This window comes from Rhizobium sp. RAF56, from assembly GCF_052113965.1.
GTDB lineage: Bacteria > Pseudomonadota > Alphaproteobacteria > Rhizobiales > Rhizobiaceae > Rhizobium.
This window is the reverse complement of sequence record NZ_JBFRDU010000002.1, coordinates 110733-167003: the sequence shown is the minus strand read 5'-3', so window position 1 is coordinate 167003 and position 56271 is coordinate 110733. Positions and strand designations below refer to the sequence as shown.

Genomic DNA, 56271 nt, shown 5'->3' with positions numbered 1-56271 from the left:
GGCTGACCGTATGGCCGTTCGACGTCAGCGTGCTCGTCTGCAGGAGAAGAAGATAGCTGCCCGTGACAGGCACGGAGAGCCGATTTCCGGCGCTTGCGCTGATCGCGTCGGCAAGCGCGAAGCCGCCCTGGTTGGCTGCGAGCGTCGAAAAGCCGGTCTGGCTGCCGGCAGCGGGTGTGAGTGGACCCGACGTAAGACTGGCGCGTACCAGGGGCCGGTTCGGCATGGAGACGACGCCCTGTGGCGAGATCGCAAGTCCGGTCCGCCAAGCGCTGCCATCCGGACTGATCTTGATCGAGAAGCTGTCGTCACCGGCAGTCCCCATTTCAGCCCGGCCCGACCACCCGGTCTGGAAGAGCAGCGAAGCGGTGTCGGCGGCGGCGGCCTTGTTTACTTTGATCTGGTGGCCGTTGCCGGCATTGCTGAACAAGGTTGCCGCCGCCGCGACGGCCAGGCGATTGCTGGTGTCGGCTGTTGCGTTGATGCCGAGGCTTTGCATGCTGCCGCTTGCGGGAAGGCTTGGCTCCGTCCACGCGGCGCCGGTGAAAACGCGAAGCCGCGAATCGCCGGCAAACCAGGCGCGCCATCCGGCTCGCGGCTGCAGGAATAGCCAGTCGCCATCCTGAAAGAATGCGATGACGCCGCTCTTGCCGAGCCAGGCCCCGCTGGCGCCCGTGCTTACCAGATACGCGGCGCCCTCGGAGGGCGCCAAAGGCGGTGCGGCCAGACTGGCCGCGATCGTGAGCTGGACGGCTGCGTCCAGGCGTTGCAGGGCTTCGTTATGCGTGACGTGCTTTTGTGCCTGCGACGGCAGGATGTAGGGTAGGGCGAGATTCGTGGTTTCGTCGGACAAGGCTGGTCTCCCGCAAGAGGCGTTTCGTTGCGGTCAGCATAATCGACGCCAGGACGAGGGGGATGATTCGCCACTCGGCTCCTTGAATCGTCAGGATATTTTGCGTTTGCTATGCCCGGCTACGGCTCGCCCTGCAGCCCCAGGAGATGAAATCGGGGTTGGCGAAGTCGCTGTCTTCGCTCTGCTCCGTCTTGCCGTAGAGGAGCGGCTGGCCGCTGCCGGTAACGGTCATGCCGCCTGCCGCGCGCAGGATCGCGTCGCCCGCGGCGGTATCCCATTCCATCGTCCGCGAAAAGCGCGGGTAGACGTCGGCCTGACCCTCCGCCAGCAGGCAGAATTTGAGCGAGGAGCCGATCGTCGTGCAGGCGGTCACCGCGTTATCGAGAAGAAACCGGTCGGTTTGGGCGTTGTTGTACCGGCGGCTGGCCAGCGCCAGCAGTTCCTTCGGCTGCCGCCGCACCGAGATGTCGGAACGGTCAAAGACCGAGAATTCGTCGCTGATCGAAAGCCTCTGCGCCTTGCCGTAGGCACCCGTGAAGGCAAGCTTGACGGCCGGCGCGTAGACGATGCCCGCGATCGGCACGCCGTCCTCGATATAGGCGATATTGACGGTGAATTCGTCGCGCTGTTCCACGAACTCGCGCGTGCCGTCAAGCGGATCGACGAGGAAGAATGGACGTCCGCGCACGTCGGGTATCCTGCCCGCGGCGACAGATTCCTCCGCAATGATCGGAATGTCGGGAAATTCACGCGCCAGATGCTCGATAATGATTCGCTCGGCCTGCTCATCTGCGACCGTGACCGGGCTCAGGTCCTGCTTGAGTGTGACAAGACAGCCCGCGCGATAGATGGCGAGGATCGCCTTGCCGGCCTCCAGTGCCGCCTGTTCGAATGTACCGAGCATCGGTATGACGTCTTTCCGCGGTTCCGCAGCTTTTGGCGACTGTGAATGATTAATATTTAAGAAGTCTTGACCGCGAAGTTTAGACCCCCGCCGCATCACGATTTCTGGCCTTAGCGGGGCAATATTGATTTGCCAATCGCCGTTTTGCGGCCTGGGGTTGAACCGCGCCCTTGTTCGCGCGAACGTGCTTTTTCGGACACACTCGGCAAGGAGCTTATCGCCTTCGCCCATTGCGCGCTCTCCATGTCCCGTTTGCGAACTTTTTCGGTCCGTTCCAGGCTTGCCGTTTCAATCGCATATGCGAATGTGCGCGCACAATGTTGCAGCTTTCCCTGCTCGTCCCAGACGACCGCGGTGCTGCAGGGTCGATCATGGGTTACCGCATGCGCTATTCCGCACTTTCGATTTTAAAGCAGGCGTTTACAGGAAATCGCGACTGGCAACCTGTCTGGCGCGCGCCGGAGCCGAAACAGCACTACGACGTGATCATTGTCGGCGGCGGAGGACACGGGCTGTCGACGGCCTACTATCTCGCCAAGGAGTTCGGCATCACCAATGTCGCGGTCATCGAGAAGGGCTATCTCGGTTCGGGCAATGTCGGCCGCAACACCACAATCATCCGCTCCAACTACCTGCTGCCGGGCAACGAGCCGTTCTACGAGTTCTCGATGCAGCTCTGGGAAGGGCTGGAGCAGGATTTCAACTACAATGCGATGGTCTCTCAGCGCGGCATCGTCAATCTCTTCCACACCGACGGGCAGCGCGATGCCGCCGCGCGGCGCGGCAATGCCATGCGCATCCATGGCGTCGACGCTGAACTGCTTGACAGGGAACAGGTGAAGCGGCTGATGCCGTACCTGAATTTCGACCACGCGCGCTTCCCGATCCTCGGCGGCCTCCTGCAGCGGCGCGGCGGCACCGCCCGTCACGATGCGGTTGCCTGGGGTTACGCGCGCGGCGCAGACAGCCGTGGCGTCGATCTTATCCAGCAATGCGAAGTCACGGGCATCCGCCGCGAGGGCGGCCGCGTCGTCGGCGTCGAGACGACGCGCGGCTTCATCGGCTGCAACAAGCTGGCGCTGGCGGCCGCCGGAAATACATCGACGCTCGGCCGCATGGCGGGCCTCGACCTGCCGATCGAGAGCCATGTGCTGCAGGCCTTTGTCACGGAAGGGTTGAAACCGGTGATCGACAACGTCATCACCTATGGCGCCGGGCACTTCTATATCTCGCAGTCGGATAAGGGCGGCCTCGTCTTCGGCGCCGATATCGACTACTACAGCTCCTATGCCCAGCGCGGGAACCTAGCGACCGTCGAGCACACGCTCGAAGATGGCGTATCGCTGATACCGGGCCTGTCGCGGGTGCGCGTGCTGCGCGCCTGGGGCGGCGTCATGGACATGAGCATGGACGGCTCGCCGATCATCGACAAGACGCCGATCGACAACCTCTACCTCAACTGCGGCTGGTGCTACGGCGGCTTCAAGGCGACGCCTGCCTCGGGCTTCTGCTTCGCGCACCTGATCGCACGGAACGAAACCCATCATGTCAGCCGCCTCCTGCGCCTCGATCGCTTCGAGCGCGGCTTCCCGATCGACGAAGGCGGCAAGGGCCCGCAGCCGAACTTGCATTGAGGCACACTCCATGGCCAGCTTGATTTCCTGTCCGCACTGCGGTGTTCGTCCCAAGGAGGAATTCTCCATCCGGGGCGATGCCTCCGTCGTCCGCCCATCGCCATCCGCGTCCGATGAGGCCTGGCACCGCTACGTCCACATCCGCGACAACCCACGCGGCCGTATCCTCGAGCATTGGCATCACGCCGCCGGCTGTCGCCGCTGGCTGGTGGTCGAGCGGGACAACGCCACTCACGAGGTCTACTCCGTCGTCGACGCCACGGAGAAAGCGCGGGAGCGCGCGCAATGACCGCCTATCGTCTTCCCTCGGGCGGCGTGGTCGATCGCGACCAGCCGCTGACGTTCACTTTCGACAACAAGACCATGAAGGGTTTTGCCGGCGATACACTCGCCTCGGCGCTTCTTGCCAACGACCAGATGCTCGTCGGCCGCAGCTTCAAGTACCACCGCCCGCGCGGCATCGTGACGGCAGGCTCCGCCGAGCCAAATGCGCTGGTTGCGATCGGCAAAGGCGGGCGCACGGAGCCAAACACGCGGGCGACGGTCGCTGAGCTCTATCAGGGGCTTTCCGCCGCCAGCCAAAATCGGTGGCCGTCGCTGAAATACGACGTCAGTTCCCTCAACAGCCTGCTGTCGCCGTTTCTGAGCGCCGGCTTCTACTACAAGACCTTCATGTGGCCGGCAGCGTTCTGGGAGAAGGTCTACGAGCCGCTGATCCGCAAAGCCGCCGGTCTCGGCCGGGCGGTGATGCAGGCGGACCCGGACCGCTACGAAAAGGCCTGGGCGCACTGCGACCTCATCGTCGTCGGCGCTGGCCCGACCGGCCTGATGGCGGCGCTGACGGCGGCACGCGCCGGCCTGCGCGTCGTCCTTGCAGACGAAGGCTTCCGCTTCGGCGGCTCGCTGCTTTCGGAAAAGTTGACGCTCGACGGTGTTCCCGGCGCCCGCTTTGCGCAAACGGTTGTCGATGAGTTGTCGAATCTTGAAAATGTCACGCTCATGCCGCGCACGACAGTTTTCGGGTGGTACGACGACAATGTCTTCGGGGCGGTTGAGAAGGTGCAGAAGCACGTCGCCGAACCTTCGCCGGATCTGCCGGTCGAACGGCTGTGGCGCATCGTGGCAAAGCGCGCGATCATCGCTACCGGCGCCGAAGAGCGGCCACTCGTCTTCGGCGGCAACGACCGGCCGGGCGTAATGATGGCCGGCGGCATGCGCACTTACCTCAACCGCTATGCCGTTTCCGCGGGCAAGAAGGTGGCGGTCTTCACCAATGGCGGCTCTGGCTACCGCACCGCAGCCGATCTTGCCGCGCAGGGCATCGAGATCGCAGCGATCGTCGATACGCGCACACATGCGGCCGATGGCGCGCCCGACGGTGTGCGTGTCATTCGCGGCGGCAGCGTCATCGCGACCAAGGGCAGGCATCGCCTGAGCGCGTTGATCGCGGATCGCAGCGGTTTCGAGGAAACCATTGCCTGCGACGCGCTTGCCATGTCGGGCGGTTGGTCGCCCGTCATACACCTTGCCTGCCAGCGCGGCGGCAAACCGGTCTGGTCGGAGGAAAAGCAGGCGTTCCTCGCGCCTGTGGTCGCCGGCCTCGATGTGGCGGGTGCCGCTGCCGGCGAAGCGAGCCTTTCCGGCTGTCTCGCCGATGGCGCCGGCAAGGCCGCAGCGGTCGCAACGGCGCTCGGGCGGACAGTCCGCCAGGCGGACATTCCTTCGGTGGAAGGCGAGTATGATCCGGCGTTTGCTGCTGTCTGGTACGTTCCAGGCGCCAAGGACAAGGCTTTCGTCGATTTCCAGAACGATGTTCATGCCAAGGATCTGGGGCTCGCCTTGCGCGAAGGCTTCGGGCACATCGAACATGCCAAGCGCTATACGACGAGCGGCATGGCGACCGACCAGGGCAAGCTCGGCAACGTCAACGCCACCGGCATCATCGCCGGCATGCAGGGGGTGAGCCCCGCAGCCGTCGGTACCACAACCTTCCGACCGTTCTACACGCCCGTTTCCTTCGGCGCGATGACCGGCACGTCGCGGGGCAAGCACGCCCGGCCGTTCCGCGAATCTCCCCTGCACGGCTGGGCGAAGAAGAACGGTGCCACCTTCGTGGAAGCCGGGCTCTGGTACCGATCGGCATGGTTCCCGCGCCCCGGCGAAAAGACCTGGCGCGAGAGCGTCGACCGCGAAGTTCTGAACGCGCGCGCCAACGTCGGGATTTGCGACGTCTCGACGCTCGGCAAGATCGAGGTCTTCGGTCCTGACTCCGCCGAGTTTCTGAACCGGCTCTATTCCAACGCCTTCCTGAAACTCCCGGTTGGGCGGGCCCGCTATGGGCTGATGCTGCGGGAAGACGGGGTCGTTTACGACGACGGCACCACCAGCCGGCTTTCTGAAAACCACTTCGTGGTGACCACCACCACCGCCTATGCTGCAGAGGTTCTGACGCACATGGAGTTCTGTGCGCAAACCCTTTGGCCCAATCTCGACGTGCGTTTCGTTTCGTCTTCCGATCAATGGGCGCAGATGTCGGTCGTCGGCCCTAAGGCGCGGCAGGTGCTGCAGCAATTGGTCGAAGACGACATTTCAAACGAAGCCTTCCCTTTCCTCGCGGCCAAACCTGTAGCGCTGAAGGGCGGACTGAAGGCCAGGCTCTTCCGCATCTCGTTCTCAGGCGAACTTGCCTACGAGCTGGCGGTTCCGGCAGGCTTCGGCGAGGCGGTGGCCGATCAGGTCATGGAGGCTGGGCAGGCACATGGCATCTCAGCCTACGGCGTCGAGGCGCTGAACGTGATGCGGATCGAGAAGGGTCACGTCACCCACAACGAGTTCGACGGTCGCACGACGCCTGACGATGTCGGGCTCGGACGAATGATGTCGGCGCAGAAAGCCGACTTCATCGGCAAGCGGCTATCCACTCGTTTCGGTCTGACGGCGGCGGACCGCCTCCAGTTGGTCGGCCTCAAGCCGGTCGATTCGGCGCGCGAGATCAGGGCCGGAGCGCATCTGCTCAAGGAGGGGGCGAAGCCTTCGACGGCAAACGACCAGGGCCATGTCTCCTCCGCCTGCTTCTCGCCGGTGCTCGGCCATTCGATCGCGCTCGCTTTCCTGAAATCCGGTCGTGAGAGGATGGGCGAGAGGATCGTCGTCTGGGACGGGCTGCGCGGGGACGAAATATTCGCGGAAGTCTGCAGCCCCGTCTTTGTCGATTCCGACAACAAGAAGCTTCATCAGTGAGAACGGCGCCATGAGCATTGCATATCTCGACAGACATGTGCTCGACGAGCGGCTGGCTTCCACCGCATCTCAGCCGAACGCGAACCATCTGGCAATCGTGCGTCGTTTCGCGGCAGTGTCGGTGTTGGTGAACCCCGGCGACGAGGGCGAGGTGCTTGCGTCGCTGAGCGCGACGCCCGCGATCTCGGTGCGCATGGTCGGTCCCTTCGAGTGGCTTGCGGTTTCCGAAACGCTGGACGGCGAGGGTGTCGTTGCCGACCTTTCGAGGCTTGACGCGGGGCGCGTCTCCCTGGTCGACCAAAGCGACGGTCGCGTGCTTTTTAGAGTATCCGGGCCGAACGTCCGGGCTATCCTTGCCAAATGCGTTGCCGTCGACCTGCATCCTGACGTCTTTCATGAAGGGCGCTCCGCCAATATGCTCTGCTGCCATGTCAGCGCCAATGTCGCGTGCACTGGCGGAGACGTCTTCGAAATCGTCGTGATGCGCTCCTATGCGGGCTTTGTTTTCGACGAACTCATGGAGATGGGACGCGAATTCGCGCTGACGGCAGGCTTTGCCGCGTAGCGATGGCGCGATCCGGACAATCGCGATGGCGCAAATAGAAATGTCGGCTTCGCAGTTCAGGCTATTGGGGCGGTTTGATTGCCACTAGGCTCAGCGCCATCATTCTGCTGAATCTAACGGATTTTTCCTGCGGATTTCAATGGCATGGGTGAGGGGATGCAGCGCGGCCGTCTCGGCAGCACGCTCGAAAACCGGAGAAACTTATGAAAAGCCATGCCAAGGTCGTCGTCGTCGGTGGCGGTGTCGTCGGGTGTTCCGTTCTCTACCATCTGACGAAGTTCGGCTGGACGGATGTCGTCCTGTTGGAGCGCTCCGAGCTGACCTCCGGCTCGACATGGCATGCGGCAGGCGGCATGCACACCATCAACGGCGATCCGAACGTTGCCAAGCTGCAGAAATATACGGTCGAGCTCTACAAGGAGATCCAGGAATATTCGGGCCAGGATGTCGGCCTCCACATGACCTCCGGTCTGATGCTTGCAGCCACTCCACAGCGCTTCGACTGGCTGAAGTCGATCCTTGCCAAGGGCCGCTACAACGGTCTAGAGGCGACGCTGCTGACGCCGAAGGAAGCGCACGAGATGATGCCGCTTCTCGATCCCGATCAGTTCGTCGGTGCGCTCTACGATCCGGTCGAAGGCCATCTCGACCCCTATGGGACGACGCATGCCTATGCTAAATCCGCAAAAAAGAACGGCGCCGAGATCTACCTGCACACCAAGGTCGAGGATCTCGTGCAGCGCGAGGATGGTTCCTGGCGCGTCATCACCAATCAGGGCGACATCATCGCCGAGCACGTCGTAAACTGCGGTGGCCTTTGGGCACGCGAAGTCGGCCGCATGGTCGGTCTCGAATTGCCGGTGCTCGCCATGGAGCACATGTACCTCATCACCGAAGACATGCCGGAAGTGGCCGATTTCAACAAATCAACCGGCAAGGAACTGATGCATTGCGTCGATTTCGACGGCGAGATCTACCTCCGCCAGGAGCGAGGCGGCATGCTCATGGGCACCTATGAAAAGGCCTGCCGCCCCTGGTCGCCGCTGACCACGCCGTGGGACTTCGGCCATGAACTGCTGGCGGAAGACATCGAGCGCATTACGCCCGAGCTGGAAGTCGGTTTCCGCCATTTCCCGGCCTTCAACAAGGCGGGCATCAAGACGATCATCAATGGTCCCTTCACCTTCTCGCCCGACGGCAACCCGCTCGTTGGCCCTGTCCGGGGGCTCAACAACTATTGGTCGGCCTGCGCCGTCATGGCCGGCTTCAGCCAGGGCGGCGGCGTCGGATTGGCGCTCGCGAACTGGATGATCCACGGCGATCCCGGCTTCGACGTCTTCGCCATGGACGTTTCGCGCTACGGCGATTACGCGACGCTTGCCTACACCAACGCCAAGGTGCGCGAAAACTATACGCGACGCTTCTCGATCCGCTACCCCAACGAGGAGCTGCCGGCTGCCCGACCGCTGATGACGACGCCGATCTATGACAAGCTGAAAGCGGCCGGCGCCGTATTCGGCGCGTCATATGGCCTCGAACAGGCTTTGTGGTTTGCCCCTGAGGGTGAGGAAGACAAGTTCTCCTGGCGGCGCTCCAACGATTTCGATGTCGTGGGCGCAGAAGCAGCAGCGGTCCGCGAGAGCGCCGGGCTCATGGAAACCTCGGGCTTCGCCAAGTACTCGGTGAAGGGTGCGGGCGCGCAAGCCTGGCTCGATCGTCTGCTCACCTGCCGTATTCCGGCGATCGGTCGCATGACGCTTGCGCCGATGCTGAAGCACGATGGCAAGCTGATCGGCGACTTCACGCTCGCCAGGCTCGGAGAGGACGACTTCCTCGTCATCGGATCGGGCATTGCCGAGGCGTATCATATGCGCTGGTTCGAGAGCCACTTGCCGAAGGACGGCTCGGTCGAGCTCAAGCCGCTCGGTCTGTCGCTGCTCGGTCTTTCCATCGCCGGCCCGAATGCGCGCAAGGTGATGGAGAAGCTGACCCACCAGGATATCTCCGATGCGGCGTTTCCCTTCATGAGCATCCGGCGCATGGATCTCGGCATGGCGCCGGCGATCGTCGGCCGCGTCACCTATACCGGCGATCTCGGCTACGAAATCTGGATGAAGCCGGAATATCAAAGCTATCTCTTCAACGAGCTGATGGCCGCGGGCGCGGAATTTGGCATCAGGCTCTTCGGTTTGCGGGCGCTCAATGCGCTGAGACTCGATAAGTCCTATGGCAGCTGGTCACGCGAGTACCGGCCGCTATACGGGCCGCTCGAGGCTGGCCTTGGCCGCTTTGTGGCGCTCACCAAGGGTGCGGATTTCATCGGCAAGCAGGCGGCGGCCAAGGAAAAGGCCGATGGCGGCGCGTTGCGCCTGCGCACGTTCATCGTCAATGCAAGGGATGCCGATGTGATCGGCGACGAGCCGATCTACCACGCCGGCGCGGTTTGCGGTTGGGTCACCTCGGGCGGCTACGCGCATGCGTCGGGTGTTTCTGTCGCGGTCGGGTACGTGCCGAAGGAGATTGCAGACGAAGGCGAGGGCTGGTCGATCGAACTCCTCGGCGAAATGCTGCCGGCGCGCCTTCAGCTTCAACCTCTCTTCGATGCGGATGGCGCGCGCATGCGGTCCTGACGAAGCAGGATCAGCGAGGGCGAAGCTCCGACGAGATTCGCCCTCGATTTGCCGGCAGTCCGATCCCTAGCCGACATTCGCCCCCTCAGGCGAGAGACCCATTGCTTTCACCGTGTCGTGGATGGTCGCGTCAAGCCCGAGCAAGACGAGGAGAGAGGTGACACCGCGCGCTAAAAAAATACTCGATCCGCCTCCGGAGAAGCCGGACATGTATTCACTAATCTGGGGCTGAAAAGCGCCGGCTTACGAAGCTTGCCCAAATTTGAGACAAAGAGTGCCGTTTTTATGCCGCATGTGGCCCTTTGGGCGTCATTGCACAGGCTTTTGCAAAGAATTTGTCAATCTTGCGGCTTTTTAACTTCACATTTGCATCGAAAACGTTATGGAATCGAGCCAATGGCCGCTGCTCAGTGGTAGGCCAAACCAAAAAAAGAGATGCGGCTGACCTCATCCGCATCCAGGGGAAATGATATATGGAGTACTTTATCCAGCAGCTCCTCAACGGGCTGACTCTTGGGTCCATCTATGGCCTTGTGGCCATTGGCTATACGATGGTTTACGGCATTATCGGCATGATCAATTTCGCCCACGGCGATATCTTCATGCTGGGTGGTTTCGCCGCTCTCATCGTCTTCCTGGTTCTCACATCGATGTTCGCCGGTCTGCCCGTCGCGGTCCTGCTCATCATCATGCTGGTGGTGGCGATGTTGATGACGAGCCTCTGGAACTGGGCGATCGAGCGCGTCGCCTACCGGCCGCTGCGCGGCTCGTTTCGTCTCGCGCCGCTGATTACGGCGATCGGCATGTCGATCGTGCTTTCCAACTTCATCCAGGTGACGCAGGGCCCGCGCAACAAGCCGATCCGGCCGCTCGTGACCACGGTCTACAATATCAGCGGGGTTTCGATCTCGCTGAAGCAGATCATCATCGTCATCATCACGACGGTGCTCCTGGTCGCTTTCTGGTACATCGTCAATCGCACCGCGCTCGGCCGCGCCCAGCGCGCCACCGAGCAGGATCGCAAGATGGCGGCGCTTCTCGGCATCAATGTCGACCGCACGATCTCGATCACGTTCGTGATGGGCGCGGCACTTGCCGCCGTCGCCGGCACGATGTTCCTCATGTATTATGGCGTTGTGTCGTTCACGGACGGCTTCGCTCCGGGCGTCAAGGCATTCACTGCGGCCGTTCTCGGCGGCATCGGATCGCTTCCCGGCGCAGTCCTCGGCGGCCTCCTGATTGGCGTCATCGAGTCGCTCTGGTCCGCCTATTTCACGATCGCTTACAAGGACGTCGCAACCTTCGCACTCCTGGCTTTCGTGCTGATCTTCAAGCCGACGGGTATCCTCGGGCGGCCGGAAGTCGAGAAGGTATAACGCCATGGAAAAGTCAGTTGCTGTCACAGGCAAGTCCGCTTCCGGTCTTGTCCAGAAGGGTATTACCGAGGCGTTGTTTGCCGCGGTCATCTCCTTCGGCATGTTCGTGCTGTATGTCGGGTTGAAAACCGATCAAAACATCAACAACGAACTCGTCATCGTACCCCGCTGGGGACTATTGGCGATCTTCGTCCTGATTACCGCCGTGGCGCGTTTCGTAGGCGTTGTTTTCATTCGCCCCTATATCGACATTCGCAAGCTGGAGAAGGCGAAGGCCGGCGAGCTCGACATCTCCACGGAGAAGAGCTTCTTCCACAAGCACTTCCTGAAGATCGTGCTCGTGTTCCTGGCCATCTTCCCGATTGCTTCGGTCATGCTGCTCGGGCCGCAAGGCTCGCTGAAGTGGGTCGACAATTTCGGCATCCAGATCCTCATCTACGTGATGCTCGCCTGGGGTCTCAACATCGTCGTCGGTCTGGCCGGTCTGCTCGACCTTGGCTACGTGGCCTTCTACGCGGTCGGCGCCTACTCCTACGCGCTGCTGTCCAGCAATTTCGGCCTGTCCTTCTGGGTTCTCCTGCCGGTCGCCGGATTGCTGGCGGCGCTCTGGGGCGTCATTCTCGGCTTCCCCGTGCTGCGTCTGCGTGGCGACTACCTGGCGATCGTGACGCTTGCCTTCGGTGAGATCATCCGCCTTGTTCTCATCAACTGGACGGATGTGACAAAGGGCACTTTCGGCATTTCGGGGATCGCCAAGGCTTCGATTTTCGGGATCTGGTCTTTCGACGTCGGTGCGGCGAACAATTTCGCCAAGTCTTTCGGCCTGCCGATGGCGTCCGCATGGTACAAGATCTTCCTGTTCTATCTGATCCTGCTGCTCTGCATGTTGACCGCCTACGTGACGATCCGCCTGCGCCGCATGCCGATCGGCCGCGCCTGGGAAGCGCTGCGCGAGGACGAGATTGCATGCCGCTCGCTCGGCATCAACACGGTGACCACCAAGCTGACGGCGTTTGCCACCGGCGCGATGTTCGCAGGCTTTGCCGGCTCCTTCTTCGCCGCGCGTCAGGGCTTCGTCTCGCCGGAATCCTTCGTCTTCATGGAATCGGCCGTCATTCTCGCCATCGTCGTTCTCGGCGGCATGGGCTCGCTGACGGGCATCGCGATTGCCGCCTTGCTGATGGTCGGCGGTACGGAACTGCTGCGTGAGATGGACTTCCTCAAGGCCATCTTCGGCCCGGAATTCACCCCGGAACTCTACCGTATGCTGATCTTCGGCCTCGCGATGGTCGTGGTCATGCTCTTCAAGCCGCGCGGTTTCGTCGGCTCACGCGAGCCGACCGCCTTCCTCAAGGAGCGCAAGGCAGTTTCCGGCAGCTTTACCAAGGAGGGCCACGGCTGATGAGCCCTGTAACCGATATGTCCAGCGATACCCTGCTCAAGGTCGAGCACCTGTCGATGAAGTTCGGCGGCCTGATGGCCATCAACGACTTCTCCTTTGAGGCCAAGCGCGGCGACATCACCGCGCTGATCGGACCGAACGGCGCCGGCAAGACCACCGTGTTCAACTGCATCACCGGCTTCTACAAGCCGACGATGGGTATGATCACGATGATGCAGAAGGACGGCACGCAACATCTCTTGGAGCGGCTGCCCGACTTCCGCATCACCAAGGAAGCGAAGGTCGCCCGTACGTTCCAGAACATTCGACTGTTCTCGGGCTTGACCGTGCTCGAGAACCTGTTGGTCGCGCAGCACAACAAGCTGATGAAGGCATCCGGCTATACCGTGCTCGGGCTTCTCGGCCTCGGCAGCTACCGTTCGGAAGCCAAGAAGTCCATCGAGCTTGCCCAGCACTGGCTGGAAAAGGCCGATCTCATCGATCGCGCCGACGATCCGGCTGGAGATCTTCCCTATGGCGCGCAGCGCCGCCTGGAAATCGCGCGCGCCATGTGCACCGGTCCGGAGCTTCTGTGCCTGGACGAGCCTGCGGCCGGCCTCAATCCGCGCGAATCCGCGGCTTTGAACCAGTTGCTGCAAAACATTCGTATCGATACCGGCGCTTCGATCCTGCTGATCGAACACGACATGTCGGTCGTCATGGAAATTTCCGACCACGTCGTGGTGCTGGAATACGGACAGAAGATCTCGGATGGCACGCCGGATGAGGTCAAGAACGATCCGCGCGTTATCGCGGCCTATCTCGGTGTTGAGGATGATGAAGTGGAGGAAGTGATCGCAACCGTCGAACAGCTCGAAGGGGGCGCACACTGATGGCAACCCAACCACTTCTGAAAGTCCAGGGCGTGGAGACCTACTACGGCAATATCCGCGCGCTCGCGGGTGTCGACGTCGAAGTCAACAGCGGCGAAATCGTCAGCCTGATCGGCGCGAACGGCGCCGGCAAGTCCACGCTGATGATGACGATTTGCGGGAGCCCGCAGGCGAAGGTCGGTTCCGTGATCTTCGAGGGTCGCGACATCACCCGCATGCCGACCCACGAGATTGCCCGCCTGCGCATCGCACAGTCGCCTGAAGGCCGCCGGATCTTCCCGCGCATGACGGTGACGGAAAATCTCCAGATGGGCGCCGGCCTCGACAACCTCAAATATTTCAACGAGGACGTCGAAAAGATGTTCACGCTGTTCCCGCGCCTGAAAGAGCGCCAGAGCCAGCGTGGCGGCACGCTTTCGGGTGGCGAGCAGCAGATGCTCTCCATCGCCCGCGCGCTCATGGCGCGTCCGAAGCTCCTGCTTTTGGACGAGCCGTCGCTCGGCCTGGCACCGTTGATCGTCAAGGGCATATTCGAGGCGATCAGGGTTCTGAACAAGACGCAAGGCCTCACCGTCTTCCTCGTCGAGCAGAACGCTTTTGCGGCCCTCAGACTCTCCGACCGCGCCTACGTCATGGTCAACGGCAAGGTGACCATGAGCGGTTCCGGCAAGGAACTGCTCGCCAATCCTGAAGTCCGCGCCGCCTATCTCGAAGGCGGACGGCATTGATGTCCGCGAAGGGGAGCGTTTGATATGCAGGGACTTTTCTTCGAGAGCGATACGGGCGTGCGCACTGTCATTCGCCTGATCGTCGTCCTCATCGGCTTCTGGACCGCCTGGCGCGCCGGAAAAGCGGTTGCCGAGAGCTGGAACGACTACCCGCTGGTGATCGTCTACACGTTGCTGCTGGCCTTTGCCATGCGGTTCTTGCATCACGCCCTGTTCGACGGGCCGATGCTCAGCGTGTTTTACTATGTCATCGATGTGGTTGTACTTCTGATCTTCTCGACGGCCGGTTATCGCTACCGTCGCACGAAGCAGATGGTCAATAACTACTATTGGCTTTACGACAAGACTTCAGCCTTTTCCTGGCGGAAGAAGAATTGACAGCTTGCGGAAACTAGGCACAGATTGCCTTCCCGCAAGCATAAACGAATTCCTGTGAGAGGGTGGCGGTATCGCGCAGGGCACATGGAACAACCGCTCAAAAAATTGGGAGTAACAAAATGAAGAAGTATCTTCTGTCGGCAGTAGCGCTGACGGCTATGGTAGCGTTCAGCGGCAACGCCTGGGCAGATATCGTAGTCGCCGTCGCTGGCCCGCTGACCGGTCCGAACGCCGCCTTCGGCGCACAGCTCCAGAAGGGTGCCGAGCAGGCTGCTGCAGACATCAATGCTGCCGGCGGCATCAACGGCGAAAAGATCAAGATCGTGCTCGGCGACGACGTCTCCGACCCGAAACAGGGCATCTCGGTCGCCAACAAGTTCGTCGCTGACGGCGTCAAGTACGTCATCGGCCACTTCAACTCGGGCGTATCCATTCCGGCTTCGGAAGTCTACGCCGAGAACGGCATCCTGGAAATCACCCCGGCTGCTACCAACCCGAAGTTCACCGAGCGCGGACTCTGGAACACCTTCCGTACCTGCGGTCGTGACGACCAGCAGGGCGCAATCGCCGGCAAGTACCTTGCCGACAAGTTCAAGGACGCCAAGATCGCCGTCGTTCACGACAAGACCCCCTACGGTCAGGGCCTCGCTGACGAAACCAAGAAGGCCATGAATGCCGCTGGTGTCACCGAAGTCATGTACGAAGGCATCAACGTCGGCGACAAGGACTTCTCGGCCCTCATCGCGAAGATGAAGGAAGCCGGCGTTTCGATCATCTACTGGGGCGGTCTCCACACCGAAGCCGGCCTGATCATCCGCCAGGCTGCCGACCAGGGCCTGAAGGCTACGCTCGTATCCGGTGACGGTATCGTTTCGAACGAACTGGCATCGATTGCTGGCGACGCAGTTGCCGGTACGCTGAACACCTTCGGCCCCGATCCGACACTGAACCCGGCCAACAAGGAACTCGTCGAAAAGTTCAAGGCCGCCGGCTTCAACCCGGAAGCTTACACGCTCTACTCCTACGCTGCGCTGCAGACGATCGTTGCCGCCGCCAAGGCTGCGAATTCCACGGACACGCAGGAAGTTGCCGCCGCCATGAAGGCGAAGGGTCCGTTCTCGACCGTTCTCGGCGATATCTCCTTCGACCAGAAGGGCGACCCCAAGATTCCTGGCTACATCATGTACGAATGGAAGAAGGGCGCTGACGGCAAGTACACCTACGTGCCGCAGGACGCTAAGTAAGCCTAGTATCCGGCTTATCTCTATCGAAGCCCGGTCCTGCGACCGGGCTTCTTTTTTTGAGCATGTTCCAATCGCCGCCGACTTGCTCTACCTCTTCGATATCTCAAGCAGTCAGGGAATTGCCCATGTCGCGACCCCGCGTTCTCGTCACCCGCCGCTGGCCCGCGGCCGTGGAAGCCGCCCTCTGCGATCGCTTCGACACGACGCTGCGCCCGCACAACACGGCAATGACCGTCGACGAGATTGCAGAGGCGCTCCGCAACTATGATGCGCTGCTGCCGACCGTATCGGACAGGCTTCCCGCATCCGTATTCGCCTTGACACCGATCCGCACGAAAATCCTCGGCAATTTCGGCGTCGGCTTCAACCACATCGATGTCGCCGCCGCCATGGACAAGGGCGTCGTCGTCACCAATACGCCGGGCGTACTGACGGATTGCACGGCGGATATTGCCATGCTCTTGTTGCTGACCGTGGCGCGCCGTGGTGGCGAGGGTGAGCGGCAGCTTCGGGCCGGCGAATGGAAAGGCTGGTGCCCGACCCATATGATCGGCACCAAGGTTACCGGCAAGACCGTCGGCATCATCGGCTTCGGCCGCATCGGCAAGGCTTTCGCACAGCGCTGTCATTTCGGTTTCGGCATGAACGTCGTTTTCTACAACCGCTCGCCAGTGGGGTCTGAGGAGGCGGAACGCTACGGCGCGCGCCAGCTGCCGACGGTGGAAGCAGTGCTTGCCGAGGCCGATTTCGTGTCGCTTCATTGCCCCGGCGGCGCGGAAAATCGGCATCTCATCAACGCCCCCCGCCTGGCTGCGATGAAGCCGGGAGCATTCCTTATCAATACGGCGCGCGGAGATGTGGTGGACGAAAGTGCGCTGATTGCGGCGCTCGAAAGCCGCACGATCCGTGGCGCCGGTCTAGACGTTTACGAGGCCGAGCCGCAGGTTCCGGATGCCCTACGCCCCATGGAAAACGTGGTTCTCCTGCCGCATCTCGGCAGCGCCACCGAAGAGACGCGGACCGCCATGGGCATGAAGGTCGTCGACAACATCACCGCCTTCTTCGAAGGGCGCGATCCGCCCGACCGTGTGGCTTAGCGCCTATTATTTCATCGTTTGATGATAAAGCGGGCTGGTCGGAGACCGCCGTTCCTAGGCGGGAGCCGCGACTGCGCGGCTCCTATCAATGGGCACGGAACTTGCTACCTTGTCACGGTTGATAACAGCGAGGAGACGGGTATGTCGGCAGCGGCAAGCATTGCGCCGCAAAGGGCGAAAGGCGAGGGCCGTCTGTCGGTCAAGCCCTTTGCCGGTCGGACGCGTCTTGCAGAACTCTATCAGGACGGCTCCGCGAAGATCCGGTTACCCCATACCTTCAACGACACCATGGAGGCCGTTCTTATCAATACGGCGGGCGGCCTAACGGGTGGCGACCAATTGCGCTGGCGCATCGCCGCCGGCTCCGGCACGCGGCTCGATGTCACGACGCAGGCATCGGAGAAGATCTATAAGGCGGTTTCCGGCAGCATCGCTGAAGTCGTTACCTCCATCGAGGCTGGTGACGGTGCTCGGGTCGATTGGCTGCCGCAGGAAACCATACTCTTCGACCGGGCGGCCCTGTCGCGGACCCTCGATGTCTCGCTGCACGAGACTTCCGAATTTCTGGCCGTCGAAGCGGTCGTCCTCGGCCGCAAGGCGATGGGCGAGACGATGCGGGAAGGCCTGTTTCGCGATCGCTGGCGCATCCGCCGGGCGGGTCGGCTGATCCATGCGGAGGATCTGCGTCTGGACGGCGATATCGCGGCGCTAGCACGTGCGCCGGCCGTGCTGAGCGGCCAGATCGCCTTTGCAACAGTGCTCTATGCGAGCCCGGTCGCGGAAGGTCATCTTGCCGCCCTGCGCGCGCTCGCCTCGCCGCATATGGGTGGCGTGAGCCACTGGCGAGACAAGCTCGTCGTGCGCCTTGCCGCGCCCGATGGCTTCGCGCTCAGAAAAATCCTGATCCCGATCATTTCCATCTTGCGCGGCGGTGCGTCCGTGCCGAAAGTCTGGAGCCTCTAGAGCAATGCCGGTCAAAACAATGGATCCGCGATGAACCTTACTCCCCGAGAAAAAGACAAGCTCCTGATTTCCATGGCGGCGATCGTGGCCCGGCGGCGCCTGGAGCGCGGCGTCAAGCTGAACCATCCGGAAGCGATCGCGCTCATCACCGATTTCGTCGTCGAGGGTGCGCGCGACGGGCGTCCGGTCGCCGAACTGATGGAGGCGGGTGCCCACGTCATCAACCGTTCGCAAGTCATGGAAGGCATCGCCGAAATGATCCATGACGTGCAGGTGGAGGCGACGTTTCCTGATGGCACGAAGCTGGTGACCGTGCACGAGCCGATCCGCTGAGGAGGGACCATGCTGGAACTCAGGCCCAACTGCGAATGCTGCGATCGCGACCTGCCGCCGGATAGTGTGCAGGCGATGATCTGCACCTTCGAATGCACTTTTTGTAGCGACTGCGCCGGCGCAGTGCTGCAAGGCGTTTGTCCGAACTGCGGCGGCGAACTGGTGCGCCGGCCGATCCGTCCCGCATCGAAGCTTGCCGCCTATCCGGCATCGACGAAGCGCATCCTGAAAGCCGAGGGCTGCGCTCCCGGCAAAGCCGCTTGAGAGGAGACGCGAACTTGATCCCAGGTGAAATCATCGCTGCGAGCGGCGACATCGAACTCAATGCCGGCGCGGCAACTTTGACGCTGGAAGTATCCAACACAGGCGACCGCCCGGTGCAGGTCGGCAGCCACTATCACTTCGCCGAAACCAATGCTGGCCTCGTTTTCGATCGGGAGCAGGCGAGGGGCATGCGGCTCGACATCCCCGCCGGCACGGCCGTGCGCTTCGAGCCCGGCCAGACGCGGGCTGTCACGCTCATTCCGCTTTCGGGCCGCCGCGAGGTCTACGGCTTCCGCCAGCAGATCATGGGCAAGCTCTAGAGGTGAGGGGCCAGCGGAAACGAACGATCGTCATCGTCGGCAACGGCGATGTCGCGCAATCGGCGAAGGAGGCGATCGAGGCTGCCGATCTGGTCGTGCGCTTCAACGATTGCCGTTCAACGTCGACGAGCGGCCTCAGGACGCATGTCGTTGCGGTCTGCAACACCGGGCGTCCGGCAAAGGCGATGCTGTCGTCGCCGGAATGGCGCGATCTTGCGGCCGTGCAAGCGGCATCCGAGATCTGGAGCGTTCGCGACCCAAGGTTTTTTGCGGGCCTCAAGGCGTCGCTGGCGCTTTCCCATCCCGAGCTCGACGATTTTTGCGACGACTATACCGATGAGTTCGCAGCCTTTGCCGAGCAGACCGGCAAGCGCCATGTCGTGATCGATCAGTCGATCCATCGCGGCGTCGAGGCAGCGCTTACGCCCTATGCCCCGGAACCCTATGTCGTTCCGAGCAGCGGCATGATCGTCATTGCGCACGCGCTGGCGAAATATGCCGACGCAGCCGTTGCAATTGCCGGTTTCGGGCACGTCGGCTGGCAGTGGCATCCTTTTGCCGCCGAGAAATTGCTGCTGAATTCCTACGCCGCCGCCGGCCGCCTGACGCGCCTTGGCGAACCGGCGCCCGTTTCATCCTCGCAAGGAGCCTGATCGATGCCTTACAAGATCTCCCGCGCTGCCTACGCCAACATGTTCGGCCCGACCGTCGGCGACAAGGTGCGGCTGGCAGACACCGAGCTTTTCATCGAGGTGGAGAAGGATTTCACGACCTATGGCGAGGAGGTGAAGTTCGGCGGCGGCAAGGTGATCCGCGACGGCATGGGCCAGAGCCAGGCGACGCGGGCGCAAGGTGCCGTTGATACCGTCATCACGAATGTGGTCATCCTCGACCATACGGGCATCGTGAAGGCGGATATCGGCCTTAAGAACGGACGCATCGCGGCAATCGGCAAGGCGGGTAATCCAGACACGCAGCCGGGCGTCAATATCATCGTCGGTCCATCGACCGAGGCGATTGCCGGCGAAGGCAAGATCATCACCGCCGGCGGCATGGATGCGCATATCCACTTCATCTGCCCGCAGCAGATCGAGGAAGCGCTGATGTCCGGCGTGACTTGCATGCTCGGCGGCGGCTCAGGCCCCGCGCACGGGACACTCGCCACCACCTGCACCGGCGCCTGGCATATCGAGCGGATGATCGAGAGCTTCGACGGCTTTCCGATGAACCTCGCGCTCGCCGGCAAGGGCAACGCGTCGCTGCCCGCAGCCCTCGAGGAGATGGTGCTGGCCGGCGCGTCGTCGCTGAAGCTGCACGAAGACTGGGGCACCACGCCCGCCGCCATCGACTGCTGCCTTTCGGTCGCCGACGAATACGACATTCAGGTGATGATCCACACGGATACACTGAACGAGAGCGGCTTCGTCGAGGATACGATCGGCGCCATCAAGGGCCGCACCATCCACGCCTTCCATACCGAGGGTGCCGGCGGCGGGCACGCGCCTGATATCATCAAGATCTGCGGTCAACCAAACGTCATCCCGTCGTCCACCAACCCGACCAGGCCCTATACGGTCAATACGGTCGCCGAGCATCTCGACATGCTGATGGTTTGCCATCACCTGTCGCCGTCGATCCCCGAGGACATTGCGTTCGCCGAGAGCCGTATCCGCAAGGAAACGATCGCCGCTGAAGACATCCTGCACGACATCGGCGCTTTCTCGATCATCTCTTCCGACAGCCAGGCCATGGGCCGCGTCGGTGAAGTCGCAATCCGCACCTGGCAGACCGCGGACAAGATGAAGCGGCAGCGCGGGCGGCTCAAGGAAGAGACAGGCGAGAACGACAACTTCCGCGTCCGCCGCTACGTCGCGAAATACACGATCAATCCGGCGATCGCCCAGGGCCTCAGCCATGAGATCGGCTCGATCGAAGTCGGGAAGCGCGCCGATCTGGTGCTCTGGAATCCCGCCTTCTTCGGCGTAAAGCCTGACATGGTGCTGCTAGGCGGCTCGATCGCCGCCGCGCCGATGGGCGATCCGAATGCCTCGATCCCGACGCCGCAGCCGATGCATTACCGGCCGATGTTTGCCGCTTACGGCAAGCTGCGCACCTCGTCGTCCGTCACCTTCGTGTCGCAGGCCTCGCTGGATGCAGGCCTTGCCGGCAGGCTTGGCGTCGCCAAGAACCTCGTTGCTGTCAAGAACACCCGTGGCGGCATTTCCAAGGCGTCGATGGTCCTGAACAGCCTGACCCCCCATATCGAGGTCGATCCCGAGACCTACGAGGTACGTGCCGACGGTGAACTGCTTACCTGCGAGCCGGCGACGGTGCTGCCGATGGCGCAGCGCTACTTCCTGTTCTGAGAGGCAATGCCCCCAACGGCGCAAGCGAGTTCCCGAATGCGGCTTACCCTACCGGTCCTGCTGAGCTTCAACGGCGGCTATGTCGATACCGCCGGCTTCCTCGCGCTGCAAGGACTGTTCACCGCGCATGTCACCGGCAACTTCGTCACCTTCGGCGCGTCGGTGGCGCTTGGGACATCGGGAGCGGCGGCGAAGCTTCTGGCCCTACCGGTCTTTTGCATCGTCGTGATCCTGGTGCGGCTGCTTGCGCATTTACTTGGCGGGCGTAGCCTGCCGGTGCTGCGCACGCTGCTCGTGCTCAAAGTCGGCCTGCTCGCGGCAGCTGCGTTGCTGGCGAGCTGGCTCGGCCCGTTTGCAACTGGCGACAGCTGGCAGGCGATCTTGACGGGCATGGTGCTAGTCTCCGCCATGGCAATCCAGAATGCCGTTCATCGCGTTCATCTTTCGAAGGCACCGCCGACGACGCTGATGACCGGAACGACGACGCAGATCATGATCGACATCGCGGACCTGATGCTCGGCATCACGCCGGAGGCGAAGGCGGCTTGGGCGCAGAGGATCAGCCGCATGAGCGTGGCCGTCTTAAGCTTCGCACTCGGCTGTGCTCTGGCGGCGCTTGCCTTCATCGTGGTGAAGGTTAGTTGCTTCCTGCTGCCGCCTCTGATCGCGATTGCAGGCATTCTGGTCCATGATTTCTCGTCGGAGGAAATGCCCGCCTGAACAGCGGCGCAATCCGGCGCCTTCGCCCTTGTGTCGGACAATGCTATTTTGCATGGTCCGGCAAAATCTTGAACGGAATGAACATGCAGCACATTACCTCCTATCTGCCGGCCGGCACGCCCTCTTCGAACCCGATCGATCGGGTCGTTCTTGCCCACGACCTGCGCCACCTGCGCCGTAAGCTCCTGCACCTCGAAAGCGGCGAGATGATCATGCTCGATCTCAAGGAGGCGGTGCTGTTTGCAAGCGGCGATCTCCTGGTGCGCGAGGATGGCGAGCTGATCGAGATCGTTGCTGCGGACGAGAAGCTTTTTGAAATTCTGCCGCGCGATGCACGTCATCTCGTCGAGCTTGCCTGGCATCTCGGCAACCGGCACCTGTCGGCGGAGATCCGGGAGGATCGCATCCTGATCCTGCGCGACCACGTCATCCGCGCTATGCTGCACGGGCTGGGCGCCACCCTCAACGAAGTGACGGCCCCGTTCCAGCCGACGCGCGGCGCCTATCACGGCGGCCACGCGCACGGCCATCACCACGGGCATGATTGAGACACGGATGGGGGATCGGCAGGACCTGCAAGCGCTGTTGCGGCTGACCGCCTGGCTTTCGCCCGCCTTTCCGGTCGGGTCCTTCGCCTATTCCGGCGGGCTGGAGCAAGCGGTCGGCGATGGGCTTGTCGGGGATGCGGCTGGCCTGCGCGGCTGGCTGGCATTGCTCGTTGAGCGGGGGACGGCGTGGAACGATGCGGTGCTGCTCGCCGAGGCGCATCGTTGCCATCAAGACCCGGTGGCGTTGGCCGGCGCGGCAGAACTTGCCGAGGCGCTTGCCGGGTCACGAGAGCGGCATCAGGAAACGATGTTGCTTGGCGAGGCGTTTCTCGCAGCGGCACGCGCATGGCCGCATCCGGGCGTCGCCACGCTGCCAGCGAAACTTGCCTATCCGGTTGCAGTCGGCGCCATCTCGGGCATGCACGGCATCGAGCTTGAGCGGACGCTCGCCGCCTTTCTGCACGCCTTCATCTCGCAGGCGGTTTCCGCCGGTATCCGGCTCGGCCTCGCTGGTCAGAAGGATGGCCTGAGGATCCTCGCCGCCCTCGAAACCGTCACGGCCGACACCGCGGCGCGCGCGGCGCAATCTAGCCTCGACGATTTAGGCTCGGCGGCCATCCAGGCCGACATTGCAGGCCTCCGCCACGAGAAGCAGGCAACGAGATTGTTTCGCTCATGAGGCCGGAGATTCGGTTACCTCGGGCTGTGTTCTCGGCGTTTGCATCGCGCTATTCTGTTCCGTCCATGGAGATTTCATCATGAACTCGCACAACGGCCCCCTCCGCGTCGGCATCGGCGGCCCTGTCGGCTCCGGCAAGACGGCGCTGACCGAAAAGCTCTGCAAGGCGATGCGCGACGACTATTCCGTCGCCGTCGTGACCAACGATATCTATACCACCGAGGATGCGGAGGCGCTGGTTCGCATGCAAGCGCTGTCGTCCGACCGCATCGTCGGCGTGGAGACCGGCGGCTGCCCGCACACCGCGATCCGCGAGGACGCGACGATCAATCTGCAGGCGATCGCCGGCCTCAGCGAGCGCATCCCCGATCTCGACGTAGTCTTCATCGAATCCGGCGGCGACAATCTGGCCGCGACCTTCTCACCCGATCTTGCCGACATCACCATCTACGTGATCTCCGTCTGCCAGGGCGAGGAAATCCCCCGCAAGGGCGGCCCCGGCATCACGCGCTCCGATCTTCTGGTGATCAACAAGAAGGACCTGGCTCCCCACGTCGGCGCCGATCTCGGCGTCATGGAGCGCGACGCGACCCGTATGCGCGAAACAAGGCCCTTCGTCTTCTCCGACATGAAGCGCGGCGACGGCGTCGGCGCCATCGTTGCGTTTCTGAAGGAGCAGGGCGGGCTCTAGGCGCCGAGGCGCTGGATCAGATGCGGCGCATTGCTGTTTTCTGCCGATCCACATATATATGTGGCCAGTGGAGGTGTGCATGCTGAAGAACACGACAATGAATCTGCCAGAGGACTTGCTGGCCCGTGTCAAGGCCTATGCGGCGGAACATAGAACGACGATGACCGCCATTGTCCGCGAACATTTCGAGGCAATCACCGAGCCGGACAAGGAGCCTGTCGCTGACGATCCGCTCCTTGCCTATTCGAAAGGCTTGCTGTCCCGACAGGAAGCCGTCCGCCGCCTCGGGCTCAGAGACTACGCCGACCTCCTGGTGGCGCTCGGCGATGCCGACCTGCCGATGCCGCTCCCTCCGGCGCATGAAATCGAGAATCAGGCCGCGACTTTCGTCAGGCTCTGGAGAATGGGATGAAGAGATGTACACTGATCTTGCCCGACGCCGGGCCGATCAATAGTCTCTGGGTAGCGGATCGTCTTCAGCTTCTACTCCTGCTCGATATGAAGATCGTCGTGGTCGATGCCGTCTACGATGAGTTGACCAGTGATCCGTCCTACCTGAAAGACCGGGACGTCAAGCAATTCATTGACGATCACAAGCCGTCTTTCGTCATCGCCGAGACCGATATCGGCAACCTCGAAAGAGAGAAAAGGCGTCTCGGACAGAAGCCAAAGAAGAACGCAGGCGAGCTTGCGATGGTTGATTTCATGTCTTCGGAGGATGGGATCGGCCGCTATCTCGACGCTGACGAACCAGTCGCGATCCTTTTCGAGGACGTGGGACTGAGGGTGATCAGCAAGCCACCGAACCTTCACCTGCTGTCGACCGTGGGCTTTCTCAAAGGGCTGGAAGACGTGGGTATTATCGCCTCCGCCGAGGAGGTCATCCATGAGATGCTCCATCCCAGCAAGCCGGGTCGGCGGCCGAACGATGCTCGCAGGCTAACCGACCTGCCCGACGGCACCGATGAACCCGCAGCCATCGGCAGCGCCTGGAAGCCGTTTCTATAAGCCAATCCAATAAAAAAGCCGGGGCGAGCCCGGCTTTTTGTTGGCCTATTCCGCCGCGAGGGGCGGCAGTTTGACCACCGTCATCTTGGCCCCGTGCGGCGCTGTCTGCTTCTCCTCGATGGCATTGACGCGATCTTCGAGGGTTGCGATCGACTGGGCGTTTTCCTCGACGCTTGCCGTCAGCGCCTCCGTCGTCAGGACGTGATCGTTCGGATCCTTCCTGCCGACGAGGCGGCCAAAGATGCGGGCGAGCAGGCGCGACAGGTCGTCCATGATCAGGAAGAAGGACGGCACGACGATGAGGCTGAGCGCCGTCGAGACGATGATGCCGCCGATCACGGCGATCGCCATCGGCGCGCGGAAGGAGCCGCCTTCGCCGACGCCGAGCGCGGAAGGCAGCATGCCGGCCGACATGGCGATCGAGGTCATGATGATCGGTCGGGCGCGTTTGCGGCCGGCCTCGACCATCGCTTCCACACGCGGCTTGCCCTGGTGCATCATTTCGATCGCGAAATCGACGAGCAGGATCGCGTTCTTGGTGACGATGCCCATCAGCATCAGGCAGCCGATCATGACCGGCATGGAGAGGGCATTGTTGGTGATGATCAGGCCCGCCGCCACGCCGCCGATTGCAAGCGGCAGCGAGAACAGGATGGTGAAGGGCTGGATCACGTCCTTGAACAGCAGCACCAGCACGGTGAGCACCAGAAGCAGGCCGAGCAGCATGGCGTTCAGGAAGCTCTGCTGCATTTCGGCCTGCACCTTGGTGTCGCCGCTTTCAGCGAGGTGCACGGTCGCCGGGATCTTGGCCTCGGCGACGATCTGGCGGAAGCGGTCGGATGCCGAATTCAACGCCACGCCCTGCGGAAGATCGGCGCCGATGGCGACGACCCGATAGCGGTTGTTGCGCTTGATCGAGCTCAAGCCTTCCGAATAGTCGATGTCGGCCACGCTTGCGAGTGGAACGGTGCCGCCGCTTGCGGTCTGGATGCGCAGCGCCCGGAGTGCTGCAAGATCGCGGCGCATGCCGGTCGCCGCCTGGACGCGGATCGGGATCTGCCGGTCATCAAGCGAAATCTTGGCAAGCGAGGCGTCGATGTCGCCGATGGTGGCCACGCGCAGCGTGTCCGAGATCTGCTGCGGCGTAATGCCGAGCCGCGCGGCCTCGTCCTTACGCGGATGGACCTGCAACTCCGGCCGCGGCAGCGCGCCGTCGGCGCTGACATTGGCGAGAAGCGGATCGGCGCGCAGCTTGGATTCGAGAATGCCGATCGCCTCGTTCAGATCCTTTTCGCTGCGCGAAAGGAAGTTGAACGAAAGATCGCGCTCGCCACGGTCGTTGAGTTTGGTGATGTGCACGTCGGGAAGCGAACGCAGCCGGGCGAAGACTTCCCTTTCGATATCCCATTGCGGCCGCACGCGTCCTTCGGCTGCCACCTTCGGTAGGTGCGGGCCAATCACCGGAATGCCGCCGAGAACATCGTTGACCAGCTTCTTGACCAGCGATTGATCGAGCTTGTCGAGCGCCAGCGTCACGGTCGCGCGGCGCAGCTCCAGTTCGCCCTTGGGCGAAGCGCCGCCAAGCACGAAGACGCTTTCGACGCCGTCGATGTCACGGACGCGATGGAAGACTTCGTTGGTGACCTTTTCCGTGTCTTCGAGCCGCGCATTGGGCGGCAACTCGACGGAGAGCACGATGCGCGAGGCGTCTTCCGGCGGAAGGAAGCTGCCTGGGACCTGCAGCAGCATGTAAACCGAGCCGACGAGGAAACCGATGGCCGCAAGAAGCGTGGTATACCGCCAGCGCGTGGTGATGCGGATGAAGCGCGTATAGCCCTTCATGATGCGGCTGTCGTTTTCGTGATGGTCGTCCATGCCGTCTTCGGCGCGCATCAGGTAGGCGGCCATCATCGGCGTGATGAGGCGGGCGACCAGGAGCGAGAAGAACACCGAGAAGGCGACCGTCAGGCCGAACTGGATAAAATACTGGCCCGGAATGCCTGGCATGAATGACACGGGCACGAAAACGGCGATGATGGTGAAGGTCGTCGCGATGACGGCAAGGCCGATCTCGTCCGCGGCTTCGATCGCGGCGCGGTACGGCGTCTTGCCCATCTTGATGTGGCGGGCGATGTTCTCGATCTCGACGATCGCATCGTCGACGAGAATACCGGTCGCAAGCGTCAGCGCCAGGAAGCTGACGAGGTTCAGCGAGAACCCCATCATGCCCATGATCCAGAAGGTCGGGATCGCCGAGAGCGGCAGCGCGATCGCTGAGATCAGCGTGGCGCGCCAGTTGCGCAGGAACAGGAAGACGACGATGACGGCGAGCAGCGCGCCTTCGAGCAGAGTGTGCATCGCCGCTTCGTAGTTGCCGTAGGTGAAGTAGACGGAATCGCTGATGAGTTCGATCGAGACTTCGGGATTTTCGGCGCGCACCTTGTCCAGGCTGTCGGCGACGGTCTTGGCGACGCTCACTTCGCTTGCGCCCTTGGAGCGGAACACGCCGAAGGTCACGACCGGCGCATCGTTGAAGCGCGAGAAGGATTTCGGCTCCTCGTAGGTGTCCTTGATGACGCCGAGATCCGACAGCTTGACGAAGCGGCCGTTGCTGAGAGCAATGGTGGTATCGGCAAGCTGGGCGACCGCACGTGCGTCGCCGAGCACGCGGATCGCCTGCTCGGCGCCCGCGACCTGTCCGCGGCCGGAGCCGAGATCGACGTTGGTGCCACGAAGCTGCTGGCTGACACCCGCCGCCGTTATGCCGTGGGCGTTCAGCTTGTTGGGGTCGAGTTCGATGCGCACCTCGCGGTCGGCGCCGCCGTAGCGGTCGACGCGGCCGATGCCGGTCTGGCCCTGCAGGGCGCGCTTGACGGTATCGTCGACGAACCAGGAAAGCTCCTCGAGCGTCATGTTCGGCGAGGAAACCGCAAAGGTCTGGATCGCCTGGCCCTCGACGTCGATCTTGCTGACGATCGGCTCGTCGACGTTGCCCGGCAGATTGCCGCGAATACGGTCGATCGCGTCCTTGGTGTCCTGCACGGCCTGTTCCGTCGGAACCTCGAGGCGGAACATCACGACCGTCTGCGATTGCCCGTCGGTCACCGTCGACTGGATCTCGTCGATGCCGGTGATACTGGCGACCGCGTCCTCGATTTCCTTGGTGACCTGCATTTCCAGTTCGGCCGGCGAGGCGCCGCTCTGCGTCACGGTGATCGAGACGACGGGAACGTCAATGTTCGGAAAGCGCGTGATCGGCAGATTGTTGAAGGCATGAATGCCCACGATCAACAGCAGAAAGAAGGCCAGGAGCGGCGCGATCGGATTTCGAATGGACCAGGCGGAGAAATTCATCGTACCGTTCTCGTTCAGTTGGTTGCCGCGTCGCGAACAGGCGTGATGCGGTCGCCGTCGCGGACATAGGCGCCTGCCTTGGCGACGACCTCGTCACCGGCCTTGAGGCCGCCGACGATCTCGACATAGGCGCCATCCTGGATGCCTGTCTCGACTTTCACGAACTTCACGACGTCGCCTTCGACCTTGCGGGCGGATGCGCCGCCTTCGTCGCTGTTGACGGCGCTGAGCGGCAGAGCGATCGCCTCGGAAGAGCGGACCACGATTTCGGCGGTGCCATACATGCCGGCGCGTGCCTTTGCGTCGTCATCGATGGAAATATGGACGGCACCAAGCCGCGTCACCGGATCCACGGTCGGCGAGACGAGGCGGACGGCGCCGGTCAGCTTCTCGCGGCTGCCGGACAAGGAAATCGTCGCCTTCTGCCCAGGTTCGATCCTCGTGATGTCGTTTTCCGAGACGTCGGTGACAAGCTCGATATCGCTATCGCGAATAATGGTGAAGAGGGGCTCGTTGTTGCCGGCCGCGATCGCGCCGACGCGGGCGTTGCGTGCGGCGACCGTCCCGTCGACGGGCGTTTTAACGCCAGTGCGGGTGAGCTTCAGGTCGATGTCGGCGATCTGGGCCGCGACGACCTTGAGGTCGCCCTCGGCAACGACGATCGCCTGCTTCGCCGACGCCACGCGGGCGCGCGTTACGGCGGCGAGCGCGTTCGACTGCTCGAGCTGCGATGTCGAGGTCGTGCCCCTCGAGACCATCGCTTCTGCGCGGGCGCGTTGCTGCTCGGCCTGCTCGGCATTGGCCTGGGTTTCGAGAAGCTGTGCCTGGAGCTGCGCGAGGGTCGCCTCGGCCTTGGCCTGGGTCGCTTCCATCTGGCTCCTTTGAAGAACGAGCGCGTCTTCATTGAGGGTGGCCAGCGTGCTGTCGGCCTTGACCTTGTCGCCGACGTCGGCATTCAATGTGCGGATCGACAGCCCTTCCACCTGCGGCTGGATATAGACTTCCTCCACGGCCTTCATAGTGCCCGTGGCAACGACACGATCAACCAGCGTGCGCTTCACCGCCTGCGTGACCACGATCGCCGGCAGGTTCTGCTTGGGCTCGCCGACAACCGTTTCAGCGGCGGACGCGATCGGTGCGGCAAGGGCAAGCAGGAGTGCGGTTGCGCTCAAGAATTTATGCGGCTTCATGGCCATACGTGGTGTTCCAGTCGTTATGCTTTTAGGGTCTTTCGAAGTCTCAGCTCGCACCCTTTTGCAAAACGGGGTGTCGACGCGGATGGCCGGCACGGGACCGGGCTTCAAAGTCGATCTGTCATATCTGCCGGTCCGTTGTTTCGCAATTGGTCTTTTACGTGGCTATGACTTCCAATTTAAACAATATGAGCGGAAAACAATTCCGCCGAATCCGTGAGATTCTAGATTTTTCTTCGGCCCTGATCAATCATGGGGCGCTTGATGCTTTCGCTTGGCGGCAAACGTCGAGGTCGTTGTCCTTTCCGAAAAGAAAACGCGCGGGCCAACCCGCGCGTTCCTCTCATGACGGTAAGCGAACCTATTTCAGCGCGGCGTCCGTAACGGAATGCGTGAAGGCGCCTTCCGGCTTCTTGTTGATGATCTTCTGATCGAGCAGTGCCTGGACGGTGCGCTCATAGAGCTTCTCGTCAAGCTTGCCGTCGCCGATCAATTTGGCGACTTCACCCATCATGCGCTTCTGATGGTTCTCGTCCTGCCCACCGTTGTCGACAACAATCCCCGCGGCCTCATCCGGGTTCTCGACAGCGTACTTCCAGCCCTTCATCGAGGCGCGGACGAACTTTTCCATCGTCTCCTTGAACTTGGGGTCCTTGAGCTTGGTCTCGTTGACGTAGAGGCCATCCTCGAGAAGGTCGTTGCCGAGCTTCGAATAGTTGAAGACGAGGAGGTCTTCCGGCTTGAAACCGGCATCGATCGCCTGCCAGTATTCATTGTAGGTCATGACGGAAATGCAGTCGGCCTGCTTCTGGACGAGCGGCTGCACGTCAAAGCTCTGCTTCAGCACGGTTACGCCGTCCTTGCCACCTTCCGTGGGCAGGCCGAGTTTGTGCATCCAGGCGAAGAAGGGATACTCGTTGCCGAAGAACCAGACGCCGAGCGTGTGGCCCTTGAAGTCGGCATCGGTCTTAACCGGGCCGTCCTTGGGGCAGATCATTTCGAGGCCGGATTTGGCGAAGGGCTGGGCAATGTTGACGAGGGGGACGCCCTTTTCGCGAGCGACGAGCGCGCCGCCCATCCAGTCGACAATAACGTCGGCGCCGCCGCCGGCGATCACCTGCTCAGGCGCGATGTCCGGGCCGCCCGGCTTGATTTCGACGTCGAGACCTTCTTCCTTGTAGAAGCCCTTGTCCTTGGCGACGTAATAGCCGCCGAACTGGCCCTGCGCCACCCACTTCAGCTGCAAGGTGACCTTGTCGGCCGCCAGCGCCGCTTGGGCGGCGGCAAGGGAGATCGCGCTTGCCATCAATGTAACCATCAGTTTTTTCATTTTTTTTCCTTTTTCCCTCTGAAGTTATGCCCGACTGCCCTTGCCGGGAAGTCAGACGCGTCTAGCCACCACGGATAGACGGATGCCAGAACGTCACGGATCTCTCGATGAGCGCCACGACGCCATAGAACACGGAGCCCGCGACAGCGGCGACCGCGATTTCCGCCCAGACCATGTCGACATTCATCCGGCCGATTTCGGTCGAGATGCGAAAGCCCATGCCGACGATGGGGGTGCCGAAGAACTCCGCCACGATGGCACCGATCAACGCCAACGTCGAGTTGATCTTAAGGGCATTGAAGATGAAGGGGGCGGCCGCCGGCAGGCGCAATTTCAGGAGCGTCTGCCAGTAGTCGGACGCGTAGGTCCGCATCAGATCCCGCTCCATCTGACCTGCCGCGGCAAGGCCCGCGACCGTGTTCACCAGCATCGGGAAGAAGGTCATGATGACGACGACGGCAGCCTTGGACTGCCAGTCGAAGCCGAACCACATGACCATGATCGGCGCCACCCCGATGATCGGCAGAGCCGAGACGAGATTGCCGATCGGTAGAAGGCCGCGCCTGAGGAAGGCGATGCGATCGGCCAGAATGGCAACAAGGAAACCGCTGCCGCAGCCGATCAGATAGCCGATCAGGACCGCCTTGAAGATGGTCTGGCGCACGTCGGCGGCAAGGATGGGCAGCGATCCGGCAATCCTCGCCGCAATCGAGCTTGGCGGCGGCAGCAGGATGAAGGGTATGCCCGCGCCGCGCGTGGCGGCCTCCCAGACGATCAGGATCCAGACGCCGAAGATCGCCGGGATGATCAGGCGCAACAGCGAGTTTGCAAGTCCTGTGCGCGGCTTGAGGTGGGTGAGCACTGTCACGCAGCGCCAGGCAAGCAGCCAGCCGGCCGCGATCAGTAGGAAAAACGGCAGGCGCGCCGTTCCCTCATTGCCGGTGACACCCGCAAGCAGCAGCCATGCGGCTGCATGGGCGCCGACGAAGAGGATCGCCGCATTCACTATCGCCGGCGTGCGGAAAAGCGTGAGTACGGCGGAGCCGACGAGGAGGAAAAGGATGAGCACCACTGTCGCGGACGTCATGGGTGCTGGCGCTTCGGCTGCCATCAACGGCAACGTCAGGCCAGCTGCGACGCAAAGGAGAATGGCGGCGATATTCTGCCATGGGAAATGCAGGGGCCTCATGCCGGCCGCCCTCCCATCGCGCGATCAACGGCGCGCGCCACGATGCTCACGATGGCGACGAGAAGGGCCGCCAGCACCGATCCCGCTACCAGAGCGGCCCAGATGTCGATGGTCTGGCTGTAGTAGGCTCCCGCCAGCAGCTTGGCGCCGATGCCGGCGACGGCTCCTGTCGGCAGTTCACCCACGATCGCGCCGACGAGACTTGCGGCCACCGCCACCTTCATCGAGGTGAAGAGGAACGGAACGGAGGCGGGCACGCGAAGTTTCCAGAACACCTGGGCGGGCGTCGCACTATAGGTTCGCATCAGGTCGAGATGCATGGCTTCCGGCGATCGCAGCCCCTTCACCATGCCGACGGTGACGGGGAAGAAGGAGAGATAGGTCGAGATCAACGCCTTCGGGATGAGGCCGGTGATGTTGACGGCCGCGAGCACCACGATGACCATCGGGGCGATCGCAAGAATAGGCACCGTCTGCGAGGCGATGATCCAGGGCATCAGGCTGCGGTCGAGCGTCGTGACATGGACGATGCCGACGGCGATCAGGATGCCGAGCAGCGTGCCGAAGACGAAGCCGACGCCGGTCGAACTCAGCGTGACCCAGGCGTTGTAGACGAGGCTTCGGTTGCTGGTGACGCTTCTGAGAAAGGTGTTCTCGAATACGTTGACCGCCACCTGATGCGGTGCCGGCATGATGGGCTTCGGTTGCGACATCGTCTTGCCGATGAATTCCATCGTGGTGGAGGTCACGTTGGCACGGCGATCGAGGTCGCGCTGGAAGGGCGCGTTGAGGGCGACCGCGGCAACATACCAGAGGACGATGATGGCCACCACGATGGTCCCGACCGGCAGGATCTTGTGCCTGAACAGCTGTTCCTTCTCCATCGTCACGCCTTCCCTTGCATCGGAAGGAGCATCAGCGCCATGGCAACGATGCCAAGGCCGATGCCGGCAAGCTGAGCCAAGCTCAGGCGTTCGCCGAAGACCGCGAACGCGATGATGTTGACGAGGATCAGCTGCACGATTGCCGACGCCGAGATAGCAAGGCCAAGCCCGCTCTCGCGCATCAGGCGAACCATCATCAGGTTGCCGACGCAATAAAGACCGAGCGAGAGCACGAGGATCAGGATGTTGCTGGTGGCGATATAGGCGCGCGAGGCCGTCGCCGCACTGATGAAGACCGCCATGGCACCGGCGAGCCAGAGGAGGAAGGTAGGGTTCATCGGCGAGTTGACCCCTCTGTCAGCGAGGTCACGAGGTGACGGAGGGGGTCAGGCCGCGGCAAACTCTTACTCCTCATAGCTATGCCCCGCCCTCAACCCTTCGCGGACACGGTGGGCGATTTCCAGGAATTCCGGGGTTTCGCGGATACCTAGCGGGCGATCGGCGGGAAGCGTGGATTCGATGATGTCGGTGACGCGGCCGGGCCTCGGCGACATGACGACGATCTTGGTGGAGAGATAGACGGCTTCCGGGATCGAGTGCGTCACGAAGCAGATGGTCTTGTTGGTGCGCGCCCAGAGTTTCAAAAGCTGTTCGTTGAGATGGTCGCGGACGATTTCGTCGAGCGCGCCGAAGGGCTCGTCCATCAGGAGCAGGTCGGCGTCGAAGGACAGCGCGCGGGCAATCGAGGCGCGTTGCTGCATGCCGCCGGAGAGCTGCCAGGGAAATTTGTGCTCAAAGCCGGTCAAGTTTACCAGGTCGAGGGTCTGCGCGACGCGCTTGGCCTGCTCTGCTCGCGAATGCCCCATGATTTCCAGGGGCAGGGCGATATTCTTCTCGATCGTGCGCCAGGGATAGAGCGCCGGCGCCTGGAAGACGTATCCGTAGGCCCGTTTCTCGCGCGCTTCCTCCGGGGTCATGCCGTTGATGACGATCTCGCCGGAGGTCTTGCGTTCCAGATCGGCGATGACGCGCAGGAAGGTGGTCTTGCCGCAGCCGGATGGGCCGATGAAGGAGACGAAGTCGCCCTTGCTGACTTCGAGATCGACGTTGCTCAGCGCGTGAACGGGACCGTCGTTGGTCTCATAGGTAAGACAGAGGTTCCGCGCCGAAACGACGGAGGATGCGGATGATGTCATTAACATGCACCATTAAGGTTTTGGCGCGCCGCGGGACGCGGCTTGCGTGTTATTCTTATTTTCGAATATTGGGTCAGCGAGCGGCCGTTCGCTGCCCGATCGGGAGAGGGAAAGAGACATGAGCGTTTCATCGAAACCCACCTGCCGCATCGTCCGTCCGGCCGGCACCTATGCGGGCAAGCAGGGGCTGAGCTACTTCGAAGGCATCGCCGCCGAAACGGTCGGGTCGACCGGCATCTGCATGCATCTCTTGACCATCCCGCCCGGTGGCCGGGCCAAGGCGCATCTGCATGAAGCCCACGAAACTGCCGTCTACGTGCTCTCCGGCGAGGTGCACACCTGGTTCGGCGACAATCTCGAAGAGCATGTGATCGTCCGCGCCGGCGAGATGCTCTATATACCGGCCGGCGTGCCGCATCTGCCCGCCAACCTCAGCGACAAGCCGAGCACCGCGGTCATTGCCCGCACCGACCCCAACGAGCAGGAGAGCGTGGTGTTGCTGCCGGAGCTTGATGGGGTGGTGCCGCGAGGATAGCGCATAGCCCCCTCTGCCCTGCCGGGCATCTCCCCCGCAAGGGGGGAGATTGGATTTCGCGATGCCGCACTCTGCCCATCTCCCTCCTCGCGGGGGAGATGTCACGAAGTGACAGTGGGGGGTAGGGCGTCGCAAACTCTCCATCAGCGTCGGATCAAACCCCGCTTGCCGGAATGCCGCTGCGCTGCACCTTGCGCGGGGCCGTGACGTCCTTCCAGGTGGACAGCGCCCGGTTGACCGCGGTGAACGGATCGCGCCGGACGAACTCGCCGTGGCCCTCTTGCGTCTTGACCGTGTTTTCCTCGATCGCGACGGTGCCGCGCGTCAGCGTGTAGCGTGGCAGCCCGGTCACCGCTTTGCCTTCGAACACGTTGTAGTCGATCGCCGATTGCTGGGACTTGGCGGCAATCGTCTTCGAGCGTTTCGGATCCCATACGACGATATCGGCATCGGCGCCGACGAGGATCGCGCCCTTCTTCGGGTAGACGTTGAGGATCTTGGCGATGTTGGTCGAGGTCACCGCCACGAACTCGTTCATGGTCAGCCGGCCGGTTGCAACGCCGTAGGTCCAAAGCATCGGCATGCGATCCTCGAGCCCGCCGGTGCCGTTCGGGATCTTGGTGAAATCACCGAGCCCGAAACGCTTCTGATCGGTGGTGAACGCGCAGTGGTCGGTGGCGACCACCTGCAGCGAGCCGGAGGCGAGGCCGGCCCAAAGCGAGTCTTGATGCTGCTTGTTACGGAAGGGCGGCGACATGACGCGACGGGCGGCGTGATCCCAGTCGGGATTGGCGTATTCGCTCTCGTCGAGCGTCAGATGCTGGATCAGTGGTTCACCGTAGACGCGCATGCCCTTCTGGCGGGCGCGGCGGATCGCTTCGTGTGCCTGCTCGCAGGAGGTGTGGACAATGTAGACCGGGGAGCCGGCCATGTCGGCGATCATGATGGCGCGGTTGGTCGCCTCGCCCTCGACCTCGGCAGGGCGGGAATAGGCGTGCGCCTCGGGCCCGTTATTGCCTTCGGCAAGCAGCTTTGCCTGCATCTGCGCAACCACGTCGCCGTTCTCGGCATGCACGAGCGGCAGTGCGCCCAGCTCGGCGCAGCGCTGGAAGGAGGAGAACATCTCGTCGTCGTCCACCATCAGCGCGCCCTTGTAGGCCATGAAATGCTTGAAGGTGTTGATGCCCTTGTCGCGGACGACGGCTTCCATCTCGTTGAAGACCTGCTCGCTCCACCAGGTGATCGCCATGTGGAAGGAGTAGTCGCAGTTTGCGCGCGTCGACTTGTTGTCCCACATGGTCAGCGCTTCGAGCAGCGACTGGCCGGGCGAGGGCAGCGCGAAATCCACCACCATCGTGGTGCCGCCGGAAAGGGCCGCACGCGTGCCGCTCTCGAAATCGTCGGACGAGTAGGTGCCCATGAACGGCATTTCCAGATGGGTATGCGGGTCGATGCCGCCAGGCATGACGTAGCAACCGGTCGCATCCAGCACTTCGTTGCCCGAGAGATTCTGGCCGATTTCGACGATCTTGCCACCTTCGATCTTGACGTCCGCCTGATAGGTCAGATCAGCCGTGACAATGGTTCCGCCCTTGATGACTGTGCTCATTCCCCGAACTCCCTGTCGCTGCGCGGCGCACCGCCAAGCTGGTTATCCAATGATTGGCGGTAGCGAACGCAACCGCGCATGAATTGCGGCCAATCCGGCACGATCTGATTGCCGGCGGGCTTGTCGGGTAGGAGCGCCCAAAGGTCCGGGTGATGCCAGCAGAGATCGTGCCCTGACGCGTCCCGGTGTGCCCTGATCTGCCGGCGCATCGCGCGGGCGGCTGCAAGCAGCTGTTCGCGGTCCATGGCGTCGAGATCGGCATCGGGATCGCTGGTCACCGACAGAGCTCCTTTATTGGCATTCCCGCTGACGCTTCCACTGGGTCAACCGACGATTTCAGCAGTCTCGATCACCGCGTGGAACAGGACGTCGGCGCCCGCCGTCGCCCATTCCTTCGAGATGTCTTCGGCCTCGTTGTGCGACAGGCCGCCGACGCAGGGGCACATGACCATGGTTGCCGGCGCGACCTTGGCGGCCCAGCAGGCGTCGTGGCCGGCGCCGGAGATCAGATTCATATGGCTGTAGCCCAGTTTTTCCGCCGCGTTGCGCACCGATGTCACGAGCTTCGGATCAAAGGTGACCGGTTCGAAATGACCGATCGCCTCGATCGAACAGCCGACGCCGAGCGTCTCGCAGATCTTCGGCGCTTCCGCCTCGATCCGCGCGCGCATCCCGTCGAGCTTGGCTTTGTCCGGCGAGCGAATGTCGACGGTGAAGACCACCTTGCCGGGCAGCACGTTTCGGGAATTCGGAGAGAAGAACACCTGGCCGACGCCGCCGACGGCGCCCGGCTGGTTGTCCATTGCGACGCCCTGGACCATTTCGACGATACGGGCCATGGCGAGCCCGGCATTGACGCGCATGTCCATCGGCGTCGAGCCGGTATGCGCCTCGCGTCCCGTCAGCGTGAATTCCAGCCACCACAGGCCCTGACAGTGGGTGACGACGCCGATCTGTTTGTCCTCGACTTCCAGGATCGGACCCTGCTCGATGTGATACTCGAAATAGGCGTGCATCTTACGCGCACCGACCTCTTCCGTGCCGAGCCAGCCGATGCGTTTCAGCTCGTCGCCGTAGGATTTGCCTTCCGGGTCCTTGCGGCCGTAGGCGAAGTCGAGTGTGTGGACGCCCGCGAAGACGCCGGAAGCAAGCATCGGCGGCGCAAACCGCGCGCCTTCCTCGTTTGCCCAGTTGGTAACGACAACAGGATGTTTGGTCTTGATGCCGAGATCGTTCATGGTGCGCACGACTTCGAGCGCCGCCAATACGCCGAGCACGCCGTCATACTTGCCGCCGGTCGGCTGGGTGTCGAGGTGTGAGCCGACATAGACGGGCAAGGCATCGGGGTCGGTGCCGGGGCGGGTGGCGAACATCGTCCCCATCTTGTCGACGCCGACCGTCAAGCCCGCCGCGTCGCACCACGTCTTGAAGAGACTGCGCCCTTCGGCGTCCGCGTCGGTGAGCGTCTGGCGATTGTTGCCGCCGGCGACGCCTGGACCGATCTTTGCCATGTCCATCAGCGCATCCCAGAGGCGGTCGCCATTGATGCGCATGTTTTCGCCTGGTGCTCCCACCATCAGAAAATCCTCAACCGTTTGTCTGGGTTATGCAAGGCGCATGCCCAGTTCTGTTCCCTTAGGTCTCGTCGAGGCGTTGTTTGCTTTTCTAACCCCGAGAATCCATAGTTGCCTTTACTTGGCATCTGAAAGATAATTTGACCGATTGGTAAACATTACAGCTTCCGCAGCGGCGCTCAAGTCGGAAAAGACGAAAAATACAGACAAATTTACGAGCAATTGCGCAAAAATCCAGCATTGGGCGAAATTGACTAAAATGCTTGAATTTAAAGGAGAAACAGGAAGCGATATGGCCATTCCAAGAGCCGCCAGGACGCTCCGGCGAACACGCATCCAGGAAGAGAAGGAAGAGCAGATCCTCGAGGCGGCGCTCGACGTCTTTTCCGTTCACGGGTTCCGCGGCTCTACTATCGATCAGATCGCCGAAGTGGCGGGCATGTCGAAGCCGAATCTTCTCTATTACTTCCGCACCAAGGAGGCGGTCCACCGCGCCCTTATCGACCGCGTGCTGTTCACCTGGCTGGAGCCGCTACGCGCGTTCGATGCCAAGGGCAATCCCGAAAGCGAAATCAGGAGCTATATCCGGCGCAAGCTGGAAATGGCTCGCGATTTCCCGCGGGAAAGCCGGCTTTTCGCCAACGAGATGCTGCAAGGCGCCCCGCATGTCGAGGACGAACTCAAAGGCCCGCTAAAGGCGTTGGTCGACGAGAAAGCCGAGGTTATCCGCTCTTGGGCGCGGGCAGGCAAGATCGCCAAATGCGATCCCTATCACCTGATCTTTTCCATATGGTCGACGACGCAGCACTATGCCGACTTCGATGTCCAGGTGCGCGCCGTCCTTGGTCAGGAGCATGCGGGCGAGGGCCGCTTCGAGGATGCGGCGCGCTATCTCGAGCAGCTCTTCGTGGGCGGCCTGATGCTCCATCAAGCAGGCTAGCAGCGCCGCCCGTCGGTTTCAGAGCCATTTCTTTCGGCGGAAGAAAGCGTAGAGACCAAGGCAAAGCGTGAAAATCACCGCCAGCACAACGTAGTATCCGTCCTCGTAGTGCAGTTCCGGCATATCGGTGAAGTTCATGCCGTAAATGCCGGCGATTGCAGTGGGGACGGCGAGGATCGCAGCCCAGGAGGCGAGCTTGCGGGCGATCTCCGTCTGCTCCGTCTGGCCGATCATCACGCTGGCTTCGAAGGCAAACGCCAGAACTTCGCGGAGCGCGTCGATATCTTCCTGGACGCGGCGCACGTGATCCGTGACATCGCGGAACAGCGACTGCAACGTCGTGTCCATGCCCGGAAGATCGAGATGCTCGTAGCGTCTGCAAACATCGACCAGGGGCACGACGGCGTTGCGCAACCGCAGCAGCTTGCGCCGCAGAAGATACAGGCGCTCGATATCGGCTTTCTTGAGCTGCTCGCGCAACACGAGGTCTTCGAGTTCCTCGATCTCGTCCTGCATCATCTCGATGACGGGCATGTAGTTGTCGACGATGAAGTCGAGGATCGAGTAGAGGATGAAATTCTCGCCGTGGGCAAGCGCACTCGGCGTTGCCTCGCATCGCTGCCGCACGCTTCCGTAGGAGGTCGACGGTCCGTGGCGGACGGAGACGACGTAGCCTCGTCCCGCAAAAAGATGCGTTTCCCCGAAAACGATTTCGCCATCCATCATATGGGCGGTGCGGGCGACAATGAAGACGGCATCGCCGTACATTTCGAGCTTTGGGCGCTGATGCGCGTTCGCCGCGTCTTCGATCGCCAGCGGATGGAGATTGAACTCCGCCTGCATCTGGCACAGCAAGGCTTCGTCCGGCTCATGCAAGCCGATCCAGACGACGGCGTTCGGGCGGGATCGCCATTCGCTCGCCTCCTCGATGCAGATATCGCGAATACGCTGGCCGTTGACGTAGACGGCGGCCGCCACGACGCCCGGCCGTATTTGGGGCGACGACGCGTAAGGGATATCGCCGGGTTTGCCGGCCTTCAGGTCCTCGGTCCAGTCCAGAGCCATGGGTAGCCTCCCATTCGTCACTCCCGGCCAGATAGCATAGCCAAATTCGGCGTAATGCGCATCCTGAAACCGTACCTGTGTTTTCTCGGAGTTTTCGGCGCTTTCTGCTCCCGCGCGCTTGTCCAATAGGTCCAGAGTGGCGGCGTATTGGCTCAACCGCCGCCGAGGTGGATGGAGTCCGTAGACTCCTGGCGGAGAGCGGTGCTAGCCTGCTTGCCGATCCATTAACTTCTGCCCGAAAGCGGGTGCGCCACATAGACGGAAGGCGGATGTGCATCAGGATTTCGCCCTCATAGCGACGGTCGCGGTCAGTTTCGTCTTTGCCGCCGTGCTTGGCTATTGCGCCGACCGGTTGCGGCTGCCGCCGCTTGTCGGCTATCTGATTGCCGGCGTGCTGATCGGACCCTTCACCTCTGGCTTCCTGGCGGACGTTTCGCTTGCGTCGCAGCTTGCGGAGATGGGCGTGGTGCTATTGATGTTCGGCGTCGGCTTGCATTTCTCGACGGCGGACCTGTTGGCGGTGCGGCGCATTGCGCTTCCCGGTGCGGTCGGCCAGATCCTGCTGGTGACCGTGCTTTGCATCGTGCTTCTGTCGCTGGCGGGCTGGTCCGTCGGCGCCGGCCTGATCTTCGGCCTCAGCATCGCCGTTGCAAGCACGGTCGTGCTTCTGAAGATGCTGGAGGAGCGCAATCTAATCGATACACCCGGCGGACGGGCGGCGGTCGGCTGGCTGATCGCCGAAGATCTCGTCATGGTTCTGGCGCTGGTGCTTTTGCCGCTCGTGGCTGACGTCTTCAAGGGACATGCTGCCGCTGCGGCAAGCGCCGCCGGGATGCCCGTCGTCTTCCTCGTTGCGCTGACAATCTGCAAGGTGGCGGCTTTTGCCGCGGTCGCCATGCTGGTCGGACCGAAGATCGTGCCCTGGCTTCTCATCAAGGTGGCCCGGACGGGTTCGCCGGAACTGTTCACCCTGACCGTTCTTGCCATCGCACTCGGCATCGCCTTCGGCTCGGCGGAAGTCTTCGGCGTCTCCTTTGCGCTTGGCGCCTTCTTCGCTGGCGTGGTCATGGCCGAATCCGATCTCAGCCACAGGGCGGCCGCCGATTCCCTGCCTTTGCAGAATGCCTTCTCGGTGCTGTTCTTCGTCTCCGTCGGCATGCTTTTCAATCCCGCCATTATCCTTACCCAGCCGGTCGAGGTCGCCGGCACGCTGGCCATGATCATCTTCGGCAAGTTCGTCATCTCGCTCGGGATCGTCGTCCTTTTGGGTTTCCCGATCGGCATGGGCCTGACGATTGCGGCCGGGCGGACGCAGATCGGCGAGTTCTCCTTCATACTTGCCGGGCTCGGGGTCACGGCGGGCCTTTTGCCGCGCGAGGGGCAGGACGTCATCCTTGCGGCCGCGTTGGTGTCGATCACGCTCAATCCGCTGGTGTTCTTCGCGACGGAGAAACTGGAGCACGTCGCGCGCGGCCGGTGGCCATTGCTTCTGCGCCGCTATGGCAGGAAGCGGCAGGAGATGCTGTGCCGCGAACTGGAACGCAGCAGGGCACGGGCGGACGAACGAAACCGGCAGCATCAATTGAAGATCCAGCAGCTCATCGAGACCTTCCCCCTGCTTTCCGAGGTCGATCGTCATTCGCAGGAAGAGCTACTGCTGCTGTTCCGGCCGAAGGCGGCTTCGCCGGGCGAACGGGTTCTCAGGGTCGGCGATTGGGGCGACGGCATGTATTTCATCGCGTCCGGTGCGGTCGAAGTTCAGCTCGAGGACGAGGAGATCCTGCTCGAGGCGGGTGCCTTCTTCGGCGAAATGGCGCTTCTGAACGGCGGCCGCCGCACCGCCGACATCGTCGCCGTCGATTTCTGCCAGTTCCTTGTGCTCGAACGCCGGGACTTCAACATCTTCATGTCGAGGCATCCGGCCTTGCGCTCGGCCGTCAGCGACACGGCAAGGGTGAGAGCGGAGATGAACATGTCCCGCAAGAAGCGCGGCCAGTCGCTGGACGCGAATTGAGGCCGGGGATCAAGGTCAAACGGTGTCGCGATGCTTGAGAGTGATTGAGAATGATCTTCGGCGAGTTCAGAATGTTGCGGTGTGCCATGCCCGGTGTCGAGGCGGTCGAGGCGCGGACGGCGCACGTTTTTTCGAAGCACACGCACGACCAGTTCGGTATCGGTGTCATCTTTCAGGGCGCCCAAAAGTCGGCGAGCGGGCGCGGGCCGGTTGAGGCAGGGCCGGGCGACGTCATCACCGTCAATCCCGGAGAAGTACACGACGGTGCGCCGATCGGTGATGCAGGCCGCGCGTGGCGAATGATCTACTTCGATCCCGCGCTCGTCGCCGACGCGGCGCAGGATGTGGGTGCGGCTCGGCCGAGTTCCTTCGAGTTTACGCAGCCTGTCATTAACGATCCGGCCACTGCGGCTCGGTTGTTGCAGCTTTTTGCCGCCTTGACCGGACCTGCGGATGGTTCGTCCTTTCGAAGCGAGGAAATGCTGCTGTTCCTAGTCGATCGACTGATGGAGCGTGAGAACGCGGCGCAGGAGAGCAAGGGGCTGGCCGCGAAAATTTTGAAGGCGAAGACGTCGATCAATGACGAGCCGGCGACGGCGGTCACGCTTGGAGATTTGGCCGGCCTCTGCGGCTTGAGCCGGTTCCAGCTGTTGCGCGGCTTCGTGGCGGCGACCGGTTTAACGCCGCACGCCTATCTGACGCAGAAGCGCATGGACCTCGCTCGTCGCCTGATTGTGCGGGGGACACCCCTGGCCGATGTTGCAGCCGCCTGTGGTTTTGCCGATCAAAGTCACATGACGCGGATTTTCTCGCGGAAATACGGCGTGTCGCCCGGCGCGTATGCCGCGGCCTTCAACTGAGTTTCCTCTTCCCTGCAATTCCGTTCAAGACGCGATGCTTTCGACAGCGATAGACCTCTTGCTGAAAACAGGCAGCAGGACAGGAAAGCCGGATGAGCATCGAATTCTTGATCACCACCTTCATTGTCGTCGCTTCGCCGGGAACTGGAGCCATTTACACGCTGGCGACGGCATTGTCCCGCGGGGCCAAGGCCAGCGTCATCGCTGCCTTTGGATGCACGCTCGGCATCGTGCCGCATATTCTTGCCGCAGTCGGCGGGCTGGCCGCGATCCTGCATACCAGCGCCGTCGCGTTCGAGATCTTCAAGTACGCGGGCGTTGCCTACCTGCTCTACATGGCCTGGAATTCCCTCGGCAAGGAGGGTGCGCTCAAGGTGGAGACCTCATCGGCTGTAAGGTCGGCGGTCGAGATCGTGATCCGCGCGATCCTCATCAACATCCTAAATCCGAAGCTGTCGGTCTTCTTCCTTGCCTTCCTGCCGCAGTTCGTCAGTGCTGGAGAAACCCATCCCTTGGCCCGCATGCTGTCGTTGAGCGGCGTGTTCATGGCAATGACATTCGCCGTGTTTGCGACCTACGGGATATTTGCCGCATCGATGCGCGATCACGTCATATCGCGTCCTAACGTCATCGCCTGGATGCGGCGGACATTTGCCGGAGCGTTCGTGGTGCTCGGCCTGCGGCTGGCGCTGGCAGAGCGATAGACACGAAAGGCGCGCCGGTGTCGCCGGCGCGCCCTTCATTCTTGTCGTTTCCTGCAGCGTTACTCCGCCGCCTGGCGCGCCATCGGGTTGTTCGGGTGCGTGGTCCAGTTGGCATAGTTCGGATCGACCGGCTTGCCGGTGCGCTGGTCGAGCGTGCCGGCGGCAAGGGGGACCATGGTGATGCAGTCCTGAACGGGGCAGACGTTGACGCAGAGATTGCAGCCGACGCACTCGTCTTCCATCACCTCGAAATGCCGTACGCCGTTGACGAATTGGGTGATCGCCTGGTGCGAGGTGTCCTCGCAGGCGATGTGGCAGCGGCCGCATTTGATGCAGGCGTCCTGGTCGATATGCGCCTTGGCCACATAGTTGAGGTTTAGATACTGCCAATCGGTGATGTTGGGCACGGCGCGGGCGATGATATCGTCGAGGCTAGTATGGCCCTTGGCGTCCATCCAGCTGGAAAGACCGGTGATCATCTCCTGGACGATCTTGAAGCCGTAGGTCATGGCCGCGGTGCAGACCTGCACGTTGCCGGCGCCGAGCGCCAGGAACTCCGCGGCGTCGCGCCATGTGGTGATCCCGCCGATGCCGGAGATCGGCAGCCCGCGGGTTTCAGCGTCGCGGGCGATTTCCGCGACCATGTTGAGCGCGATCGGCTTGACAGCCGGGCCGCAATAGCCGCCGTGGCTGCCCCGGCCGTCGATCGAGGGCTCGGGCGAGAAGCTGTCGAGGTTGACCGAAGTGATCGAGTTGATCGTATTGATCAGCGAGACCGCGTCGGTGCCGCCGGCCTTTGCGGCGCGTGCCGGCTTGCGGATGTCGGCGATATTCGGCGTCAGCTTGGTGATGACAGGCATGCGCGTGTATTGCTTGCACCAGCGCACGACCATTTCGATATATTCCGGCACCTGGCCGACCGCCGAGCCCATGCCGCGCTCGGACATGCCGTGGGGACAGCCGAAGTTGAGCTCGATGCCGTCGGCGCCGGTTTCTTCGACCAGCGGCAGGATCGCCTTCCAGGCATTTTCTTCGCAGGGAACCATGATCGAGGCGATCAGCGCGCGGTCGGGCCAGTTCATCTTCACCTGCTTCATTTCGCGCAGGTTGGTGTAAAGGTCGCGGTCGGTGATCAGTTCGATGTTGTTGAGGCCGAGCAGCCGGCGGTCGGCGCCCCAGATCGCGCCATAACGCGGGCCGTTGACGTTGACGACCGGCGGGCCTTCCTCGCCGAGCGTCTTCCAGACGACGCCGCCCCAACCGGCCTTGAAGGCGCGCTCGACGTTGTAGGCCTTGTCGGTCGGCGGCGCCGAGGCGAGCCAGAACGGGTTCGGGGACTTGATGCCGACGAAATTGTTGCGCAGATCAGCCATATCAGTTCCCCTATGCTACCGCCGCGGCCGGCTTTGCGCCGGCGGCAAGCGCACGGTTGATGGATTCGGCGGCATCGCGCCCGTGCGCGACGGCCGATACGGTGAGGTCTTCGCCGCCGAGCACGCAGTCGCCGCCGGCCCATACGCCGTCGATCGAGGTGCGGCCTTCGCCGTCGACCGAGATGCGGCCCGCCTCCATGTGCAAAGAGCCGAGGCCGGACGCTTCGAATGTCTGGCCGATTGCCTTGAAAATCTGATCGGCGGCGATGACGCCGGTGTCGCCCGTGCCCGTAAGCTTGCCGTCGCGGAGCTCGGTGTACTCGACCTCGATGCCCGCGACCTTACCGTCCTTGTCGAGAATGCGCTTCGGCGCCAGCCAGTGACGGATGATCACGCCCTTGGATGTGGCAAGGTCCTGCTCGAATTCGGAGGCGTTCATATGCTCCTTGCCGCGGCGATAGCAGATCGTGACTTCTTCAGCGCCGAGCAGTTTTGCCTGAACGGCGGCATCGATAGCCGTCATGCCGCCGCCGATGACGACGACGCGGCGGCCGATGGCGATATCGGCCCTGTCCGTCGCCTGGCGGAGTTCGCCGATATAGGCAACCGCGTCGGTCACGCCGTGGAGGTCCTCGCCCTCGGTGCGCAGGGCGTTCACCCCGGCAAGGCCGAGACCGAGAAAGACCGCGTCGTACTGGGAAGCAAGATCGGCAAGACTGAAGTCGCGGCCGAGCGCTTGCCCGTTCAGCACCTCGATGCCGCCGACCGACAGCACGTAGTCGACCTCTCGCTGGGCGAAGTCGTCGACGGTCTTGTAGGTGGCGATGCCATATTCGTTGAGGCCGCCAGCCTTTTCGCGCGCATCGAAAAGAGTGACCTCATGGCCGTTCACCGCAAGCCGGTGGGCGCAGGCGAGACCCGCCGGGCCGGCGCCGACGACGGCGATCCGTTTGCCGGTCGAGGCAGCGCGGGCGTAGAATTGTTTGTTCTCGGCCATCGCCGTATCCGTCGCGTAGCGCTGGAGGCGTCCGATCTCGACGGGACGCTCTTCGGCGGTGTTGCGCACGCACGCCTCTTCGCAAAGCGTTTCGGTGGGACAGACGCGGGCGCACATGCCGCCAAGGATGTTCTGGTCGAATATCGTCTTCGCCGAGCCCAGTGGATTGCCGGTTGAGATCTGGCGGATGAACAGCGGAATATCAATCGAGGTCGGACAGGCCGTCATGCAGGGGGCGTCGTAGCAGAAATAGCAACGATCGGAGGCGACGAGCGCCTCATGGTCGTCGAGGCTCGGATGCAGGTCGGAGAAATTCGCCTCATATTCGGCCGGCGTCAGCCTACCCTTATGAATCCCAGTTTCCAGTCGTCCCATTGAAGTTCCCTCTTATAGTAAACGGCTAGTGGAACGAACGGTAACTCAGGATAAAAATTTTATCAAACGGTAAAATTTTGGGAATTGAGACCCTCCCGACCGCCGACGTGGGCGCCAATCTAAGGTCACAGGGCGCTAGTGCTTGGCCCGACGCAAGTGGCTGGAAGGAATGTACAATTCACGTTCGCGTGCCGATAGGTTTTGGAAACTTGATAGTCTTGATCAGGTCTACGCCGAAGGCCTTCTTCACGCTTGCTCGTAGTACTGTGGGGAGCAGCCAGAACGAGAATGAAAGATTTTTCGAGAGAACGTATTTTTTTTCGGAACCATGGGAACCAAAAGCCGAAACGGCGGTTTTATCTGTGTCCGGATGATGATCGCATCGACCCAATGCGCGCCCCCAACCCATCACCGGACCTATACTCACGGTCCCCTCCCGGTGAGTAAAAAGCAGCCAGTGCGCCGCCCTCGCACTGGCTGTTTTGCTGTCTGCGATGTGGGAGAGAAGCATGGGTAGAGCGTTTCAGTTTTTCTTCGAAATACGCAAATGTTCCGGACGGAAAACCGCGTCACACTTTCCTGGAATTGCGCCAAGCGGCTAGCGGCGTTTCAATATTTCATATTCCGGTTCAGGAATGACAATGCGATAGTTTATGCGTTCTGGCCCGGCTCCGAAATCGGCCTTGCCGTTCATGGATGTCGGCACCACACGCTCGAGCACCGTCTTGGCAAAGGTGTTGTCCTCGAACTCCTGCGCGGCGGCCGGGCCGAAGACGCGCTCGGACCATGTCACCTCAATGGCCTTCTTGCCGTCCAGCTCTGATTCCGCGCAGTTCAGCACGATGCTGGTGGCGCCTGCCGCGATTGCGCCATGGGTTGCGGAATTGACGATCAATTCGTGGAGCGCAAGTCCCAGATGAACCGCGGCGTTCGGCGAGAGATGCGCGTTGATGCCATAGATGGGCATCGGCACGCCGGCGTCGGGCCAATAGGGCGCGAACTGCTTTTCGGCGAGCTCGAAAAGGTAGGCGCCCCGCCAGCTGGAATCGGTGACCAGGTCTTGCGAGTGCGACAGCGATTGCAGGCGACCGCGGAACTTGACGAGAAAACTATCCAGCGAGGGGGTATAGCGCGCAGTCTGGGTGGCAATGCCCTGGATGATGGCAAGCAGGTTCTTCGAGCGGTGTGACAACTCCCGCAGCAGCGACTTCAGAACCTTTTCGCGATGCCGGCTTTCCGTGATCTCCGAAATGACCGAAAGCAGCCCGAAGCGGCCATGCCTGCCGATGCGCTCAACGCGCAGCTCGTAGATCTTGGTGCCGTCGTTCGTGGACATTTCGATTTCGCCGCTGGCCGGCTCGCCGGTCTGAAGAACCTGGCGTTTCAAGGCTATCAGCTTGTCACCGTCCTTGGCGCCAAACAACGCGGCATCGTCATCGCCAAGAACGAGCGAAGACTGCAGATGATCAGGCAGATTTTCCGCATAGCGAACCGCCAGCGTTTCATCCTGGAACAGGATCGAAATGCCAGCGATCCTAAGCGCCCGTTCCATCATGGCGGTCTCGCCCACGAATGGTTCGAACACCCCGGACAAAGGGTTTGTCGTCGTCACCAAACCGCCTTTCCCTCGCCCTGACTGTACACCTTGGCGAGCAGCGCCCTTTTAAGGACTTTGGTGTCAATTCCTTAACAAATTGCTACAGAACTCTAGCGCCCCAGCTTCGCTGGAACGCCTTCGTGCTTTCATTGTTCCGTTGGGAAACAAAAAATCGTGACTAGGCGGCGACCTTGGTCGTTTCATTGAAAAACAGCGCCTGGCTGATCAATGCTTTCACCATGTCGGGATTGAACGGCTTGGTGACGAGGAAGGTCGGTTCGGGCCGCTCTCCGGTCAAAAGCCGCTCCGGGAAAGCGGTGATGAAGATGACCGGTATGCTGGACGTTTTCAGAATATCGTTCACCGCATCGATGCCGGAACTGCCGTCAGCGAGCTGGATATCGGCAAGCACCATGTTCGGCTTGGTAGTGTTGTAAAGTGCCACGGCCTCGGCATGGGTTCGTGCGATGCCGGTGACCTTGTGGCCAAGGCTCTCCACCATCTGCTCGATATCCATCGCGATCAGCGGCTCGTCCTCGATGATCATGATGTCGGTTGCAACCTGGCGCGAAATTTCCTGGGATGCCTTGTCGAGAAGACGTACGACCTCGGGCTCTTCGACGTCGAGAATTTGCGAAATTTCGGCGAGACGGAAGTTCTCGACCGAGGCGAGAATAAAGGCTTGGCGAGCAACCGGCGAAACCTTCGCCAGGTTGACGGAAGCGCGCTGTTCCCAAGCATAGGGAGAGGTCGGTTCGGGGATTTGAACGGCAGTGGAACCGAAGAGCTTCGTGAACAGTTTATACAGTGCAACCCGATCGTTAGAGGTGTCGGGAAAGATGGTTATGTCGGCGATGATCGCCTCGAGCACGGCGGCGACATAGGCATCGCCCGATGTCTGCGTTCCGGTGAGCGCGCGGGAGTAGCGGCGCAGGTAAGGAAGGTGCGGCGCGATCCGAGTAGAAAGTGTCATTCAATAGCTCCCATCGTGAAGTCGTTCTTCGGCTTCAATGGAGGGATTAACGCCTGCGGTCGAAAAAAGTTCCTGCAATGATACTCAGTCAACGGAACTTTTTTTATTCAGCGGCATTATCAGTCGCGATACCAATGGTGGTCATCGGACAATACTTGTTGCCGGAGCCGTGTCGGGCAGGGCGATGTGAGCGTGGCTCGGCATCCGGCAGACGAAAGTATGGGGCGGGTCCATCGATGCAACAAATAAGCCAAGAGCGAATAGGTTACATGACCACGCGAAAACAAGAAGCAGAGCAGAAGCGGCCAGATTTGCGCGCCGTGGATATATTGGACCCCAACAACCAGATCGGTATACGGTTACGTTCGCTGTATGCGGCTGCCCAGGAGGAAGCTATCCCGGACCGCTTTCTGGATTTGCTCGAAAAGCTCGACAGGGCTGAGCAAATGGCCGCAAAGACGGTCGAGTAGGGGCGTTACATGGACAAAGCTGAACCGAGCTTCAAGCGTGAACTTCTCGCGGCACTCCCGAGTCTTCGCGCCTTCGCCATCTCCCTGATCGGCCGCCACGACCGAGCCGACGATCTCGTCCAGGACACCATCATGAAGGCCTGGGCGAAGCAGGACCATTTCGAGATGGGCACCAATATGAAAGCCTGGCTCTTCACCATTCTGCGCAACGAGCTTTATAGCCAGATGCGCAAGAGCGGCCGGGAGGTGCAGGATAGCGACGGGCTTTTCACCGAATCGATGGCGACCCACCCCTCGCAGTACGGCGCCCTCGATCTTCAGGACTTCCGCAAGGCTCTCGATCAATTGCCCCCGGATCAGCGCGAAGCGATCGTGCTGGTCGGCGCTTCGGGCTTCTCCTACGAGGAAGCTGCCGAGATCTGCGGCTGCGCCGTCGGCACGATCAAGAGCCGCGTCAACCGCGCGCGCCAGCGCCTGCAAGAATTGCTGCAGATCTCAGGTGAAGCCGATTTCGGGCCGGACGCGACGTCCTCGCCGCTGACCTCGCGCGCCTTCGCCTTCTGAGGAACGGAGTAAAGGAGCCGCCGAACGATCCTTCGTTCGGCGGCTTCGACGTCAGTCGCGATCCCTGCGGCTGTCCTTGCCGATCAAGTTGCTGAGGAGAAAAGCGGCCGCGACGGCTGTCGTCAACAGCGGCTGCGACTTCACGATATGCAGCGCGGCAGCCGCCATCGTGTCGAGCGATGCTCGACTATCACGGGCGCGCTGCGCCTCCTGGCGGCTCATGATCATCATGACAACGAGCACGATGATGCCGAGGAGCAATGCGCCGGCCGCGAGCAGGATCGCGGCTCCAATCGCGCCGTAGAGGCCGGCGAGCCAGACCGCCGCTGCCACCAGCGCGAAACCGTAGGCCGTCAAGAAGAGGAGGCCGGCGATCGCCACGAAAATACCGTTGCGCTTGGTCCGCGCAACGGTGTTGTGAATCGATCCCGATATCAGGTGGCTGATGAGCGACAGCATCAAGCCTCCCCTCAACGACGTGCGATGAGGGCGAAGAGAACACCTAAAGCGGCAGCTGCGCCGATTGTCGCGACAGGATGGCGACGGACGGTGTCGCGCATCTCGCGAGCGCCGCGTAGATAGCTGTCCTGCAACTCCTTGAGCAGATCGTCGCTGCGTCCCATCAGATCTTCGAGGCTCGCCTCCGCCTTGTAGCGGAGCTTGCTTCCTTCGCCGGCGCTTGTCTTGCCGATGGTCTTTGCCAGCGCCGCGATCTCGTCGCGCAGGCTTTCGACCTGCTCCTCGATGCTTGTCTCGATGCTATGCAGCGCGCCGTTGCGTCGGCCGCGAACGGATTGAAGGATGGACGTTGCCATGACTTTGCTCCTTGGTTGGGACGCATGGGCGCCGAAAGGTTCAAGATCATGGGACCCTGCGCGCACGCAGGTTCCTCCCATTGATCTGTGTCGCTAGGTTGAACGCCGAAAGGCTGGGAAAAGTTCCCGTTGCGGGCAATTCGCTTGGGCGGCGTCAGTCTTCGAGCACGCTGTGGGCGAGCACGAACGGCTTGCCATCCGCCGGCACGCGGTTCACCCGCAGCCGACATCCGAAGACCTGTTCGAGGCGTTCGTCGGTGAGGACGTCACCGACTGTGCCGCAGGCCGCGAGTTCGCCCCCTTTCAGGAGAGCGATCCTGTCGGCGAAAAGCGCCGTGAGGTTAAGATCGTGCATGACCGCGATGACGCCGCCGCCGGCCGCGCAGAAGTTTCGTGCAAGCCGCATGATCGTCAGCTGATGGCTGATGTCGAGACTGGAGACAGGCTCGTCGAGCAGCAGCCAACAGGGCTTGCCGTCGATCGTCGGTTCGGGGATCTGGCAAAGCACGCGCGCAAGCTGCACGCGCTGCTGCTCTCCGCCGGAAAGCTCCTGATAGAAGCGGCCTTCGAAGCCCGAAAGATCGACGGAGGCGAGCGCTGTCCTGACGGTGCGCTCGGATTGCTCCGGCCGGCGGTTGCGTCCGGCCGTCACCCCCATGCTGACGACTTCGCGTACCGTGTAGGGGAAGGACAGGGCGCTTGCTTGCGGCAGTACGCCCCGCATCGCCGCGAGCCGCCAGGGCGCGAGTTCGCAAACCTCGGCTGCGTTCAGGCTGACAGAGCCGTCATAGGGGATCTCGCCGGCCACCGCCTTCATCGTGGTCGTCTTGCCGGAGCCGTTCGGGCCGCAGATCGCCGTCAACTGGCCCGGGCGCGCCGCGAAGGAAATGTCGCGGACGACTGGCCTGCCTGAGAGGCGGACTGAAAGGTGCTTGATGTCAATCATCTGATATCACAGGCTCAGGCGCGCGCGCTGCCGCAACAGGATCCACAGGAAGAACGGGCCGCCGACCGCCGCGGTGATGATGCCGATCGGAAGTTCGGCAGGAGCGACGATGGTGCGCGCCACCAAATCGGCGAAGATCAGCAGCGTGCCGCCGAGAAGGGCGGCCGCCGGCAGGAGGTAGCGGTGATCCGGGCCGATTGCCATGCGCAGGATATGCGGCACGACGATGCCGACGAAGCCGATACCGCCGCTGACAGCAACCGACGCACCGGTGGCGGCCGCGACCGTGACGATGGCGACGATCTTCAACCGCTGTACCGGGACGCCCATGTGAAACGCGGCCGCTTCGCCGAGCGTCATGGCGTTCAACCCGCGTGCCATGAAGGGGATGGTGGCGAGCGCCAACGCGATGACGGGTCCCGCGGCGGCAATCTTCGTCCACGTGGCGCCGGCAAGCGAGCCCATGCCCCAGAAGGTCAGGTCTCGCAGTTGCTTGTCGTCAGCCATCGAAATCAGGATGCCGGTAAATGCCATGGTCATCGCGCCGAGCGCGATACCGGCAAGCAGCATGGTGGCAACCGAAGTCCGGCCGCCTTGGGTGCCGACACGATAGAGAATAAGCGTCGTCAGGAGCCCGCCGACAAAGGCCGCGAGCGGCAGCGCGTAGATTCCGAAGATGGCGTACACGGGCGCGGCGATCGTGCTCCCGAGAACGATCATCGTGACGGCGCCGAGGCTTGCTCCCGAGGAAACGCCGACGAGGCCGGGGTCGGCGAGCGGATTACGGAACAGCCCCTGCATGATCGTGCCGGAAACCGCAAGCGAGGCGCCTATGAGAAAGCCGAGGATGGCGCGTGGCAGGCGGATGTCGAGGATGATGATCCGGTCACGCGCCGTCTCGGCGGATGTCGAAAACAGGCTGGCGACGACATCGATCACCGACGCTTCGGCCGCGCCCGTGGTCACGCAGAAGACGAGCGAGAGCAGGGCACAGACGACAAGTGCGGCGATCGCCGCAACGGCGATCTGCGAGCGGTCGCCGTCGGCCCGGCGGAGGCGGGCGTTGCGCATCGATCGTTCCGCCCCCTCTCTGATGCCGTCGAGAATGGTCATGCTACTGTCCGTAGACGGCCGCGTTCAGCTCGCGCACGGCGCTTGCCGTACGAGGACCGAAGCCGAGCAGATGCAGGCCGTCCATGCGGATGACCGCGTTCCTGGCAGCCGCCGGCGTCAGCGACAGGGCGGGCTGCTTGAGCAGGTCGTCGTTTGCCGCTGCGTGCTGACCTGCCCGGTCCATCATCAGGATGACGTCGGGCTTGGCTTCGATGATGGCTTCGTCCGTCATCGCCTTGTAGCCGGGAAAGGCGGTGACCGCGTTGACGGCGCCGGCAAGCCGGATGATGCCGTCGGCGGCGGTGCCGGTGCCGGATACCATGATCTTCCCGCCCTGCGCGCTCAGGATGAAAAGCACCCGCTTGCGCTCGCTGTCCGGCCGCTTGGCTGCGTCCGCCACGGCAGCGTCCAGATCCCCGGCGACCTTTTCTTCCAGCGCCTTCGCCTTGTCGGTAACGCCGAGGAGGGCGCCGACCGTATCGATCTTCTTCAGGATCCCGTCGCGGTCGAAGCTCTGCGGCACGGTTTCGAAGGGTACGCTGGCATTGCGCAGCACGGCGAGCGCTTCCGGTGGACCGGAGCCGTCGACGGCGATGATTGCGGTCGGCTTGACGGCGAGAACGCCCTCAGGCGAAAGCGCGCGCATATACCCCACGTCCGGCAGCTTGGACGCAGCTTCCGGGTAGATGCTCGTCGAGTCGCGTGCGATCAGCCGGTTCTCCTCGCCGAGCGCATAGATGATCTCAGTGACGTCGCCGCCGACCGAAACGAGGCGCGAGGTGTCGATCTTCGCCGCCTCGGCAGCATGCGTCCCATGCGGAAGAGCCAAGCCGCCCGCCGCCAGCATTGCTGCGATCAGCATCGACGCAACCGTGCGCGACCCGGCGGGCCGCGCGTTCTTGAAAAACGTCTTCATTGGTAATCCTCAAGCGGCGACGCTGGTGTCGGCCTTCGGCAGGGCTTCGACGATACCGCGCCATTCCGTGCGCTCGTCGTGGCCTTCCTTCCGCTTGCCGAAGAACTGGATGATCATGTTGCCCTTGGCGTCGTAGGCCTCGACGGACGTCACATGGCCGTCCTTGGTCGGCTTACGCACGCCCCAGGCCTCGGCGATGTGATCGGTGCGCAGGTGCAGGTGGAAAGTCGGGTCGAAGATGTTGATCCACGGACCCATCGGCTGCACGTTGACGATCGGACCGGAGTGGATCTGGACGATGCCGTCGTTGGCGACGAAGCACATGATCGGCAGCCCGTCGGCGACGGCGGCATGCAGCATTTCGACGACGGCGCCCTCTTCAAGTTTCCAGGCATAGTCGTCGCCGACTGAGCGTACGGCGTTTTGGCGGCCGATCTTCAGCTTTTTCAGCATGCCGAAGAACTCGTGGGTGTCGGTGAGGCGGCTCCAATGATCGCGAAGCGCCTCGCGGTCCACGGCATCTACCGTCGCGCCCGCATCATAGCCGCTCTGGTCCTCGGTGATTTCCTGGCTCTGGTCGTCGAGGCGAAATTCGGCAACCATCGCGTGATAGGCATCGACGTTGGAACCCGGGCGCAGATGAACCTTGTGGACGGCACTGCCGGCCTTGTCGAAATACTGCAAGCTCAGCCGCTCCTGATCGCCGTCCTTCTTGGTGACGGCGAAGCCGTACGCCCAGCGTTTCGGGAAAATGCGCAGGTCGATGTTTTCGCCAAGAACCATGGCTGCATGCTGGCCGGTGTGGATGTCTTCATAGACGCCGATCTTCTCGTGAACCGCGCTTTCGTTGCGAGACAACGCCATGACCTCGCCGAGGCCGGCTACACGTTCCAGGAAGCGGTTCGCGTCGGCGTCGATGCGTGTCGCGGTCAATCCCACTTCGGCCGCTACCAGCGCCGCCTCGGAAATTCCGAGCTGAGTTGCGATGTCGCGCTCGCGCATCTTCGGGTTTTCGGCACGGAAAGCGCGGATTTCGGCGGGTGTCGGTCGGGTCGTTTCAGTCATCTTGTCCATGCCTATTTGTTGAGAATCAGTTTGCCCTGGCGCGTGATCTTCATGCGGTAGATCGCACCTGCGTGACGGATGAGAATCTCGTTCTGGCCGCGAAAAATGTCGGCGCTTTCGATGAGTCTGGTTGGCGCAGCTACCGGCGGCGCGGGCGGAGTGGGGACTTTTTCAGCGATCATCGTGGCTGTTTTTACCTGCGGTTTTCATGGGGCCTATTTTCGGCCTGAAGAGATTTATCTTGACTGGAATACTCAAGGTTTTTTAAAAGTGCAATAGAGGATAAATAAACTCATGTTTAAGGTTGCAACCGGAAGCTGACGGGATTTTCCGGTTCATGTGCTCGCAGGAGAATGGGAAATGCAGATGAAAGCGATACTGATTGTAGCGGCGATGAGCCTGGTTGCGATCGGAGGTCATTTCCCGGCCAACGCACAGGACGCCGCTGCCGCCCAAAAGCTGAATGTCGAGCTGAACTCTCTCACGCCCTCCCAAAAGGGCTGCATGATGAGCTTCGTGGCCGAGAACGAACTTTCAGCGCCGATCAGCAAAGTGTCGTTCGAGCTTGCGTTTTTCAACGAGAAGAATGCCGTCGATCGCGTCACCGTTCTCGATTTCCGGGAACTGCCAATCGGCAAGAAGCGCGTGCGTCAGTTCGATATGCCGAACGTCAAGTGCGATACCGTCAGCCGCATCATCATCAACGATACCCCCGTTTGCGAGGGGCCTGGCGCTGGCGAATGCATGAAGGGCCTTGCCACGCGCTCCGCCCTATCAGTGGCTTTCGAGGGCTGAGAGCCGTCCGGCGAAGGGATACGAGGGCATGATGCGCGCCGCCAAACCCGGGTGGAGGATCCAACCCGCCGATGAGCCGTTGAACAGCGTCAACGACAACAGCCCGGGCAGTCTTGCCGGACACGATCTGTCCGACATGCCCTTGCCGTCTGCTGCGGACGACGCGGCGACGCACTCGGAAATCGACCGCTTTCCTCTGCATCCGCATTTCATCACCGAACTATTGTGCGACGCGCCGGCGATGGATGCGCCGCCGGAGGCCGCAGCGCCTGGCAACGCGCGGCCGGGCCGGCTGACGGCATTGCTTGCCGGCCTCGGTTCGCTGCTCGTGCATGCGATCGCTTTTGCCGCTGTGCTTTTAACTGCCGTCGTTGCGCCGTTAGTGCCGGAAGAACAGGCGGGTGAGGTCGTCAGCGTCATCATGCTCGGTGACTCCGACGTCGATCAAAGGGCATCCGGTGTCGAGAGCAAGGAACCGGAAGTGCAGCCGGAGACAGTGGTCGCCGAGGCGGTTCAGCCGGAAAGCTTCTCGCAACCGACCGTGCTGGACGCCGTCGAGACGGTGCAGCCGGTTGAGCCGGTTGCGCCCGAAGCAACCCAGCAGGTCGCGCCCGAAGCCGTCGCCTCGATCGAACCGGAAGTGCTGACGTCAAGTGTACCGGCGGAAACCGCCGTTCAGCAGCCGACGGCCATCGAAACGGTGACGCCGACCGAGACTTTGACTGCGGCGGTCTCGCCGCCGCCGCCGGAAGTTGAGCCGGTTGAGATGAAGCCGTTCGAAAAGCCGGTCAAGCAGGTCGAAAAGCCCAGGGACACGCCGCGAAAGCAGCCGCCCAAGAAGGTTTCGGTCAAGGCAGGCTCAGGCGGAGAGGGCGCGCGGAATAGCCGCAGGGGATCCTCCGACGGCCTGGAGACCGCAAACGCCGATACGGCGTCCCAAAGCAATACCAGCGGTGGCGGCGAGGGGAGTGCTGCCGTCGCCAACTATCCCGGCAAAGTTCAGTCGCGCA

Annotated in this window: 58 protein-coding genes (2 of these 58 running past the window's edge); 33 read left to right on the top strand and 25 right to left on the bottom strand. The window is 62.2% G+C overall.

Annotation, left to right across the window (positions count from 1 at the left end; genetic code table 11):
- Both AB4048_RS02725 and cysQ read right to left on the bottom strand, forming a co-directional pair.
- Positions 1-853: the 5' portion of a DUF2793 domain-containing protein gene (locus AB4048_RS02725; RefSeq protein ID WP_442200372.1), read on the bottom strand. Its footprint begins 185 nt before the window's first position; only the first 853 of its 1038 coding nucleotides appear in the window; the start codon lies at positions 851-853; its stop codon lies beyond the left edge, outside the window.
- Positions 854-962: 109 nt separating this feature from the next.
- The gene (gene cysQ, locus AB4048_RS02720; protein ID WP_442200371.1) at positions 963-1757 is read right to left on the bottom strand and encodes a 3'(2'),5'-bisphosphate nucleotidase CysQ; all 795 of its coding nucleotides are present in this window, start codon (positions 1755-1757) and stop codon (positions 963-965) included.
- A 383-nt stretch (positions 1758-2140) separates the two neighbouring features.
- On the opposite strand from cysQ, the gene AB4048_RS02715 reads away from it, so the two are divergent.
- The 24 genes from AB4048_RS02715 (at position 2141) to AB4048_RS02600 (ending at position 24815) form a co-directional block, all read left to right on the top strand.
- Complete coding sequence (locus AB4048_RS02715) at positions 2141-3391, top strand: sarcosine oxidase subunit beta family protein (protein ID WP_442200480.1); 1251 nt, start codon at positions 2141-2143, stop codon at positions 3389-3391.
- Positions 3392-3401: 10 nt separating this feature from the next.
- A complete protein-coding gene (locus tag AB4048_RS02710; RefSeq protein WP_442200370.1) occupies positions 3402-3680 on the top strand; it encodes a sarcosine oxidase subunit delta in 279 nt (92 codons plus the stop codon).
- The gene (locus AB4048_RS02705; RefSeq protein WP_442200369.1) at positions 3677-6631 is read left to right on the top strand and encodes a sarcosine oxidase subunit alpha family protein; all 2955 of its coding nucleotides are present in this window, start codon (positions 3677-3679) and stop codon (positions 6629-6631) included. Before AB4048_RS02710 ends, AB4048_RS02705 begins: the two co-directional genes overlap by 4 nt.
- 10 nt (positions 6632-6641) lie before the next feature.
- A complete protein-coding gene (locus AB4048_RS02700) occupies positions 6642-7196 on the top strand; it encodes a sarcosine oxidase subunit gamma (protein WP_442200368.1) in 555 nt (184 codons plus the stop codon).
- A 203-nt stretch (positions 7197-7399) separates the two neighbouring features.
- Positions 7400-9826 carry a GcvT family protein gene (locus AB4048_RS02695; RefSeq protein ID WP_442200367.1) on the top strand — a complete coding sequence of 809 codons (2427 nt, stop codon included), beginning with the start codon at positions 7400-7402 and terminating at the stop codon, positions 9824-9826.
- Positions 9827-10299: 473 nt separating this feature from the next.
- Positions 10300-11202: a branched-chain amino acid ABC transporter permease gene (locus tag AB4048_RS02690; RefSeq protein ID WP_442200366.1), complete on the top strand. Its 903-nt coding sequence runs from the start codon at positions 10300-10302 to the stop codon at positions 11200-11202.
- A gap of 4 nt (positions 11203-11206) precedes the next feature.
- The gene (livM, locus tag AB4048_RS02685; protein ID WP_442200365.1) at positions 11207-12604 is read left to right on the top strand and encodes a high-affinity branched-chain amino acid ABC transporter permease LivM; all 1398 of its coding nucleotides are present in this window, start codon (positions 11207-11209) and stop codon (positions 12602-12604) included.
- Positions 12604-13476 carry an ABC transporter ATP-binding protein gene (locus AB4048_RS02680; RefSeq protein ID WP_442200364.1) on the top strand — a complete coding sequence of 291 codons (873 nt, stop codon included), beginning with the start codon at positions 12604-12606 and terminating at the stop codon, positions 13474-13476. The genes livM and AB4048_RS02680 overlap by 1 nt, the downstream gene beginning before the upstream one ends.
- The gene (locus AB4048_RS02675; protein WP_442200363.1) at positions 13476-14204 is read left to right on the top strand and encodes an ABC transporter ATP-binding protein; all 729 of its coding nucleotides are present in this window, start codon (positions 13476-13478) and stop codon (positions 14202-14204) included. The genes AB4048_RS02680 and AB4048_RS02675 overlap by 1 nt, the downstream gene beginning before the upstream one ends.
- A 24-nt stretch (positions 14205-14228) precedes the next feature.
- The gene (locus AB4048_RS02670) at positions 14229-14582 is read left to right on the top strand and encodes a DUF6867 family protein (protein ID WP_442200362.1); all 354 of its coding nucleotides are present in this window, start codon (positions 14229-14231) and stop codon (positions 14580-14582) included.
- A gap of 119 nt (positions 14583-14701) precedes the next feature.
- A complete protein-coding gene (locus tag AB4048_RS02665) occupies positions 14702-15826 on the top strand; it encodes a branched-chain amino acid ABC transporter substrate-binding protein (protein ID WP_442200361.1) in 1125 nt (374 codons plus the stop codon).
- Between the two features lie 125 nt (positions 15827-15951).
- Positions 15952-16923 carry a 2-hydroxyacid dehydrogenase gene (locus tag AB4048_RS02660; RefSeq protein WP_442200360.1) on the top strand — a complete coding sequence of 324 codons (972 nt, stop codon included), beginning with the start codon at positions 15952-15954 and terminating at the stop codon, positions 16921-16923.
- Positions 16924-17064: 141 nt separating this feature from the next.
- Positions 17065-17886, top strand: coding sequence for an urease accessory protein UreD (locus tag AB4048_RS02655; protein ID WP_442200359.1), 822 nt, complete (start codon positions 17065-17067; stop codon positions 17884-17886).
- 30 nt (positions 17887-17916) lie between these two features.
- Positions 17917-18219 (top strand): urease subunit gamma, encoded by a 303-nt coding sequence (locus tag AB4048_RS02650; RefSeq protein ID WP_442200358.1) that lies wholly within the window; start codon positions 17917-17919, stop codon positions 18217-18219.
- Between the two features lie 9 nt (positions 18220-18228).
- Entirely contained in the window at positions 18229-18483 is a 255-nt protein-coding gene (locus AB4048_RS02645; protein ID WP_442200357.1) for a DUF1272 domain-containing protein, read from the top strand.
- A gap of 14 nt (positions 18484-18497) precedes the next feature.
- On the top strand, positions 18498-18803 hold the full coding sequence (locus AB4048_RS02640; RefSeq protein ID WP_442200356.1) for an urease subunit beta: 306 nt from the start codon (positions 18498-18500) through the stop codon (positions 18801-18803).
- Between the two features lie 2 nt (positions 18804-18805).
- A complete protein-coding gene (locus tag AB4048_RS02635; RefSeq protein ID WP_442200355.1) occupies positions 18806-19456 on the top strand; it encodes a Urease operon accessory protein in 651 nt (216 codons plus the stop codon).
- 3 nt (positions 19457-19459) lie between these two features.
- Positions 19460-21169 (top strand): urease subunit alpha, encoded by a 1710-nt coding sequence (gene ureC, locus AB4048_RS02630; protein ID WP_442200354.1) that lies wholly within the window; start codon positions 19460-19462, stop codon positions 21167-21169.
- Positions 21170-21205: 36 nt separating this feature from the next.
- Complete coding sequence (locus AB4048_RS02625) at positions 21206-21889, top strand: YoaK family protein (protein ID WP_442200353.1); 684 nt, start codon at positions 21206-21208, stop codon at positions 21887-21889.
- An 83-nt stretch (positions 21890-21972) separates the two neighbouring features.
- Positions 21973-22437, top strand: coding sequence for an urease accessory protein UreE (ureE, locus tag AB4048_RS02620; RefSeq protein WP_442200352.1), 465 nt, complete (start codon positions 21973-21975; stop codon positions 22435-22437).
- Between the two features lie 7 nt (positions 22438-22444).
- Entirely contained in the window at positions 22445-23116 is a 672-nt protein-coding gene (locus tag AB4048_RS02615) for an urease accessory protein UreF (protein WP_442200351.1), read from the top strand.
- Positions 23117-23195: 79 nt separating this feature from the next.
- Entirely contained in the window at positions 23196-23807 is a 612-nt protein-coding gene (ureG, locus tag AB4048_RS02610; protein WP_442200350.1) for an urease accessory protein UreG, read from the top strand.
- A gap of 79 nt (positions 23808-23886) precedes the next feature.
- Positions 23887-24219: a hypothetical protein gene (locus AB4048_RS02605; protein WP_442200349.1), complete on the top strand. Its 333-nt coding sequence runs from the start codon at positions 23887-23889 to the stop codon at positions 24217-24219.
- A complete protein-coding gene (locus AB4048_RS02600) occupies positions 24216-24815 on the top strand; it encodes a hypothetical protein (RefSeq protein ID WP_442200348.1) in 600 nt (199 codons plus the stop codon). Before AB4048_RS02605 ends, AB4048_RS02600 begins: the two co-directional genes overlap by 4 nt.
- A gap of 45 nt (positions 24816-24860) precedes the next feature.
- On the opposite strand, the gene AB4048_RS02595 is transcribed toward AB4048_RS02600, so the two are convergent.
- The 7 genes from AB4048_RS02595 to AB4048_RS02565 form a co-directional block, all read right to left on the bottom strand.
- A complete protein-coding gene (locus tag AB4048_RS02595; protein WP_442200347.1) occupies positions 24861-28169 on the bottom strand; it encodes an efflux RND transporter permease subunit in 3309 nt (1102 codons plus the stop codon).
- A gap of 14 nt (positions 28170-28183) precedes the next feature.
- Entirely contained in the window at positions 28184-29365 is a 1182-nt protein-coding gene (locus tag AB4048_RS02590) for an efflux RND transporter periplasmic adaptor subunit (RefSeq protein ID WP_442200346.1), read from the bottom strand.
- Between the two features lie 358 nt (positions 29366-29723).
- Entirely contained in the window at positions 29724-30692 is a 969-nt protein-coding gene (locus AB4048_RS02585) for an ABC transporter substrate-binding protein (protein WP_442200345.1), read from the bottom strand.
- A gap of 61 nt (positions 30693-30753) precedes the next feature.
- On the bottom strand, positions 30754-31881 hold the full coding sequence (locus AB4048_RS02580) for an ABC transporter permease (RefSeq protein WP_442200344.1): 1128 nt from the start codon (positions 31879-31881) through the stop codon (positions 30754-30756).
- Positions 31878-32765, bottom strand: a complete 888-nt coding sequence (locus tag AB4048_RS02575) for an ABC transporter permease (RefSeq protein WP_442200343.1) — start codon at positions 32763-32765, stop codon at positions 31878-31880. Before AB4048_RS02575 ends, AB4048_RS02580 begins: the two co-directional genes overlap by 4 nt.
- Positions 32766-32767: 2 nt before the next feature.
- Positions 32768-33103, bottom strand: coding sequence for a hypothetical protein (locus tag AB4048_RS02570; protein WP_442200342.1), 336 nt, complete (start codon positions 33101-33103; stop codon positions 32768-32770).
- Between the two features lie 66 nt (positions 33104-33169).
- Complete coding sequence (locus AB4048_RS02565) at positions 33170-33961, bottom strand: ABC transporter ATP-binding protein (RefSeq protein WP_442200341.1); 792 nt, start codon at positions 33959-33961, stop codon at positions 33170-33172.
- A 118-nt stretch (positions 33962-34079) separates the two neighbouring features.
- On the opposite strand from AB4048_RS02565, the gene AB4048_RS02560 reads away from it, so the two are divergent.
- Positions 34080-34496 carry a cupin domain-containing protein gene (locus AB4048_RS02560; protein WP_442200340.1) on the top strand — a complete coding sequence of 139 codons (417 nt, stop codon included), beginning with the start codon at positions 34080-34082 and terminating at the stop codon, positions 34494-34496.
- A gap of 154 nt (positions 34497-34650) precedes the next feature.
- Here AB4048_RS02560 and hydA read toward each other — a convergent pair whose 3' ends face one another.
- The 3 genes from hydA to AB4048_RS02545 are packed head-to-tail and all read right to left on the bottom strand — an operon-like array spanning position 34651 to position 37682.
- Positions 34651-36105, bottom strand: coding sequence for a dihydropyrimidinase (gene hydA / locus AB4048_RS02555; RefSeq protein WP_442200339.1), 1455 nt, complete (start codon positions 36103-36105; stop codon positions 34651-34653).
- A complete protein-coding gene (locus AB4048_RS02550) occupies positions 36102-36383 on the bottom strand; it encodes a hypothetical protein (protein ID WP_442200338.1) in 282 nt (93 codons plus the stop codon). Before AB4048_RS02550 ends, hydA begins: the two co-directional genes overlap by 4 nt.
- A 45-nt stretch (positions 36384-36428) precedes the next feature.
- Positions 36429-37682 carry a Zn-dependent hydrolase gene (locus AB4048_RS02545; protein WP_442200337.1) on the bottom strand — a complete coding sequence of 418 codons (1254 nt, stop codon included), beginning with the start codon at positions 37680-37682 and terminating at the stop codon, positions 36429-36431.
- Positions 37683-37971: 289 nt separating this feature from the next.
- Here AB4048_RS02545 and AB4048_RS02540 point away from each other — a divergent pair, with 289 nt between their 5' ends.
- Positions 37972-38619, top strand: coding sequence for a TetR family transcriptional regulator C-terminal domain-containing protein (locus tag AB4048_RS02540; RefSeq protein WP_442200336.1), 648 nt, complete (start codon positions 37972-37974; stop codon positions 38617-38619).
- A gap of 18 nt (positions 38620-38637) precedes the next feature.
- Here AB4048_RS02540 and AB4048_RS02535 read toward each other — a convergent pair whose 3' ends face one another.
- Positions 38638-39684, bottom strand: coding sequence for a magnesium and cobalt transport protein CorA (locus AB4048_RS02535; RefSeq protein WP_442200335.1), 1047 nt, complete (start codon positions 39682-39684; stop codon positions 38638-38640).
- Positions 39685-39955: 271 nt separating this feature from the next.
- Between AB4048_RS02535 and AB4048_RS02530 the strand changes: the two genes are divergently transcribed.
- From AB4048_RS02530 to AB4048_RS02520, 3 genes are all read left to right on the top strand, one after another.
- Positions 39956-41698 carry a cation:proton antiporter domain-containing protein gene (locus AB4048_RS02530; RefSeq protein WP_442200334.1) on the top strand — a complete coding sequence of 581 codons (1743 nt, stop codon included), beginning with the start codon at positions 39956-39958 and terminating at the stop codon, positions 41696-41698.
- A 50-nt stretch (positions 41699-41748) separates the two neighbouring features.
- Positions 41749-42558, top strand: coding sequence for an AraC family transcriptional regulator (locus AB4048_RS02525; RefSeq protein ID WP_442200333.1), 810 nt, complete (start codon positions 41749-41751; stop codon positions 42556-42558).
- 92 nt (positions 42559-42650) lie between these two features.
- A complete protein-coding gene (locus AB4048_RS02520) occupies positions 42651-43262 on the top strand; it encodes a LysE family translocator (protein ID WP_442200332.1) in 612 nt (203 codons plus the stop codon).
- A gap of 59 nt (positions 43263-43321) precedes the next feature.
- Here AB4048_RS02520 and preA read toward each other — a convergent pair whose 3' ends face one another.
- The 5 genes from preA to AB4048_RS02495 all read right to left on the bottom strand — a co-directional run bounded on the left by preA (position 43322) and on the right by AB4048_RS02495 (position 48577).
- Positions 43322-44635 (bottom strand): NAD-dependent dihydropyrimidine dehydrogenase subunit PreA, encoded by a 1314-nt coding sequence (preA, locus tag AB4048_RS02515; RefSeq protein WP_442200331.1) that lies wholly within the window; start codon positions 44633-44635, stop codon positions 43322-43324.
- Between the two features lie 10 nt (positions 44636-44645).
- The gene (locus AB4048_RS02510) at positions 44646-46007 is read right to left on the bottom strand and encodes an NAD(P)-dependent oxidoreductase (protein ID WP_442200330.1); all 1362 of its coding nucleotides are present in this window, start codon (positions 46005-46007) and stop codon (positions 44646-44648) included.
- A 178-nt stretch (positions 46008-46185) separates the two neighbouring features.
- Positions 46186-46434, bottom strand: a complete 249-nt coding sequence (locus AB4048_RS02505; protein WP_442200329.1) for a hypothetical protein — start codon at positions 46432-46434, stop codon at positions 46186-46188.
- A gap of 171 nt (positions 46435-46605) precedes the next feature.
- Complete coding sequence (locus AB4048_RS02500) at positions 46606-47601, bottom strand: sensor histidine kinase (protein WP_442200479.1); 996 nt, start codon at positions 47599-47601, stop codon at positions 46606-46608.
- A gap of 181 nt (positions 47602-47782) precedes the next feature.
- Positions 47783-48577: a response regulator gene (locus AB4048_RS02495; RefSeq protein WP_442200328.1), complete on the bottom strand. Its 795-nt coding sequence runs from the start codon at positions 48575-48577 to the stop codon at positions 47783-47785.
- A gap of 269 nt (positions 48578-48846) precedes the next feature.
- Between AB4048_RS02495 and AB4048_RS02490 the strand changes: the two genes are divergently transcribed.
- Positions 48847-49047 carry a NepR family anti-sigma factor gene (locus AB4048_RS02490; RefSeq protein WP_442200327.1) on the top strand — a complete coding sequence of 67 codons (201 nt, stop codon included), beginning with the start codon at positions 48847-48849 and terminating at the stop codon, positions 49045-49047.
- Between the two features lie 9 nt (positions 49048-49056).
- Positions 49057-49611, top strand: a complete 555-nt coding sequence (locus AB4048_RS02485; protein WP_442200326.1) for an RNA polymerase sigma factor — start codon at positions 49057-49059, stop codon at positions 49609-49611.
- Between the two features lie 51 nt (positions 49612-49662).
- On the opposite strand, the gene AB4048_RS02480 is transcribed toward AB4048_RS02485, so the two are convergent.
- The 7 genes from AB4048_RS02480 to hemP all read right to left on the bottom strand — a co-directional run bounded on the left by AB4048_RS02480 (position 49663) and on the right by hemP (position 54648).
- On the bottom strand, positions 49663-50073 hold the full coding sequence (locus AB4048_RS02480) for a hypothetical protein (protein WP_442200325.1): 411 nt from the start codon (positions 50071-50073) through the stop codon (positions 49663-49665).
- Between the two features lie 8 nt (positions 50074-50081).
- Positions 50082-50426: a DUF883 family protein gene (locus AB4048_RS02475; RefSeq protein WP_442200324.1), complete on the bottom strand. Its 345-nt coding sequence runs from the start codon at positions 50424-50426 to the stop codon at positions 50082-50084.
- A gap of 154 nt (positions 50427-50580) precedes the next feature.
- On the bottom strand, positions 50581-51372 hold the full coding sequence (locus tag AB4048_RS02470) for a heme ABC transporter ATP-binding protein (RefSeq protein ID WP_442200323.1): 792 nt from the start codon (positions 51370-51372) through the stop codon (positions 50581-50583).
- 6 nt (positions 51373-51378) lie between these two features.
- A complete protein-coding gene (locus AB4048_RS02465; protein ID WP_442200478.1) occupies positions 51379-52443 on the bottom strand; it encodes a FecCD family ABC transporter permease in 1065 nt (354 codons plus the stop codon).
- Between the two features lie 43 nt (positions 52444-52486).
- Positions 52487-53332 carry a heme/hemin ABC transporter substrate-binding protein gene (locus AB4048_RS02460; RefSeq protein ID WP_442200477.1) on the bottom strand — a complete coding sequence of 282 codons (846 nt, stop codon included), beginning with the start codon at positions 53330-53332 and terminating at the stop codon, positions 52487-52489.
- A 78-nt stretch (positions 53333-53410) separates the two neighbouring features.
- Entirely contained in the window at positions 53411-54466 is a 1056-nt protein-coding gene (locus tag AB4048_RS02455) for a hemin-degrading factor (protein ID WP_442200322.1), read from the bottom strand.
- Between the two features lie 11 nt (positions 54467-54477).
- Positions 54478-54648: a hemin uptake protein HemP gene (hemP, locus tag AB4048_RS02450; protein ID WP_442200321.1), complete on the bottom strand. Its 171-nt coding sequence runs from the start codon at positions 54646-54648 to the stop codon at positions 54478-54480.
- A 211-nt stretch (positions 54649-54859) separates the two neighbouring features.
- Between hemP and AB4048_RS02445 the strand changes: the two genes are divergently transcribed.
- Positions 54860-55261, top strand: coding sequence for a hypothetical protein (locus tag AB4048_RS02445; protein WP_442200476.1), 402 nt, complete (start codon positions 54860-54862; stop codon positions 55259-55261).
- A gap of 28 nt (positions 55262-55289) precedes the next feature.
- Positions 55290-56271: the 5' portion of a TonB family protein gene (locus AB4048_RS02440; protein ID WP_442200320.1), read on the top strand. It continues 251 nt past the right edge of the window; 982 of the gene's 1233 nt are visible here — the first part of the coding sequence; it begins with the start codon at positions 55290-55292; its stop codon lies off the right edge, out of view.

What these genes read in the sequence shown, in the direction of transcription:
- AB4048_RS02660 (WP_442200360.1), top strand. Translation starts at nt 15,952, where the DNA reads ATGTCGCGACCCCGCGTTCTCGTCACCCGCCGCTGGCCCGCGGCCGTG.
- AB4048_RS02590 (WP_442200346.1), bottom strand. Translation starts at nt 29,365, where the DNA reads ATGGCCATGAAGCCGCATAAATTCTTGAGCGCAACCGCACTCCTGCTT.
- AB4048_RS02705 (WP_442200369.1), top strand. Translation starts at nt 3,677, where the DNA reads ATGACCGCCTATCGTCTTCCCTCGGGCGGCGTGGTCGATCGCGACCAG.
- AB4048_RS02580 (WP_442200344.1), bottom strand. Translation starts at nt 31,881, where the DNA reads ATGAGGCCCCTGCATTTCCCATGGCAGAATATCGCCGCCATTCTCCTT.
- AB4048_RS02585 (WP_442200345.1), bottom strand. Translation starts at nt 30,692, where the DNA reads ATGAAAAAACTGATGGTTACATTGATGGCAAGCGCGATCTCCCTTGCC.
- ureC (WP_442200354.1), top strand. Translation starts at nt 19,460, where the DNA reads ATGCCTTACAAGATCTCCCGCGCTGCCTACGCCAACATGTTCGGCCCG.
- AB4048_RS02710 (WP_442200370.1), top strand. Translation starts at nt 3,402, where the DNA reads ATGGCCAGCTTGATTTCCTGTCCGCACTGCGGTGTTCGTCCCAAGGAG.
- AB4048_RS02475 (WP_442200324.1), bottom strand. Translation starts at nt 50,426, where the DNA reads ATGGCAACGTCCATCCTTCAATCCGTTCGCGGCCGACGCAACGGCGCG.
- AB4048_RS02485 (WP_442200326.1), top strand. Translation starts at nt 49,057, where the DNA reads ATGGACAAAGCTGAACCGAGCTTCAAGCGTGAACTTCTCGCGGCACTC.
- AB4048_RS02535 (WP_442200335.1), bottom strand. Translation starts at nt 39,684, where the DNA reads ATGGCTCTGGACTGGACCGAGGACCTGAAGGCCGGCAAACCCGGCGAT.
- AB4048_RS02465 (WP_442200478.1), bottom strand. Translation starts at nt 52,443, where the DNA reads ATGCGCAACGCCCGCCTCCGCCGGGCCGACGGCGACCGCTCGCAGATC.
- AB4048_RS02520 (WP_442200332.1), top strand. Translation starts at nt 42,651, where the DNA reads ATGAGCATCGAATTCTTGATCACCACCTTCATTGTCGTCGCTTCGCCG.
- AB4048_RS02560 (WP_442200340.1), top strand. Translation starts at nt 34,080, where the DNA reads ATGAGCGTTTCATCGAAACCCACCTGCCGCATCGTCCGTCCGGCCGGC.
- AB4048_RS02675 (WP_442200363.1), top strand. Translation starts at nt 13,476, where the DNA reads ATGGCAACCCAACCACTTCTGAAAGTCCAGGGCGTGGAGACCTACTAC.
- AB4048_RS02605 (WP_442200349.1), top strand. Translation starts at nt 23,887, where the DNA reads ATGCTGAAGAACACGACAATGAATCTGCCAGAGGACTTGCTGGCCCGT.
- ureG (WP_442200350.1), top strand. Translation starts at nt 23,196, where the DNA reads ATGAACTCGCACAACGGCCCCCTCCGCGTCGGCATCGGCGGCCCTGTC.
- AB4048_RS02665 (WP_442200361.1), top strand. Translation starts at nt 14,702, where the DNA reads ATGAAGAAGTATCTTCTGTCGGCAGTAGCGCTGACGGCTATGGTAGCG.
- hemP (WP_442200321.1), bottom strand. Translation starts at nt 54,648, where the DNA reads ATGATCGCTGAAAAAGTCCCCACTCCGCCCGCGCCGCCGGTAGCTGCG.
- AB4048_RS02510 (WP_442200330.1), bottom strand. Translation starts at nt 46,007, where the DNA reads ATGGGACGACTGGAAACTGGGATTCATAAGGGTAGGCTGACGCCGGCC.
- AB4048_RS02575 (WP_442200343.1), bottom strand. Translation starts at nt 32,765, where the DNA reads ATGGAGAAGGAACAGCTGTTCAGGCACAAGATCCTGCCGGTCGGGACC.
- AB4048_RS02495 (WP_442200328.1), bottom strand. Translation starts at nt 48,577, where the DNA reads ATGACACTTTCTACTCGGATCGCGCCGCACCTTCCTTACCTGCGCCGC.
- AB4048_RS02470 (WP_442200323.1), bottom strand. Translation starts at nt 51,372, where the DNA reads ATGATTGACATCAAGCACCTTTCAGTCCGCCTCTCAGGCAGGCCAGTC.
- AB4048_RS02650 (WP_442200358.1), top strand. Translation starts at nt 17,917, where the DNA reads ATGAACCTTACTCCCCGAGAAAAAGACAAGCTCCTGATTTCCATGGCG.
- AB4048_RS02600 (WP_442200348.1), top strand. Translation starts at nt 24,216, where the DNA reads ATGAAGAGATGTACACTGATCTTGCCCGACGCCGGGCCGATCAATAGT.
- AB4048_RS02715 (WP_442200480.1), top strand. Translation starts at nt 2,141, where the DNA reads ATGCGCTATTCCGCACTTTCGATTTTAAAGCAGGCGTTTACAGGAAAT.
- AB4048_RS02695 (WP_442200367.1), top strand. Translation starts at nt 7,400, where the DNA reads ATGAAAAGCCATGCCAAGGTCGTCGTCGTCGGTGGCGGTGTCGTCGGG.
- AB4048_RS02700 (WP_442200368.1), top strand. Translation starts at nt 6,642, where the DNA reads ATGAGCATTGCATATCTCGACAGACATGTGCTCGACGAGCGGCTGGCT.
- AB4048_RS02680 (WP_442200364.1), top strand. Translation starts at nt 12,604, where the DNA reads ATGAGCCCTGTAACCGATATGTCCAGCGATACCCTGCTCAAGGTCGAG.
- AB4048_RS02445 (WP_442200476.1), top strand. Translation starts at nt 54,860, where the DNA reads ATGAGCCTGGTTGCGATCGGAGGTCATTTCCCGGCCAACGCACAGGAC.
- hydA (WP_442200339.1), bottom strand. Translation starts at nt 36,105, where the DNA reads ATGAGCACAGTCATCAAGGGCGGAACCATTGTCACGGCTGATCTGACC.
- cysQ (WP_442200371.1), bottom strand. Translation starts at nt 1,757, where the DNA reads ATGCTCGGTACATTCGAACAGGCGGCACTGGAGGCCGGCAAGGCGATC.
- AB4048_RS02460 (WP_442200477.1), bottom strand. Translation starts at nt 53,332, where the DNA reads ATGCTGGCGGCGGGCGGCTTGGCTCTTCCGCATGGGACGCATGCTGCC.
- AB4048_RS02615 (WP_442200351.1), top strand. Translation starts at nt 22,445, where the DNA reads ATGGGGGATCGGCAGGACCTGCAAGCGCTGTTGCGGCTGACCGCCTGG.
- AB4048_RS02570 (WP_442200342.1), bottom strand. Translation starts at nt 33,103, where the DNA reads ATGAACCCTACCTTCCTCCTCTGGCTCGCCGGTGCCATGGCGGTCTTC.
- AB4048_RS02655 (WP_442200359.1), top strand. Translation starts at nt 17,065, where the DNA reads ATGTCGGCAGCGGCAAGCATTGCGCCGCAAAGGGCGAAAGGCGAGGGC.
- AB4048_RS02595 (WP_442200347.1), bottom strand. Translation starts at nt 28,169, where the DNA reads ATGAATTTCTCCGCCTGGTCCATTCGAAATCCGATCGCGCCGCTCCTG.
- AB4048_RS02645 (WP_442200357.1), top strand. Translation starts at nt 18,229, where the DNA reads ATGCTGGAACTCAGGCCCAACTGCGAATGCTGCGATCGCGACCTGCCG.
- AB4048_RS02545 (WP_442200337.1), bottom strand. Translation starts at nt 37,682, where the DNA reads ATGGTGGGAGCACCAGGCGAAAACATGCGCATCAATGGCGACCGCCTC.
- preA (WP_442200331.1), bottom strand. Translation starts at nt 44,635, where the DNA reads ATGGCTGATCTGCGCAACAATTTCGTCGGCATCAAGTCCCCGAACCCG.
- AB4048_RS02625 (WP_442200353.1), top strand. Translation starts at nt 21,206, where the DNA reads ATGCGGCTTACCCTACCGGTCCTGCTGAGCTTCAACGGCGGCTATGTC.
- AB4048_RS02540 (WP_442200336.1), top strand. Translation starts at nt 37,972, where the DNA reads ATGGCCATTCCAAGAGCCGCCAGGACGCTCCGGCGAACACGCATCCAG.
- AB4048_RS02525 (WP_442200333.1), top strand. Translation starts at nt 41,749, where the DNA reads ATGATCTTCGGCGAGTTCAGAATGTTGCGGTGTGCCATGCCCGGTGTC.
- AB4048_RS02670 (WP_442200362.1), top strand. Translation starts at nt 14,229, where the DNA reads ATGCAGGGACTTTTCTTCGAGAGCGATACGGGCGTGCGCACTGTCATT.
- AB4048_RS02565 (WP_442200341.1), bottom strand. Translation starts at nt 33,961, where the DNA reads ATGACATCATCCGCATCCTCCGTCGTTTCGGCGCGGAACCTCTGTCTT.
- livM (WP_442200365.1), top strand. Translation starts at nt 11,207, where the DNA reads ATGGAAAAGTCAGTTGCTGTCACAGGCAAGTCCGCTTCCGGTCTTGTC.
- AB4048_RS02690 (WP_442200366.1), top strand. Translation starts at nt 10,300, where the DNA reads ATGGAGTACTTTATCCAGCAGCTCCTCAACGGGCTGACTCTTGGGTCC.
- ureE (WP_442200352.1), top strand. Translation starts at nt 21,973, where the DNA reads ATGCAGCACATTACCTCCTATCTGCCGGCCGGCACGCCCTCTTCGAAC.
- AB4048_RS02490 (WP_442200327.1), top strand. Translation starts at nt 48,847, where the DNA reads ATGACCACGCGAAAACAAGAAGCAGAGCAGAAGCGGCCAGATTTGCGC.
- AB4048_RS02455 (WP_442200322.1), bottom strand. Translation starts at nt 54,466, where the DNA reads ATGACTGAAACGACCCGACCGACACCCGCCGAAATCCGCGCTTTCCGT.